Source organism: Hymenobacter roseosalivarius DSM 11622 (assembly GCF_900176135.1).
Classification (GTDB): Bacteria; Bacteroidota; Bacteroidia; order Cytophagales; family Hymenobacteraceae; genus Hymenobacter; species Hymenobacter roseosalivarius.
On record NZ_FWWW01000055.1, the window covers coordinates 57,672 to 114,200 of the forward strand.

The 56,529-nt window shown below is 57.4% G+C and carries 50 protein-coding genes (2 of these 50 running past the window's edge); 25 read left to right on the forward strand and 25 right to left on the reverse strand.

The window, feature by feature from the left end; genetic code table 11:
- A protein-coding gene (locus B9A24_RS07470) for a dicarboxylate/amino acid:cation symporter (protein WP_084444552.1) crosses the window boundary here: on the reverse strand, positions 1-1,313 show its 5' portion. Its footprint begins 103 nt before the window's first position; 1,313 of the gene's 1,416 nt are visible here — the first part of the coding sequence; its start codon is at positions 1,311-1,313; its stop codon lies beyond the left edge, outside the window.
- Between the two features lie 201 nt (positions 1,314-1,514).
- On the opposite strand from B9A24_RS07470, the gene B9A24_RS07475 reads away from it, so the two are divergent.
- Positions 1,515-2,543: a dipeptide epimerase gene (locus B9A24_RS07475; RefSeq protein WP_084444553.1), complete on the forward strand. Its 1,029-nt coding sequence runs from the start codon at positions 1,515-1,517 to the stop codon at positions 2,541-2,543.
- A gap of 8 nt (positions 2,544-2,551) precedes the next feature.
- Here B9A24_RS07475 and B9A24_RS07480 read toward each other — a convergent pair whose 3' ends face one another.
- Positions 2,552-3,337 (reverse strand): DUF3667 domain-containing protein, encoded by a 786-nt coding sequence (locus B9A24_RS07480; protein ID WP_084444554.1) that lies wholly within the window; start codon positions 3,335-3,337, stop codon positions 2,552-2,554.
- Positions 3,338-3,740: 403 nt separating this feature from the next.
- Between B9A24_RS07480 and B9A24_RS07485 the strand changes: the two genes are divergently transcribed.
- Positions 3,741-4,190: a MarR family winged helix-turn-helix transcriptional regulator gene (locus B9A24_RS07485; protein WP_084444642.1), complete on the forward strand. Its 450-nt coding sequence runs from the start codon at positions 3,741-3,743 to the stop codon at positions 4,188-4,190.
- Positions 4,191-4,241: 51 nt separating this feature from the next.
- Entirely contained in the window at positions 4,242-4,913 is a 672-nt protein-coding gene (locus B9A24_RS07490) for a YceI family protein (RefSeq protein ID WP_084444555.1), read from the forward strand.
- A gap of 56 nt (positions 4,914-4,969) precedes the next feature.
- Here the strand turns inward: B9A24_RS07490 and B9A24_RS07495 are convergent, their stop codons facing one another.
- Positions 4,970-5,527 carry a hypothetical protein gene (locus B9A24_RS07495; protein ID WP_084444556.1) on the reverse strand — a complete coding sequence of 186 codons (558 nt, stop codon included), beginning with the start codon at positions 5,525-5,527 and terminating at the stop codon, positions 4,970-4,972.
- A gap of 224 nt (positions 5,528-5,751) precedes the next feature.
- On the opposite strand from B9A24_RS07495, the gene B9A24_RS07500 reads away from it, so the two are divergent.
- The 5 genes from B9A24_RS07500 (at position 5,752) to B9A24_RS07520 (ending at position 11,461) form a co-directional block, all read left to right on the forward strand.
- Positions 5,752-6,033 (forward strand): ATP-dependent Clp protease adaptor ClpS, encoded by a 282-nt coding sequence (locus B9A24_RS07500; protein ID WP_084444557.1) that lies wholly within the window; start codon positions 5,752-5,754, stop codon positions 6,031-6,033.
- Positions 6,034-6,124: 91 nt separating this feature from the next.
- Positions 6,125-6,733, forward strand: coding sequence for a recombination mediator RecR (recR, locus tag B9A24_RS07505; protein WP_084444558.1), 609 nt, complete (start codon positions 6,125-6,127; stop codon positions 6,731-6,733).
- Between the two features lie 217 nt (positions 6,734-6,950).
- Positions 6,951-8,921: a glycosyltransferase gene (locus tag B9A24_RS07510; protein ID WP_084444559.1), complete on the forward strand. Its 1,971-nt coding sequence runs from the start codon at positions 6,951-6,953 to the stop codon at positions 8,919-8,921.
- 80 nt (positions 8,922-9,001) lie between these two features.
- Positions 9,002-10,222 (forward strand): pyridoxal phosphate-dependent aminotransferase, encoded by a 1,221-nt coding sequence (locus B9A24_RS07515; protein ID WP_084444560.1) that lies wholly within the window; start codon positions 9,002-9,004, stop codon positions 10,220-10,222.
- A 198-nt stretch (positions 10,223-10,420) separates the two neighbouring features.
- Positions 10,421-11,461 (forward strand): bifunctional heptose 7-phosphate kinase/heptose 1-phosphate adenyltransferase, encoded by a 1,041-nt coding sequence (locus tag B9A24_RS07520; protein ID WP_084444561.1) that lies wholly within the window; start codon positions 10,421-10,423, stop codon positions 11,459-11,461.
- A gap of 82 nt (positions 11,462-11,543) precedes the next feature.
- Here the strand turns inward: B9A24_RS07520 and hemE are convergent, their stop codons facing one another.
- Entirely contained in the window at positions 11,544-12,590 is a 1,047-nt protein-coding gene (gene hemE / locus B9A24_RS07525) for a uroporphyrinogen decarboxylase (RefSeq protein WP_084444562.1), read from the reverse strand.
- Positions 12,591-12,735: 145 nt separating this feature from the next.
- Positions 12,736-13,353 (reverse strand): MarC family protein, encoded by a 618-nt coding sequence (locus B9A24_RS07530; protein ID WP_084444563.1) that lies wholly within the window; start codon positions 13,351-13,353, stop codon positions 12,736-12,738.
- 155 nt (positions 13,354-13,508) lie between these two features.
- Here B9A24_RS07530 and purE point away from each other — a divergent pair, with 155 nt between their 5' ends.
- Both purE and B9A24_RS07540 read left to right on the forward strand, forming a co-directional pair.
- Positions 13,509-14,063, forward strand: a complete 555-nt coding sequence (gene purE, locus B9A24_RS07535) for a 5-(carboxyamino)imidazole ribonucleotide mutase (protein WP_084444564.1) — start codon at positions 13,509-13,511, stop codon at positions 14,061-14,063.
- 83 nt (positions 14,064-14,146) lie between these two features.
- Positions 14,147-15,313 (forward strand): endonuclease/exonuclease/phosphatase family protein, encoded by a 1,167-nt coding sequence (locus B9A24_RS07540; protein ID WP_084444565.1) that lies wholly within the window; start codon positions 14,147-14,149, stop codon positions 15,311-15,313.
- Here B9A24_RS07540 and B9A24_RS07545 read toward each other — a convergent pair.
- Positions 15,310-16,455 carry an FAD-dependent monooxygenase gene (locus B9A24_RS07545; RefSeq protein WP_084444566.1) on the reverse strand — a complete coding sequence of 382 codons (1,146 nt, stop codon included), beginning with the start codon at positions 16,453-16,455 and terminating at the stop codon, positions 15,310-15,312. The two genes, B9A24_RS07540 and B9A24_RS07545, sit on opposite strands and share 4 nt — an antisense overlap.
- Before the next feature lie 191 nt (positions 16,456-16,646).
- Complete coding sequence (dnaK, locus tag B9A24_RS07550; protein ID WP_084444567.1) at positions 16,647-18,593, reverse strand: molecular chaperone DnaK; 1,947 nt, start codon at positions 18,591-18,593, stop codon at positions 16,647-16,649.
- 235 nt (positions 18,594-18,828) lie between these two features.
- Here dnaK and B9A24_RS07555 point away from each other — a divergent pair, with 235 nt between their 5' ends.
- Positions 18,829-19,272, forward strand: a complete 444-nt coding sequence (locus B9A24_RS07555; protein WP_143434817.1) for a hypothetical protein — start codon at positions 18,829-18,831, stop codon at positions 19,270-19,272.
- Between the two features lie 57 nt (positions 19,273-19,329).
- On the opposite strand, the gene B9A24_RS07560 is transcribed toward B9A24_RS07555, so the two are convergent.
- The 3 genes from B9A24_RS07560 to B9A24_RS07570 all read right to left on the reverse strand — a co-directional run bounded on the left by B9A24_RS07560 (position 19,330) and on the right by B9A24_RS07570 (position 21,680).
- On the reverse strand, positions 19,330-20,271 hold the full coding sequence (locus B9A24_RS07560) for an alpha/beta hydrolase (protein ID WP_084444569.1): 942 nt from the start codon (positions 20,269-20,271) through the stop codon (positions 19,330-19,332).
- Positions 20,268-21,050 (reverse strand): pseudouridine synthase, encoded by a 783-nt coding sequence (locus B9A24_RS07565; protein ID WP_084444570.1) that lies wholly within the window; start codon positions 21,048-21,050, stop codon positions 20,268-20,270. The genes B9A24_RS07560 and B9A24_RS07565 overlap by 4 nt, the downstream gene beginning before the upstream one ends.
- 144 nt (positions 21,051-21,194) lie before the next feature.
- Entirely contained in the window at positions 21,195-21,680 is a 486-nt protein-coding gene (locus tag B9A24_RS07570; protein ID WP_084444571.1) for a hypothetical protein, read from the reverse strand.
- Between the two features lie 355 nt (positions 21,681-22,035).
- On the opposite strand from B9A24_RS07570, the gene B9A24_RS07575 reads away from it, so the two are divergent.
- On the forward strand, positions 22,036-22,380 hold the full coding sequence (locus B9A24_RS07575) for a hypothetical protein (protein ID WP_084444572.1): 345 nt from the start codon (positions 22,036-22,038) through the stop codon (positions 22,378-22,380).
- 171 nt (positions 22,381-22,551) lie between these two features.
- Here B9A24_RS07575 and B9A24_RS07580 read toward each other — a convergent pair whose 3' ends face one another.
- Positions 22,552-24,630 carry a vWA domain-containing protein gene (locus B9A24_RS07580; protein ID WP_234997074.1) on the reverse strand — a complete coding sequence of 693 codons (2,079 nt, stop codon included), beginning with the start codon at positions 24,628-24,630 and terminating at the stop codon, positions 22,552-22,554.
- 161 nt (positions 24,631-24,791) lie between these two features.
- Between B9A24_RS07580 and B9A24_RS07585 the strand changes: the two genes are divergently transcribed.
- On the forward strand, positions 24,792-26,084 hold the full coding sequence (locus tag B9A24_RS07585; RefSeq protein ID WP_084444574.1) for an energy transducer TonB: 1,293 nt from the start codon (positions 24,792-24,794) through the stop codon (positions 26,082-26,084).
- Positions 26,085-26,383: 299 nt separating this feature from the next.
- Here the strand turns inward: B9A24_RS07585 and B9A24_RS07590 are convergent, their stop codons facing one another.
- Complete coding sequence (locus tag B9A24_RS07590; protein ID WP_084444575.1) at positions 26,384-27,073, reverse strand: response regulator transcription factor; 690 nt, start codon at positions 27,071-27,073, stop codon at positions 26,384-26,386.
- Positions 27,045-28,550 carry a sensor histidine kinase gene (locus B9A24_RS07595; protein ID WP_084444576.1) on the reverse strand — a complete coding sequence of 502 codons (1,506 nt, stop codon included), beginning with the start codon at positions 28,548-28,550 and terminating at the stop codon, positions 27,045-27,047. Before B9A24_RS07595 ends, B9A24_RS07590 begins: the two co-directional genes overlap by 29 nt.
- 224 nt (positions 28,551-28,774) lie before the next feature.
- Here B9A24_RS07595 and B9A24_RS07600 point away from each other — a divergent pair, with 224 nt between their 5' ends.
- On the forward strand, positions 28,775-29,380 hold the full coding sequence (locus B9A24_RS07600) for a hypothetical protein (protein WP_084444577.1): 606 nt from the start codon (positions 28,775-28,777) through the stop codon (positions 29,378-29,380).
- A gap of 176 nt (positions 29,381-29,556) precedes the next feature.
- Here the strand turns inward: B9A24_RS07600 and fabG are convergent, their stop codons facing one another.
- Positions 29,557-30,306: a 3-oxoacyl-[acyl-carrier-protein] reductase gene (gene fabG, locus B9A24_RS07605; protein ID WP_084444578.1), complete on the reverse strand. Its 750-nt coding sequence runs from the start codon at positions 30,304-30,306 to the stop codon at positions 29,557-29,559.
- Between the two features lie 170 nt (positions 30,307-30,476).
- Between fabG and B9A24_RS07610 the strand changes: the two genes are divergently transcribed.
- Together B9A24_RS07610 and B9A24_RS07615 are read left to right on the forward strand one after the other, a co-directional pair.
- Positions 30,477-31,721, forward strand: a complete 1,245-nt coding sequence (locus tag B9A24_RS07610) for an NAD(P)/FAD-dependent oxidoreductase (RefSeq protein ID WP_084444579.1) — start codon at positions 30,477-30,479, stop codon at positions 31,719-31,721.
- Between the two features lie 94 nt (positions 31,722-31,815).
- Positions 31,816-32,592: an Imm50 family immunity protein gene (locus B9A24_RS07615; protein ID WP_159451979.1), complete on the forward strand. Its 777-nt coding sequence runs from the start codon at positions 31,816-31,818 to the stop codon at positions 32,590-32,592.
- Between the two features lie 88 nt (positions 32,593-32,680).
- Here the strand turns inward: B9A24_RS07615 and B9A24_RS21570 are convergent, their stop codons facing one another.
- Complete coding sequence (locus tag B9A24_RS21570; RefSeq protein WP_143434819.1) at positions 32,681-32,875, reverse strand: hypothetical protein; 195 nt, start codon at positions 32,873-32,875, stop codon at positions 32,681-32,683.
- 220 nt (positions 32,876-33,095) lie between these two features.
- Between B9A24_RS21570 and lpdA the strand changes: the two genes are divergently transcribed.
- Both lpdA and B9A24_RS07625 read left to right on the forward strand, forming a co-directional pair.
- Positions 33,096-34,490, forward strand: a complete 1,395-nt coding sequence (gene lpdA, locus B9A24_RS07620) for a dihydrolipoyl dehydrogenase (RefSeq protein ID WP_084444581.1) — start codon at positions 33,096-33,098, stop codon at positions 34,488-34,490.
- A gap of 119 nt (positions 34,491-34,609) precedes the next feature.
- Positions 34,610-34,849 (forward strand): virulence RhuM family protein, encoded by a 240-nt coding sequence (locus tag B9A24_RS07625; protein ID WP_084444582.1) that lies wholly within the window; start codon positions 34,610-34,612, stop codon positions 34,847-34,849.
- Between the two features lie 123 nt (positions 34,850-34,972).
- Here B9A24_RS07625 and B9A24_RS07630 read toward each other — a convergent pair whose 3' ends face one another.
- Entirely contained in the window at positions 34,973-35,893 is a 921-nt protein-coding gene (locus tag B9A24_RS07630; RefSeq protein ID WP_084444583.1) for a DMT family transporter, read from the reverse strand.
- A 178-nt stretch (positions 35,894-36,071) separates the two neighbouring features.
- Between B9A24_RS07630 and B9A24_RS07635 the strand changes: the two genes are divergently transcribed.
- From B9A24_RS07635 to B9A24_RS07645, 3 genes are all read left to right on the forward strand, one after another.
- The gene (locus tag B9A24_RS07635; protein WP_084444584.1) at positions 36,072-37,403 is read left to right on the forward strand and encodes a replication-associated recombination protein A; all 1,332 of its coding nucleotides are present in this window, start codon (positions 36,072-36,074) and stop codon (positions 37,401-37,403) included.
- 62 nt (positions 37,404-37,465) lie between these two features.
- A complete protein-coding gene (sppA, locus tag B9A24_RS07640) occupies positions 37,466-39,226 on the forward strand; it encodes a signal peptide peptidase SppA (protein ID WP_084444585.1) in 1,761 nt (586 codons plus the stop codon).
- Positions 39,227-39,398: 172 nt separating this feature from the next.
- The gene (locus tag B9A24_RS07645) at positions 39,399-40,217 is read left to right on the forward strand and encodes a purine-nucleoside phosphorylase (protein ID WP_084444586.1); all 819 of its coding nucleotides are present in this window, start codon (positions 39,399-39,401) and stop codon (positions 40,215-40,217) included.
- A gap of 9 nt (positions 40,218-40,226) precedes the next feature.
- Here the strand turns inward: B9A24_RS07645 and B9A24_RS07650 are convergent, their stop codons facing one another.
- The 4 genes from B9A24_RS07650 to B9A24_RS07665 all read right to left on the reverse strand — a co-directional run bounded on the left by B9A24_RS07650 (position 40,227) and on the right by B9A24_RS07665 (position 44,624).
- The gene (locus B9A24_RS07650) at positions 40,227-41,066 is read right to left on the reverse strand and encodes a DUF4249 domain-containing protein (protein ID WP_159451980.1); all 840 of its coding nucleotides are present in this window, start codon (positions 41,064-41,066) and stop codon (positions 40,227-40,229) included.
- A gap of 33 nt (positions 41,067-41,099) precedes the next feature.
- Positions 41,100-43,451 (reverse strand): TonB-dependent receptor, encoded by a 2,352-nt coding sequence (locus tag B9A24_RS07655; RefSeq protein ID WP_084444588.1) that lies wholly within the window; start codon positions 43,449-43,451, stop codon positions 41,100-41,102.
- A gap of 218 nt (positions 43,452-43,669) precedes the next feature.
- On the reverse strand, positions 43,670-43,978 hold the full coding sequence (gene trxA, locus B9A24_RS07660; protein ID WP_084444589.1) for a thioredoxin: 309 nt from the start codon (positions 43,976-43,978) through the stop codon (positions 43,670-43,672).
- 196 nt (positions 43,979-44,174) lie between these two features.
- Positions 44,175-44,624: a hypothetical protein gene (locus tag B9A24_RS07665; RefSeq protein WP_143434821.1), complete on the reverse strand. Its 450-nt coding sequence runs from the start codon at positions 44,622-44,624 to the stop codon at positions 44,175-44,177.
- 282 nt (positions 44,625-44,906) lie between these two features.
- On the opposite strand from B9A24_RS07665, the gene B9A24_RS07670 reads away from it, so the two are divergent.
- Together B9A24_RS07670 and B9A24_RS07675 are read left to right on the forward strand one after the other, a co-directional pair.
- Positions 44,907-45,227: an HNH endonuclease gene (locus B9A24_RS07670; protein ID WP_084444591.1), complete on the forward strand. Its 321-nt coding sequence runs from the start codon at positions 44,907-44,909 to the stop codon at positions 45,225-45,227.
- An 82-nt stretch (positions 45,228-45,309) separates the two neighbouring features.
- Entirely contained in the window at positions 45,310-46,374 is a 1,065-nt protein-coding gene (locus tag B9A24_RS07675) for a DUF6687 family protein (RefSeq protein WP_084444592.1), read from the forward strand.
- A gap of 6 nt (positions 46,375-46,380) precedes the next feature.
- Here B9A24_RS07675 and B9A24_RS07680 read toward each other — a convergent pair whose 3' ends face one another.
- The 4 genes from B9A24_RS07680 to B9A24_RS07700 form a co-directional block, all read right to left on the reverse strand.
- On the reverse strand, positions 46,381-49,815 hold the full coding sequence (locus B9A24_RS07680; RefSeq protein WP_084444593.1) for an AAA family ATPase: 3,435 nt from the start codon (positions 49,813-49,815) through the stop codon (positions 46,381-46,383).
- A gap of 269 nt (positions 49,816-50,084) precedes the next feature.
- Positions 50,085-51,311, reverse strand: a complete 1,227-nt coding sequence (gene sbcD, locus B9A24_RS07690; protein WP_084444595.1) for an exonuclease SbcCD subunit D C-terminal domain-containing protein — start codon at positions 51,309-51,311, stop codon at positions 50,085-50,087.
- Between the two features lie 83 nt (positions 51,312-51,394).
- A complete protein-coding gene (locus B9A24_RS07695) occupies positions 51,395-52,771 on the reverse strand; it encodes an MBL fold metallo-hydrolase (protein WP_084444596.1) in 1,377 nt (458 codons plus the stop codon).
- Positions 52,772-53,115: 344 nt separating this feature from the next.
- Entirely contained in the window at positions 53,116-53,535 is a 420-nt protein-coding gene (locus B9A24_RS07700) for a hypothetical protein (protein ID WP_084444597.1), read from the reverse strand.
- Positions 53,536-53,742: 207 nt separating this feature from the next.
- On the opposite strand from B9A24_RS07700, the gene B9A24_RS07705 reads away from it, so the two are divergent.
- The gene (locus B9A24_RS07705) at positions 53,743-55,326 is read left to right on the forward strand and encodes an amino acid permease (RefSeq protein ID WP_084444598.1); all 1,584 of its coding nucleotides are present in this window, start codon (positions 53,743-53,745) and stop codon (positions 55,324-55,326) included.
- Between the two features lie 154 nt (positions 55,327-55,480).
- On the opposite strand, the gene B9A24_RS07710 is transcribed toward B9A24_RS07705, so the two are convergent.
- Positions 55,481-55,696 carry a hypervirulence associated TUDOR domain-containing protein gene (locus B9A24_RS07710; protein WP_084444599.1) on the reverse strand — a complete coding sequence of 72 codons (216 nt, stop codon included), beginning with the start codon at positions 55,694-55,696 and terminating at the stop codon, positions 55,481-55,483.
- 176 nt (positions 55,697-55,872) lie between these two features.
- On the opposite strand from B9A24_RS07710, the gene B9A24_RS07715 reads away from it, so the two are divergent.
- Positions 55,873-56,529: the 5' portion of a dipeptidase gene (locus tag B9A24_RS07715; protein ID WP_084444600.1), read on the forward strand. 612 nt of this gene lie beyond the right edge of the window; only the first 657 of its 1,269 coding nucleotides appear in the window; its start codon is at positions 55,873-55,875; the stop codon falls past the right edge of the window.

Here is a 56,529-nt window from a genome sequence, read left to right on the forward strand (position 1 = left end):
GCCGTAGCCAGGCAGTTACCAATTACGTTTACGGCGGTGCGGGCCATATCCATGAGTGCATCGATGCCCAGAATGATAAATACCGGCCACGAGGGTAAGTTGAACGAAGCCACCGTGGCCAGCAGAATCACGAGGGAGGCGCGTGGGACGCCCGCCACGCCTTTGCTGGTAAGCATCAGCGTAAACACCATGACCAATTGCTGACCAAAGCTGAGCTCAATGCCCGCCGCCTGCGCTACGAATACCGCTGCCAGCGAAAGATACAGCGTGGTGCCATCAAGGTTAAAGGAATAGCCCGTCGGCATGACAAAAGCCACGATGCGGCGCGGCACCCCGATGCTTTCCATGGCTTCCATGGCCCGCGGCAAAGCGGCCTCCGAGCTGGTCGTGGCAAAGGCAATGCTCACCGGCTCGGCAATGGCCTGGACAAATCGCTTGATCGGGATGCGGGCAAAAAAGGCAATGGGCAGCAGCACCAGCACCAGGAAGGCAATGAGAGCCACGTACAACGTGAGCAGGAGTTGGAAAGCGTTGAATAGTGGGGCAAAACCCATTTTGCCCACGGTGTAAGCCAAAGCGCCGCCCACGCCCAGGGGGGCAAAAAACATGACCACGTTGGTGAATTTAAACATCACCTCCGACAAGCTTTCCATTACTTCCAGCATAGGACGGCGATGCTTCCCGTGCACCATGGCCAGGCCGATGGCGAAGATGATGGCAAACACAACTACCTGCAATACCTGTCCTTCGGCTACCGATTTGGCGATGTTCTCGGGGAAGATGTGCAGAATAATATCGGCGGTAGACTGCTCTACGGCTTGCAGCTGCTCAGTCGTGTCGGCCCCGGCTTGGCTGATGCCGACGCCGGCTTTGCTCAGATTGATGGCTGCCAAGCCGATGAAAAGGGCAAACGTGGTAACTACCTCGAAGTAGACCAGGGCTTTAATTCCCATTTTGCCTACTTGCTTCAAATCGGCGTGGCCGGCAATACCCACGACCAGCGTCGCAAAAACCAGGGGAGCGATAATGGTTTTCACCAGGCGCAGGAACACGTCGCTGAGCACTTTCAGATTCTGGGCGAAAGTGGGGTAGTCATTGCCGATTTCAGCCCCCACAAACATGCTGACTACGATCCAGAAAGTAAGTGAGCGACGCTGGGCAGCATAGGCTACCAGGGCGGCCAGCGCAATCCAGCGAGCTGCTCTCGGCACGGCGAGCGGCAGAGCCCCTGGGTTGTAAGCCGAAAATATGGTGAGCGCTAAGGCTACCAGAGACAAAACCAGAATTAGCGGAACGAGGCGCGAAAACTTCATGCAGAATAGGGTGGGGGATTACCAGAGAAGTCAGCAAAGATAAGTTTTCAGCCAACAGTTACGGACGATGAGTAGTGCGCCGCTGATTATTAGTTGTAGGGGGCTTTTTATGAGACCCGGCCTAGCTGGATTTGGTGCCGCAGAAAAGTAGCTTTGCGCTCCGCCCACTCTTCAGCCTATTCCTGCCCCATACTCTACGCCATGCTTTGGACCATCGAAACGCGTGAGCTGCCGCTGCGCTACACCTGGAAAATATCGCGCAACGCCTCCACCGCCAAAACCAACCTGCTCGTGCGGGTGCAGCACGAAGCCGGCGGAGCGGTAGGCTGGGGCGAGGCGGCACCTAACGTGCGCTACGGAGAGTCGCCGGAGGGTCTGCAAATGGAGTTCAAGCAATTACTAGCTGGTGGGCTGGATCAAGTAAAGTCGTTGGATGAGCTAACGGAGTTTTTGGGTCATCATTCCGTAGCGCATGCGTTGAGCTTTGCGTTGGAATCGGCCTACGTGCACTGGCAGGCAGCACACACGGGGCAGTCGGTAGCGGCGGTCCTGGGCTTACCTGAGCCGGCGGCGGCCGTGCCTACCGCCTTGACGCTACCCATCATGCCCCCCGATGAGGTAGCTGCCTTTATTCGGGAGCAGAACATGGGGCGGTTTTCTCTGCTTAAAATAAAGGTAGACCAGGCCAGCGGCTACGAGTTGCTGCGCGAAGTGACCCGTGCTTTACCAGGTCGCCAACTTATTATCGACGGCAACGAAGCCTGGACCGACGCCGACGCGCTGTTGCGGTTTCTGGAAAAAATTGCCCCCCTGCCTGGCCTCGTGGTACGCTTGCTGGAGCAGCCTTTGCCCGCCGCCTGCACCGACCACTACCGCTACCTGCGCCCTCGCTCGCCGTATCCCGTTTTCGCCGACGAGTCGGTAACCAACGACGCCGATTTTACCGACATCGCCCGGCAGTTTCACGGCGTGAACATGAAGCTGATGAAAGCCGGCGGCTACCGCAATGGCCTGCGCCTGCTCGATCAGACCCGCGCCCACGGCCTCGATACGATGATTGGCTGCATGGTGGAGACGACGCTGGGCATCTGGGGGGCAATGCAGATAAGCAGCCAGGCCCAGGTATGCGACCTGGATGGGTTCATCATCATTCGCGACGAGCCATTTGGGTTGGTACAGGAGAAAGAAGGTTTGTTGCGGGCTCAGATTGCCGTACCTAACCTTGGATAGCAGCCGGCTTACCCAAATACATACCAGCGAAACAGCAGGCTATTCAGGGCGTAGCTGCCGGCCGCGCTGAGCAACACGGTGAGAAATGCCCGCCAGTTCGCGCCCGCCCAGGTAAGCCCAAGCCCCTGCCGGCCCACCAGAATCAGGTAAAGCAGAATAATGCCTATCTGCAGGCTGCTGGCCACGTTGCTGCTGGCCAGGGCTTTGAAGCGTACTACCCATAAGGCGAACAGGATCAGCGCTAGATAAAGGTTGAAGGCTGATCCTATAATAACTTGCACGAAGAACGACTCGGCGTAGTTGAGGCCTCGCTTGCGGTAGACCAGCCACGTAAATAAGGCGTACATAGGCAAAGCCAGCAGCAGCCACCACAGGTTGTAGTACTTGCCCACATAATGAAAGTACTTTACCATGCGGGCCAGTTCTTCGGCAGGCATCCGGCTGGCGTAGCGGCGTTGCATTTCGGCTCCTGTGGCTTCGTAGTAATTCAGAAGTGCGGCCGCCGCGGTAGCCAGGGCTACCATGAGCAGCATAAACTGAAAGGGATTGAAATAGCGCTTACGTCGGCCCGCCAAGTAATCGGCTACCACCCGGCCCGGATAAAATAGTAGCTGGGGTATGTAGCCCACAATAGTATTATCGGCATGGGTAAAGACGTGGAATATCTCGTGCGCTACGTGGCCTACCGTGAGGCGGTGCGGATGGCGCTGCCCGCAGTTCGGGCAGAAGGAGCCAGCTGGTAGCTGCTGGTTGCAGTTCAGGCAGGCAGCGACAGCAGCGGAATCAGTAGACATGACGGACACAAGAAGTGGAAATAGAAGTAAGGGGCTTTTCGTCTGATTCGCGGGAATATGCGTCTCTTGCTGCGCCTGTATATGTCTGGCGTGCTTACTTGAAAGAGCGATAATGCTTTATTGGATTACTTGTTAAGATAATTGGATGACCATTAGTTAACAAAGCACAACAGAGTACATTGTGTAGCAGCAGTGCAACCACAGGTCTACCAGTGAGACTTTAAAACATATGGATCTACTGCTTCAATAAAGCCCACTGCCTAGCTTGCTGCTCATTCAGCCAATGTGGGGATAATAAATATCTAAAATACTTAATTAAAAATTATTTTGGCGAACGATGTTACAACATTAAATGTATGTACATATATTTGTAGCATCATTCGGCAACAGTACGCCGCCGCTCATGAAAATCGAAGACGAAATCAAGCAGCCTACTTTCAAAGACGATTACCAAAAAGCCCATATCAATCTGATATATACCACGGGCTGGCTACAGTTGCGTCAGGCAGCGGCTTTCCGCGAGTTCGACGTTACGCTACCTCAGTATAACATTTTACGCATTCTGCGCGGTCAGCATCCCAAGCCCGCCACCGTCAATCTGCTTATTGAGCGCATGCTCGACAAAACCAGTAACGCCTCCCGCATTGTAGATAAGCTGGTAGCCAAAACTTACGCTACCCGCACCGTTTGTCCCAGCAACCGCCGCGCCGTGGACATTCATATTACCGAGGCGGGGTTGGAGCTATTGCGCAGTATGGAAGGCACCGTAACGCACCATAACTCCGGCTTACACAATCTTACGCCCACCGAGGCTGCTCAGCTGAGCGACCTGCTTGATAAAATCCGTGACTGACGGCTTTCAATCAACTCCAGTTTATCCCTTCATTTTTTTCTTTCTCTGATCATGAAAAAAATTGCTTTGTCAGCTCTCTTCGTTGCTGCTCTGTTTACTGCTCCCGCAATGGCTCAACAGCCAGCCGCCAAGAAAACTACTCCCGGCACCGCCAAAGCGGCTGGTACCGCTTACCAGATTCAGCCTCAGCTCAGCACCTTGGGCTGGGTAGGCAAAAAAGTAACCGGTGAGCACAACGGCACCATTCAATTCAAAGAAGGCAATGTACTGGTGCGCGGCAACCAATTGGTAGGCGGTACTTTCGTAGTCGATATGAACTCGCTGAAAGTAGTGGACCTGACGGATGCCGACAGCAACGGCAAATTGCTAGGTCACCTGAAGGCTGATGACTTCTTCGGCACGGAGAAAAACCCTACGGCTACCCTCAAAATCACGAACATCACCCCCATCAAGGGTGCTGCTGCTGATGCCAACAACGCCACTATCACCGGCGACCTGACTATCAAAGGCATCACCAAGCCCATCACCTTCCCTGCCAAAGTAGGCGTGAAGAACGGGTTGGCTGCCGCCACGGGCGTTGCCACCATCGACCGCACCAAGTACGACATCAAGTACGGCTCGAAATCCTTCTTCGAAGGTATCGGCGACAAGGCTATCTACGACGAGTTCACGCTGAGCTTCAACGTTATTGCCAAAAAAGGCAACGGCGTTGCTGCTAACTAAGTAGCCTCAGTTCTTAATAATGAAAAAGCCCCCCAGACCTATTCTGGGGGGCTTTTTTAGTCTGGGATTACCAGCTCGTGCGGTAGCTCGAAGCGCAGATTGCGGCTTTTGCTGCGGTTGTGCAGCTGGGTTAGAAAATCGTCCAGTTCCGCTTTGTATTCCAGCCACAGGTCTTCGTGCAGGTTGATGAGCACGAGCTGCACGGCGCGGGTTGTCATGCGGGCGGTACTGACGTAAAACCCGTTGTAGGGACTGTCGAACTGGCCCGTGTAGTTATCAAAAATCAGGCGTAAGGTGTAGAGTATCAGGTCAATTTCCAGGCGCTTGTCTTTAGTGATGCGGCGGGCGCGGGCGGTTTCTTTGGTGGCTTTGCTCAGCGCCTTGTTGAGGCTGCGGTTGAGCAGGCGGCCCGTTACGGCCACGTTGAACAGCTCGTGAATGCGGTCGGCGGTTTGCTCGTATACCTGCTCTACGGTCACGTCGGGCAGCAGCTCGAAGGCAAAGGTTTCGTAAAGCTCCGCGTCGCGGCGCACGGCGCGCAGCAGCAAGGCTTCCTTTTCCTTGTCGGGGAGCTGCTTAAGGGCTTTTTTAAAGTCGGTGGAAGGAACGGGCATCGACGCGTTGCTTGGGAAATGGTGAAATAGTGAAATGGTGAGTGGTGAGTTTGCTGTTCTAGGTGTTCGCGCTTATGTGGTCTGCGCCTCAAGAACGTCAAACTCACCATTTCACTATTTCACCATTTTATTTCGCGAAACGAATCTGCCCGCATGGTGGTTATACTAGGCCGGTGCAGGCCCAAATCTGCGCCTTTTTCCTTGATAATCCGTACTTTTGCGCCATGAACACCAAGCCGCAGATTGACTATAATGAGGACGTTTTACTACTCGAAGAAACCATCGATGTTCGCGACCTAATCGTGTACAACGATGATGTGAACACCTTCGACCACGTAATCAAAACCCTCATTGACGTGTGCGGGCACGAGCCCGAGCAGGCCGAGCAATGCACCCTGCTGATTCACTATAAAGGCCAGTGCACCGTAAAGCACGGCGCCTACGATGAGCTGGCTGGTATGTGCACTGCCATCCACGACCGCGGTATCTCGGCCGATATTCTTTAAGGTGCTGTTTCAGAGTGAGCTAGTGAGGTAGTAAGCCTACAGTTTATTTAAACTCAGCATAGCGGCACATTATTCCCTAGCCCATTACTACATGGAATTCCCTTCCAAACTGATAGAAAACGCCGTGGCGGAGCTTTCCAAGCTGCCCGGTATTGGCCGCAAAACGGCTTTGCGCCTGGCACTGCACCTGCTCAAGGCGGAAAGCGACAACACCGCCTCCCTGGCGGAGGCACTGGCCAAAATGCGCTTCGAAATCACATATTGCCATACTTGCCATAACATTGCCGATACGGAGGAGTGCAGCATTTGCGCCAATAAGCTGCGCGACCACGCCATAGTATGCGTCGTATCGGACATTCGTGACGTGATTGCTATTGAGAATACCAGTCAGTATCAGGGCGTATATCACGTACTGGGGGGCGTTATTTCCCCCATTGAAGGCATTGGCCCTTCCGATTTGCAGATTGACTCCTTGCTCAAGCGTATTCCTGAATCGGAAATCAAAGAAGTTATCCTCGCCATCAGCCCTACGATGGAAGGCGATACTACAGCTTTTTACCTCACGCGCAAGCTGCGCGAGTTTGCCGACGTGCACATCAGCAGCATTGCCCGCGGTATCCCCGTGGGGGGCGAGTTGGAGTACGCCGACGAAATAACCCTGGGCCGCAGCATCGTGGAGCGGCAGCGCCAGGCGCGGTAGCCGGCTGGGGGGCTTTTTTGAGGCGTGGTCCTACGACTTCCGCGGAGCGGTGCTACGACAGAAAAAGTCGTAGCGCCACGCCATTCCACATTCCAGACAGTACAAAGAGTTTGTCTCCTGCGGCAAGCCTTTTTTATGCTAGCGCGGAAATCTGAATCTGAGGATGCGGTTTAGTCCGTAACTTTCCCGGCCCCTCTTACTCCCGCTGCCGCCCGCCGTGAAGCTCTCCATTATCATTGTCAACTACAACGTCAGCTATTTTCTGAGCCAGACGCTGTTGTCGGTGCGGCGGGCCTTGCAAAAGCTGGATGCCCCGGCGGAGGTATTTGTGGTTGATAATAACTCCGTGGATGGCTCCGTAGCAATGGTTCGGGCGCGGTTTCCGGAGGTTATCCTGCTGGAAAACAAACACAACCCTGGTTTTGCCAAGGCAAACAACCAAGCCATACGGCAGGCGCGGGGCGAGTATATCCTACTGCTTAATCCCGATACGGTAGTAGAGGAGGACACTTTCCGGGCCTGCTGCGAATTTCTGGACGAGCACCCCGAGGGCGGCGGATTAGGCGTGAAAATGCTGGATGGCCAAGGAAAGTTCTTGCCCGAAAGCAAGCGCGGCTTGCCCACACCACGGGTAGCTTTCTATAAAGTTTTTGGGCTCGCAGCGCTGTTTCCAGGTTCGCGCACGTTTGGCCGCTACCACCTGTGTTACCTCGACAAAGACCAAACCCACGAAGTAGATGTGCTGAGTGGAGCCTTTATGCTGCTGCGCAAAAGCGCCCTGGATGCCGTTGGCTTGCTCGATGAAGATTACTTCATGTACGGCGAGGACATTGACCTGTCGTATCGGCTCACGCGTGGGGGGTGGAAAAACTATTATTTTCCCGGCACCCGCATCATTCACTACAAAGGCGAAAGCACGAAGCGCACGAGCGTCAACTACGTGTTCGTATTCTACCGGGCCATGATTGTGTTTGCCCGTAAGCATTTCGCCCCCAATCAGGCTGGGATTTTCTCCCTGCTCATTCACTTGGCTATCTGGCTGCGCGCGGGCCTAGCCGTCGGGCGCCGCGTTCTTACCAGCATTGTGCCCATTCTGCTGGATGCCGGGCTGCTTTACGGGGGCATGTATCTGCTGAAGAACTACTGGGAGGAGTATCAAAAGCAGGGGCCTGCCGATTATCCATCACCGCTGATGGAGGTGGTAGTGCCGGCTTACGTGCTGGTGTGGCTGGGTTGCGCCTACCTCAGCGGCAGCTACGATAAGCCTTTCAGAGCTTGGCGTATCGTTCGGGGCATCGTGGTAGGTACGGTGCTTATTTCGGCCGGCTCCAATTTTCTGGAATCTTACCGCTATTCCAATGCCCTGATTCTATTGGGGGGCTTTTGGAGCATAGTCGTACTCATCGGGCGGCGGCTAATCAGCCATGTGATGCGCCACCGCAACCTGCGCCTCATGCAAAGCCACCAGAAAAATATTGCCATCGTGGGGTCGGCGGAGGAAAGCCGGCGGGTGCGCCACCTACTCGAAACGGCCAGGGTGCAGGCGAGCATCGTGGGCTACGTAACCCCCGTGCCCGACCCCGCCGCCCCGCCAAGCCGCTATTTACTCGGGCAGCTACATCAGCTCGATGAAATCATTCGGATTCATGCCCTTGATGAGCTGATTTTCTGCGGTAAAGATTTGTCGGCGACCCGCATCATTTCCCTCATGATCCGGCTGCCGCAATACCCACCGGTCGCCTACAAGATCCTGCCCGAAGACAGCGAATACATCATCGGCAGCTCCTCGAAAGATGCGCCCGGCGAGTATTATGCCCTCGATATTGCCCTGAACCTGTTTCAGCCCCAGCGCGCCCGTACCAAGCGCCTGCTTGATGTGCTTACCAGTCTGGGGTTGCTGCTCGCGGCCCCGGCGCTGGTGTGGTTTGCGCTGGAAAAAGTGGGCTATCTGCGCAACTGCCTGCGCGTGTTGGTGGGCCGCCGCACCTGGGTAGGCCTGCGCCACACCGACGCCTCGCGCCGCACCACGCCCGCCGTGCTCTCGCCCGCCGACGCTACCGACACCGTCGCCGCGCCCCTGCCCGAGGCTACCCGCCGCCGACTCGAGCTGCTCTACGCCAAAGACTACACGCCTTCTACTGATCTTAATATTCTGGTACGGCGCTTTCGATGGCTGGGGCAGGAGTAGGGGATTGCCCGTCGTTGCTTATCCCCAATAGCATCCGTACTTTACCAGTACTTTTGTGCACCCACAAAGCTCCCCACTCTATGTCCGCTTCCGCTACGCTCGCTGCTACGTTTCTCTCTGATCGCATCAGCGCTCTGCAAGAGTCGCAGACTATTGCGATGGCCAAAAAATCGCGTGAATTAGCCGCTCAAGGGCATAACGTAATTAACCTAAGCTTCGGCGAGCCGGATTTTCAAACGCCCCAGTACATCAAGGACGCCGCCAAGCGCGCCCTCGACGAAGGCTACACCAAGTACACACCCGTGCCCGGCTACGTAGAGCTGCGCCAGGCCATTGCCGACAAGCTACGCCGCGAAAACCGCCTCGAGTATCAGTGTGAGAACATCGTGGTGAGTACGGGCGCGAAGCAGGCTTTGGCCAATGCGGTGATGAGCATGGTAAATCCCGGCGAGGAGGTCATTGTGCTGGCCCCGTACTGGGTGAGCTACGAGGAAATGGTGCGCCTGGCCGAGGGAGTTTCGGTGCGCGTGATGGGCTCACTGGAAAACGACTATAAAGCCACGGCAGCTCAAATTGAGGAGGCCATTACGCCGCGCACCAAACTTATTATGTACTCGTCGCCCTGCAATCCCACGGGCGCGGTGTTCTCGCGTGAGGAGCTAGCTGATATAGCGGCCGTACTGGCGCGTCACCCCCAGGTATTTGCTATTGCCGACGAGATTTATGAGTACATCAACTTCGAGGGCGAGCATGTGAGCTTAGCTGAGTTTGATGAGATAAAAGACCAGGTGATTACCGTAAACGGGTTTTCTAAAGGCTACGCCATGACGGGCTGGCGCGTGGGCTACCTGGCCGCGCGCAAGGAAATTGCTGGCGCCTGCGAGAAAATGCAGAGCCAGATTACCTCGGGTACCTGCTCCATTGCCCAACGCGCCGCCCTGGCAGCCCTGGAAGGTGGCCGTAGCTCCGCCGACGAGATGGTAACCGCCTACCACCGTCGCCGCGACCTGGTATTAAAGCTGGTGAAGGAAATTCCGGGTTTCAAGACGCCAACGCCGGCCGGTGCTTTCTACGTTTTCCCGGATGTGAGCGCCTATTTCGGCAAAAAAGCCCCCCAAGGGGAGACCATCGAAAACGCTACCGATCTGGCCATGTTTCTACTGAACGATGCGCACGTGGCCGCCGTCACGGGTGAGGCGTTTGGAGCGCCTAACTGCATGCGTTTTAGTACCGCGGCCGCTGATGAGAAGCTACGCGAAGCCTTCATTCGCATAAAAGATAGTCTGGAAAAGCTGGTGTAGCGCGGTGAAGCTTCCGCTTCGCGTCTCGTTGAACGACAGGCACTGGGGGGCTTTTTTTGCCAACTTCAGCAACGAAACGCGAAGCAGAAGCTTCGCGCTACACCGCGCCGTAAACAACGATTCACTAACCGAAGGACAGCGGAGCTAAGCTGGAGCTTGGTGTTACCTTTGCGGCTTCCTTCGTCGAAAGTCGTAAAAATGCCCCCCACCGTACCGCCTAGCTCGCTGCCCGAATTATTTGCTGCTTTCAACCGCCTCACGGTACTCATTGTGGGCGACGTGATGCTGGATGCCTACGTCTGGGGCAAGGCCGGCCGCATTTCGCCCGAGGCGCCCGTGCCCATCGTGCATGTGAGCCGCACCGAGCAGCGCCTCGGTGGGGCCGCCAACGTGGCCCTGAATGTGCAGGCCCTGGGCGCAACGCCCTTGTTGTGCGCGGTGGTAGGCCAGGACACGGGCGGCGACCAGCTGCTTGATTTATTGAAAGGAAAAAGCCTGTCGGCGGAAGGCATCGTGCGCAGCCCCGCTCGGCCAACGACGGTGAAGCAACGTATACTGGCTGCCGGTCAGCACCTGCTGCGCATCGACTCGGAAGTAGAAACGGACCTGAACGCCGCCGAAGCCGCCGCTCTCACTGCCTGCTACGAAGCCCTGTTGCCCCAGGCCGACGTCGTGATATTCGAGGACTACGACAAAGGCGTGCTCAACGAAGCCCTGATTCAGCACTTCATCGCCCAAGCCCGGCAGCGCAACATCCCAACTGTCGTTGACCCCAAGCGCAAAAACTTTCTGGCCTACCGCTATTGTACCCTTTTCAAGCCCAACCTAAAAGAGCTGCGCGAAGGCCTGAAGCTGGATTTTGACGACACCGCCGCCGCCCGCCCGCAGTTTGAGGCCGCCGTCCAGCGCCTGCGTGAGCTACTGACGCCCGTCATTATTTTGGTTACTCTCTCCGAGCGCGGCATATTCAGCGACGCTCTTGCTACCGGCCGCACCTATATTCCTGCCCACCTGCGTGCCATTTCTGACGTGTCCGGGGCCGGCGACACGGTGATTAGCATTGCCGCTTTATGCGTGGCTTTGGGTTTGCCGGCACCTGCGTTGGCTGCCCTGGCAAACCTGGGTGGCGGCTTGGTCTGCGAACAAGTTGGCGTAGTGCCGATTGAGAAGCAGCGGCTGCTGGAAGAAGCCCAGGAAGCAGGGCTGATGGGAGCTGTCATGCAAGCCCGTTCGGCTTAGGGGTGAATTAGGGTAGAAAACGAAATGAGTACCTACAAAAAGCCCCCAGTAATTTACTGGGGGGCTTTTTGTAGCGTCAAATTTATATCTGCCCTTCCCGCGCCAGGGCGCTGAACTCTTTCACCGTGTCGATAAACACACGCACGCTGGCCGGGTCGGTGTCGGGGTACACGCCGTGGCCGAGGTTGGCGATGTGGCGCTGAGGACCAAAGTGGCGCAGCATTTCGATGGTGGCCGCCTGCACCTGCTCCGGGGAACCGTAGAGGGCACAGGGGTCGAGGTTGCCTTGCAGCGTATGGTTGTCGCCGATGATGGTACGGGCCGTGCGTGGGTCCTGGTTCCAGTCGAGGCCGATGGTCTGGCAATCAAGTTGGGCGAAATCTTCGAGGGCGAAAAAAGCGCCTTTGGCAAACACTGTTACGGGCACATTGGGCAGCGCCGCACAGATTTGGGCGATGTAACGGGTGCTGAACTCACGGTAATGATTGGGGGGCAAAATGCCGGCCCAAGAGTCGAATACCTGAATGAGGTTGGCGCCGGCTTGCACCTGGGCTTGCAGGTAGGCAATGGTGGTAGCCGTAATTTTCTCCAATAGCTGGTGAGCCAGCGCCGGCTCGGCGTACAGCATGCGCCGGGCTTTGGAGAAAGTTTTGGAGCCGTGGCCCTCCACCATATAGGCCAGAATGGTCCAGGGCGCGCCGGCAAACCCGATGAGCGGCACCCGGCCGTTCAGCGCCCGCTTGGTCACGCGAATGGCCTCCAGCACGTAGCCCAGCCCCTCCTCGGGGTCGGTCACGCGCAGCTTCCGCACGTCGGCGGCCGAGCGGATGGTTTCGGGAAAAAGCGGGCCGCGGGCCTCTACCATCTCATAGGTAAGCCCCATGGCGTCGGGCACCACCAGGATATCGGAGAAGATGATGGCGGCATCCACGTCGAGCGCGTCTACGGGCTGAATGGTGACTTCGGCGGCCAGCTCAGGCGTTTCTACCAGCTCCTTGAAGCCGCTGAGGCGGGCGCGCAGGGCGCGGTATTCGGGCAGAATGCGGCCGGCCTGGCGCATGAGCCACACGGGCGTACGCTCGGTTTGTTCGCCGCGGGCGGCCCGAAGTAAGAGGTCGTTTTTGATCACGGATTTTGCTGATTAAGCAGGTTTCACAGATACAAATATTGATTGGCGAATCTGGTTTATAAGCTGCCGGGCAAAGATAGGATATCTGTTTTGCCTCATGGCTTACAGGCAGCGGCTTCTTGAGTGCTTATCGAACAGCTAATTCCTACTCCTGAAACAGCGCTTTAATAGCCGTGGCCATGAAATTGACCCCGATGGCCAACGTGATAAATCCCATAACCCGGGCCAGGGCCGCCATGCCGGGCCGCCCCAAAAACCGCGTGAGCCGCAACGACGACATCAGAATAATATAAGCCGCCAGGGCCACCAGCACGAAGCCCAGAAAAATTAGGCTCATGTCAAAGTAGCCGAGGCGCTCGGTAAATAAGCTGATGCACACCGCGATAGAGCCTGGTCCCGAAAGCATGGGCATGGCCAGCGGCGTGAAGGAAATATCGTTCTTGTGCATACTCTCCTCCAGCGCGGCCGGCGACACCCGGTCGCGGTTGCCGCCGGGCGTGAGCAGGTCGAAGGCCGAGCGCATGAGCAAAATGCCCCCCGCGATGCGCAGGTGGTGAATATTGATTCCAAAAAAGTTGAGCACGTATTGCCCCGCGAAAAACGACACGGCCAGCACGGCAATCATGTAGAGGCAGGCCCGCATCCCTATCTGGCGGCGCTCCTGGGGCGTGTCTTCCTCGGTAAGCGTCAGGAATACCGGCATGGCCCCGAAGGGATTGACGACCGAAAATAGCGTAGTAAACGTGGCAAGCAGAATTTCCATGAAGCGAGTCGCATGGTGAAGGCGGCTAAAGGTACGAGGCGGCAGGAAAGCAGCAAGGCGGGAAAGTGCTATGTTTGACGAACCAACCGCCGAGCTAACACCGCGTACAAGTCGCGTGCGGCAATTATTGGTTCGTGCCGTTTCCCGTCATCCATATGAATCCAGCTCCCGCAGCCGCTCCGGCTCCTACCGAAGAACCCCGCGATACGCCCCTGGTGGGCATTATCATGGGCAGCCAGTCTGATATTAAAGTAATGATGGCCGCCGCCGAGTTGCTTCGTCAGTTCAATATCCCACACGAGTTTACGCTCGTTTCGGCCCACCGCACCCCCCATCGACTGATTGAGTACGCCGAATCGGCCCGCAAGCGCGGTTTGCGCGTGCTTATCGCGGGTGGGGGCGGGGCGGCTCACCTGCCCGGCATGGTGGCCGCTTTTACCACGCTGCCCGTCATTGGAGTGCCTATCAACTCTGCTACTTCCATCCGGGGCCTGGATTCGGTGCTGTCGATGCTGCAAATGCCGGCTGGGGTGCCCGTTGCTACGGTTGCCATTGATGGGGCGACCAATGCTGCCGTGCTGGCCACCCAGATATTAGGCTTGAGCAACGCCCGCCTGGTGGATGCGCTGGAGAAGTATCGCACGTCGTTGAAGGACAAGGTAATGCGTACTATTGAGGAGCTGCGTAAGGGCGGCTTTAATGATGAATAACCCAAAAAAACCCCCTGGCAGCCAGCTAGGGGGTTTTTTATCTTTCAAGAAGTAACTTTTATATTCCGAATATCTTCTTCTCCATGCCCGACTTCGACGCACCCTTTTGGATTTTGCTTGCGCACGGCTTCGTTCTGCTGCTGATGGCCGCGGCGCTGATAGCTACGCTCTTGCCCCTGCTACGCGCCGAGGCCTGGTGGATTCGGGTGTTTGATTTTCCGCGCCTGCAAATCGTGGGCGTGGCCCTGCTGACGCTGGCGGGAGGACTCGTGCTGGAGTGGCACCGCCTGCCCGGCTACTGGGGCATCGGACTGCTGCTGGCGCTGGCCGCCACCATCGTGTATCAGCTGGTGCGCATTGCGCCTTATACGCCCCTGTCGGGCAAACAGGTAGGAGACAGTACCCAGCCGGACGACGTGCGCCATCTGAGCCTGGCTGTTATGAACGTGCTTCAGTATAACAAGCAGGGCAAGGAAGCGCTGGCCGAGCTCCAGCGCCTGAATCCTGATATTATCATGGCCGTGGAAACGGATAAATGGTGGCTGGAGCAGCTGCGCCCCCTGGAAAAAACGCACCCTTACACCTGCCACGAACCGCTCGACAATACGTACGGCTTGCTTTTCTTCTCGCGGCTGCCCGTGCGCGACTGCCATATCAAGTATTTGCTCGACGATGATGTGCCTTCCCTGCACACCTACGTGCAGCTACCCGACGGCAAGACCTGGGTGCGGCTCTATGGCCTGCATCCTAAGCCGCCGGCACCTCAGGAAGCCAAAACCAGCAGGAAGCGCGATGCCGAATTGCTGCTGGTAGGCCGGGAGATAGAAAAGAAAGATCAGCCGACCGTCGTGTTTGGCGATATGAACGACGTGGCCTGGTCGCACACTTCCGAGCTGTTTCGGCGCATCAGCGGCCTGATGGACCCGCGCGTGGGCCGCGGCCTGCTGCCTACTTTTCATGCCGACTACTCGCTGTTGCGCTGGCCCCTGGACCATGTATTTGTATCGGCCGACTTTAAGGTTAATGACATTCAGCGCCTGAACTACGTGGGTTCCGACCATTTTCCCATCTACATCAAGCTCAGCTACGAGCCCCACGACAAGCACGCGCAGCGGGAAAACGCCGAACAGGCCGACGAGAAAGACCACCAGGAGGTAGAAGAAAAGATTCAGGAAGGCTTTGAGGAAGAACGAGAGCAGGAACTGGAGGAAGCCAAAAGTCCTGGCAAAAAGAAGGAGCTGACTACCTAAATATCCGTTTCGTACAAAAACTCCATTTGCCGGTTATTCACTGAGGCAGGTACACGGCGCATCACTGCGTCGCGCAGGCCCACCAGCCACGGCCGCTCCATCTGGGCCACTTTGCCCAGCTGCCACGACTGCCGCACAATGCGCGTCGTGCGGGGGCGGCGTTGTTGGTCAAAAGCCTGGAAAGCGGATTCTATGCTGGCTGCCTGGGCCAGACAACTGGCCAATACGGCCGCATCTTCCACGGCCTGGCCCGCGCCCTGCCCCATGTTGGGCGTGGTGGCGTGGGCCGCGTCACCCAACAGCAGCACCCGGCCGAAGTTGAAGCGCCGTAGGGGTTTCAGATCGATAATATCGCCCCAAATGGCCTGCTCATCGGTCGTTAGTGCCAGCAGCTCAGGAATAGGAGAATGATAGTCGGCGAAGTGGCGCTGTAAGTCAGCCAGCCGGAACGCGCGGTAACGCGGATTCTGGGCTTCGGGGCTATTGATGCAGGCAAACCAGTACACTTGCCCGTTGCCCAGCGGCACCACCCCGAAGCGCCCGGTGCCGCCCCAAGTTTCGGTGGAGCGACCGGGGGGCAAATTCAGCGCCTGGGCTTCGATCACGCCCCGCCAGCAGGTGTAGCCCGCGTAGCGCGGCTGGCTGGCCGGCAACAGCTGCCGCCGCACGCGGGAGCGGATGCCATCGGCCCCAAGCAAAGCTTGGCCCTCTACTTGACTACCATCGGTGAAATAGGCCGTAACCCAATTGTCTTCCTCCTCGAACCGCTCCAGGGTTTTGCTTAGATGTACGACGCCGGGGGGCAAATTTGCCAGCAGAATACGCTGCAAGTCGGCGCGGTGAATAGCTAGGTTATCGTAGCCGATGCGGCGGGTGAAAGGCGTTGTATCAATATCGTTGAGCACACGGCCCCGGCGATCCAGCAGACTGACGCAGGTAATGGGAAACCCGGCGGCCTGCACAGCATCGTGTACGCCCAAGCGGTCCAGGGCTTGCATAGCGTTGGCCCCCAGCACCACACCCGCCCCGATTTCGCGCAGCTCCGAAGCTGCTTCCACTACCTGCACGTCGTGGTTCTGCTGGCGCAAAGCCAACGCCGTGGCCAACCCCCCAATTCCCGCCCCAACGATGATGAATCTCATGATTTAGTAAAGCTTAGTCAGAACGGCGTAGACCCAGAGTTGTGTCTCCTTATTGCTGATGTTGTTATGCCTTAACGATGCGGGACTGTCGTTCAACGACGAGACACAACTCTGGGTATCTACGCTGTTCTAATTAATAACAAAAAAGCCCCCCAACCGTCGGCTAGGGGGCTTTTTACTTCAATTGCAGCTTACTTGTTGCCGCCTACTTCTTCGTAGTCTACGTCGGTCACGTTATCGGCGGGCTGGCCTTGCTGGCCGTTACCGTTCGGCTGACCGTCGCCGCCGGGGTAGCCCTGCGGCTGGCCCTGGCCTTGCTCCTGACCTTGGGTAGCCGCATACATCTCCTGCGAAGCAGCCTGCCAGGCGGCGTTGATAGCCGTCATAGCCGTTTCAATAGCGCCGAGGTCTTTGCTCTCGTGGGCCTTCTTCAGGTCAGCGAGGGCACCCTCAACGGCAGTCTTGTTGCCGCCGCTGAGCTTGTCGCCATACTCCGAAAGCTGCTTTTCAGTTTGAAAGATCATCGAGTCGGCAGCGTTTACCTTCTCAATGCGCTCCTTCTCCTGCTTGTCGCTTTCCTCGTTGGCTTTGGCCTCGTTGCGCATCCGCTCGATGTCGGCGTCGGTCAGGCCGCTGCTGGCTTCGATGCGGATTTTCTGCTCTTTACCAGTGCCTTTATCCTTGGCTGATACGTGCAGGATACCGTTGGCATCAATGTCAAAAGTTACTTCGATCTGCGGTACACCGCGGGGTGCTGGCGGAATGCTGTCGAGATGGAAACGACCGATGGTGCGGTTCTGCGAAGCCAGCGGACGCTCGCCTTGCAGCACGTGAATCTCTACGGAAGGCTGATTGTCAGAAGCCGTCGAGAAGGTCTCCGATTTCTTGGTCGGGATGGTTGTGTTGGACTCGATGAGCTTGGTCATTACGCCGCCCATCGTCTCAATACCCAGCGAAAGCGGGGTCACGTCGAGCAGCAGCACGTCTTTTACTTCACCTGTCAATACACCACCCTGAATGGCAGCACCGATGGCTACTACTTCGTCGGGGTTAACACCTTTCGAAGGCTTCTTGCCAAAGAACTTCTCCACCTCTTCCTGGATGCGCGGAATACGGGTCGAGCCACCTACCAGAATTACTTCATCGATATCCGAAGTGCTCAAACCAGCGTCCTGGAGGGCTTTTTTGCAAGGCTCCATCGAGCGCTTCACCAGGTTGTCAGCAAGCTGCTCAAACTTGGCACGGCTCAGTTTCACTACCAAGTGCTTCGGACCCGAAGCGGTAGCCGTAACATAAGGTAGGTTGATTTCAGTCTCAGTAGAACTGGAAAGCTCTACTTTAGCCTTTTCAGCGGCTTCTTTCAAGCGCTGCAGAGCCATCGGGTCCTGGCGCAGGTCAAGGCCTTCGTTGTCGCTCTTGAACTGATCCGCGAGGAAGTTGATGATAACCTGATCGAAGTCGTCACCACCAAGGTGAGTGTCACCATTAGTGCTCAGTACTTCGAACACACCGTCGCCAAGCTCCAGGATAGAAATATCGAACGTACCACCGCCGAGGTCATACACGGCGATTTTCTGGTCTTTGTGCTTCTTGTCGAGGCCGTAAGCCAAGGCCGCCGCCGTTGGCTCGTTGATGATACGCTTCACGTCGAGGCCCGCAATGGCACCGGCTTCTTTCGTAGCCTGGCGCTGGGCGTCGTTGAAGTAAGCAGGAACCGTAATAACAGCTTCTGTTACCGTCTGGCCTAGATAGTCCTCAGCGGTCTGCTTCATTTTCTGCAGAACCATAGCCGAAATCTCCTGGGGCGTGTACTGACGGTCGCCGATTTTCACAGCTACCGTGCTGTTAGAGCCACGCTCCAAGGCATACGAAACCATCTTGGACTCTTCGGTTACCTCACCGAAGCCACGGCCCATAAAGCGCTTGATCGACTGAATCGTATTCTGCGGGTTGGTAATGGCCTGACGCTTAGCCGGGTCACCAACTTTACGCTCGCCTTTGCCCCCGTCAAGAAACGCTACGATCGAGGGCGTCGTGCGGCGGCCTTCGCTATTCGGAATAACCACCGGCTCGTTGCCCTCCATAACGGCTACGCACGAGTTAGTGGTGCCGAGGTCAATACCAATTATTTTGCCCATCTGAATGGTATAGTTAAGTAAGAGGAAATGTCAGAGTAAGGTGCGAGATGCTCGCGGGGGGGGAATGGCAAGCAGCGTACCAGCCGCCAAATCAGGCCATTTCCGTGACAGATTGTCATTTTTGAATATCCCAATCGGCCATTTCCCGCCGCTCTGACTTCTTATCCATAAGTGCGTTATCGGCATCTGTCAGGTCTGTGGAATGGAGGAGGGAAATAACGTTAGCAATAAGCAAGTGAAGGAAGTTATCTTACTTTGGCTCAGCTACTACACACCATTACACATGCTGACAGACAATCCTTCACCACAGATTATTATGCAGCGTGTCAGGAATCTGATTCTCGAATATGTTAAAACAGTTGCTGGGTATAAGATGGGAGATATGCCGGGCTTGATGGAAGTATTCTGTATGTGGGAGGATTTCGTAGCACATCCACTAGAATTTTATTTTCAGCAGTTTGAGGAGCCAGTGTATACATTATCTGAAAAGATGAGCCTTAAAGAAGTTGATGAGGCGTGGAAGATGTGGGGTGATACCGTTACTGACGAAATGCTTTATGAAAATGAGCTTGATGTATTAGCTACACCCGAATGGATGGCCTTTTCAGCTGCTGCTGCAAGAGCTATGGCCATTATGGCTAAGCGTGGAAAACTGCCGGAAGATCATGCTATATCCTAGCTGAGTTGTTGAAGCATTGCCCATAAAAAGCCCCCAGAATTATTTTGGGGGGCTTTTTTATAGCATGTTTCGCTGCAAAAACCGCTGGATAGTGCTGCGCCAGGCTACCTGGTGTTTGCTATGATAGGGCTCGTGGCCCACGCCGGCGAAGTAGCGGCGCTGCTTCGGGCCACTGAGAGCGGCGTAGATGGCGTCTGTTTCCTGGCGGGTTACGCGTGGGTCGGTGAGGCCGTAGAGTAGGAGAGTGGGCGTTTGGATACGGCTGGCGTAGGCGCGGGCATCCAGGTCGAAAGCCCAGAAGCCGTTTTGCACGCCGCCCCAGAATACCAGCAGGTTAGCAAGCGGAAAAGCGGGCACCTGCAGGGCATGAAAGCGGTTTTTGGCGGTCTGGAGCATGCTGCCGTAGGGGCACTCCAGGATAGCCGCCGTCGGCCGCACGCCCAGCTCGCTCTCGGCCCGCAGAATTGCTACCGCGCCCATCGAAACCCCATACAGAAACAGGGGCGTCGACGGCAACTGCTCTTTCAGAAACGCAAAAGCAGCGGCAACGTCGTCGGCTTCGCGGTAGCCCACGGTGGTCTGCACGCCTTCGGAGCCGCCATTGCCGGCAAAGTCGAGCAGCAGAACCGAAAAACCCTGACTCCGAAAAAATTCCGCTTCCGTCAGCAGCTTCGACTTGTCGCCGGTATAGCCGTGAAATAGGGCTACCTGCCCCAGCGCGTTGGGCACGGGGCTAAACCAGGCTTCCAGTCGCCCATTGGGGCTATCCAGCAAAACTGTTTGGTAGAGAAATGCCGGCGTGGCCTGATTAACCGGCTTCGGATTCTGGACACCCGTAAGCAGCAGCGTCGCCTTTTGCAGGGCGGAAAGCTGCTCAGGACTAGCCTGCTTCGCGCCGGCTTCGTCGGAGAAATGGGTGAAGCGCCAGGCGTGAAAGAAGGCTACCGCGTTGACCAGTACGAAGGCCAACGCACCAGCGGTCAGCCAGCGCCGTTTCATCGGGGACGGGAGGTTTTGGGGCCGCGCTTGGGTCGGTCGCTTGAGCCTTTAGGGCTTTGGTCTGAGCCAGCCGGGCGCTTAAAGTTGGAGGGAGCCGGCTTGAAGGTTTTGCGGGCAGGCGCACCAGCACCGGGCGCAGCGGGGCCAGAAGCTGTTTTGGTCTTCGCCTCTTTCGATAATACCTGACGCTCGGCGGGCATTTTGGTAGCCGAGAAAGCGGCTTTCAGTTTGGCTGCTTCCGGGGCGGTTAGCTCACGCCATTGGCCGGGGGCCAAATTCTCTACTTCCAGATGAGCGATTTTCACCCGAACGAGGCGCAGGGTAGGGAAGCCTACGGCGGCCGTCATCTTGCGCACCTGCCGATTAATACCTTGTGAAATCGTGATTTCTAGCCAGGAAGTGGGAATATTTGCCCGAAAGCGGATAGGCTTGGGCCGTTCCCAAATAGCCGGTGACTCGGGCAGCAGCTCCACTTCGGCCGGCGCCGTGAAGCTGGTTTTAATATCAACGCCGCGCCGCAAAGTAGCTATTGCCTCTTCCGTTGGTACGCCTTCTACCTGCACCCAATACGTTTTGGGCACCTTGAAGCGCGGCTCCGACAGACGATGCTGCAGGGGCTTATCGTCGGTGAGCAGCACGAGGCCTTCGCTGTCGAAATCCAGGCGGCCGACGGGGTAAATCTTGGGGATGGGTACGAAGTCCTTGAGCGTGGCGCGGCCGTTTTCGTCAGTGAATTGGGTGAGAACTTCGAAGGGTTTGTTAAGCAGGACGTAGCGCATGAGGCGGAAGGGTGAAAGCAGAGTTGATTTCCCTGCCCTCCATGAAGATTCGCAAAAGGCAGCGAAAAAGCAAAGGTCGGCAGAACCAGCCGCTTTAGCGCCAGAGCCCGGCTTAGCAAGAGAAAGTTGACGACTGGGGGGCTTTTATTTGGCCTTTACGCGGCTGCCAGGCTGCAGCGCCACCTGACCAGTGAACAGCACGACTACCTCGCGCGGTGGATACACCACGGCGTCTACGCTGTCGCGATTAGTGGTGCCATCGCGGTCTTCATTGCGGTACACATGGCGCACGAAAAGGCCTATGCGTGTGGTGTCAGCCTTTCGGGCCAGCAACTGCTGGTGCTCCTGAGCCCGGCGGGTGAAGTCAGCCGTCGGAGCCTGAGGGGTATCAGCCACCGGCGTAACAACTGCGGTGGCTTCGTTACGCTGATTCATTTTTACCACGTAGGCAATCGAGTCCTGGCGTGTATACGGCTGTATATAAAATGCCTCAGCGCGGTAATTGCCCGTTTTGCTCATGCCATGCTGCACATATTCCGATACGGCGGCCTGGGCGTGCTCGGCGGGGGCTTGCTCGCAGCTGGCAAGTAATGCGGCTAGTGCAGCGGCGTAGAAAATGGCAGATTTCATTATGCAAATGGGAGGTGTGAGGCTGGGCTATAGTATTCTACAGTTATCCTGCCTGACGTCAATTAGGCGAAGTAAGGCTTTTATTGGGTATCAGCTGATTGGTCGCTATACTCTTCAGTGTGCAGAACCACCTTACATGCTGCTTTTCTAGAAGGAGTACGAGCTAGATAAAATATAGAATTCTTACTTTATTTAGAGCAGTCTACTATCGCAAAATAATATATTCACACAAGACAAATTATACCTGCCACCTCGGAAAAGTAGTAGTTTTAAGCTATCAACGCTTTAGCCTGGATCTGGAACTTAACTAACTTAAGGTAGGTGACTTATAATAGATCGACTTTTTGTTTAAACCATGACGCTCAAATCATTAATGCAGTTCCTTGGGCTGGTGAGCTTGGCTTGGCTCGGTGTGTACGGCTTGTCCGAACTTGGCTATTATTTTATCCTAAAAGATGTGCCCGTCTTTCACGGCGAAATAGTAGAGGCCGCGAAAAAAAGCTCAGTCGTGACCGAAAAGATAGGCCCCTATCAGGGCTATTCATACGAATACAATGAAAAGGACTTGATTAAAGATACGTTGGCATATCGGGTCGACCTGCGAGGAACTGACGGCTGGATGAAGCTAACGGGCTATGCACTAAAAAAAGGAACCAGTTGGACACCGGCCCAGATAGACACTCTCTATAGTGAGGACTAGAGGCAAACTGGCCTCAAAGAGGACTGCTCTCATCTCAATAGGGTAGGATATGTGCCGGTTCGATAAGGACTGCGTTATAGGACCTTATGTAAAGAATATAGTGAAACTCTCTGCATCCAAAAATAGCCCGCATGTAACTCGCAACTAGCAGAAAGCAATACGCTGCCTTCCCTAAATGCTCCCCGAGTACTTGCGCGCAGCCCACTCCGCCGTTACCAGCGCCAGCAGCAGGAAAAACAGCCACTTCAGATTTATCAAATCCTTGATACTCTCCTGGCTGTAAATCACGGGCTTGTAATTCGCCTTCTGAATGTCCTGAGTAAGCTGGGCGAACTGCTGGGGATAATACAGCCGCGAGCCGCTGCGGCGGGCGAGCTGGTAGAGTAGGTTGTGGTCGGCGCGGGCGGTGAGGGACTCAAGCTGTTGCTCCTGCACCAGCAGCTCGCCCCGATCCTGCTGATTTTGCCCCCCAAGCGTGGCGCGGGCCACGTAGCGGTACACGCCGCCGGGCAACGTGCCCAGCCGCAGCGGGGCGCTGTCTTCGCTATTCGTGAAGGAATAATTGCGGGTGCGCTGCTGCTCGTCGGTCAGCGTTAACTCGATTTTCTGACCATAAATGCGCTCGAAAATGGCGTTGTAAGTTTCCGCGCCGAAGGTGATTTCGTCGGCGGTGGTGAAGGCGTCCTGGGTGGGATACACATCGAGGCGCTTCTTATTGGCATTGGCGGTTAGCAGCTGAAGGGTGCGGGTGATGAGGCGGTCGTAGGCCTCGGGGCGGTCGGCGTGGTCGGCGGCTTCCTGCAGGCGCCACTGCCAGCCGCCATCGGTGAGCAGGGTAGCGCGACGCTGCTCGGGCGTGCCACCAAAAACCAGCAACGGTTTCTGCGTTTTTAACCGGCCCACCTGCTGATACAGCGCCACTTCGGCCCCGCCGCCCAAACGATACTCTCCAAACGGCACCGGCGCGGGCGGATATGCCGCGAAGCGTCGCAAAGCGTCTTCCTCGAAGGAAAACCGCGCGAAGGCCGCGTTCAGCACGGGCGTTACCTCGTCCGTCTGCTGGCCGCGAGGCGCGATGGTGAGGCCCGTGCCCAGGTTGTTATAGGCGTTTAGATCTGACTGCGCCCCGACGATAAACAAGGTTGGGATGCGGCGGCTACGCACCTGAGCCAGCACGTCGGCGCCCTCGCCCGTGCGGGTCGGGAGCTGGTGCAAGATGGCCACGTCGTAGTCTTGGGCCTTGAGGGGCGCGATGCCGGGCAGGTACACGGTCAGGTCGAAGTTGTCGTTCTGCAAAATTGCCCCCCGCAAGGCCTTGATGTCGGGGTGGGGGGCGGCGCCGGCTAGCAGCACTTTCAGCTTGCCTTTTACTACCTCCACGTAGGCATTGCGGGTGTTGTTGAGGGTAGTAAACTCGCCGGTTTGGGGCTGCACGGCTACTTCGTAGCGCCGCTTTCCAGGGGCGGGAGCTGTCAGTAGAAAGGTGGTTTTCTGCCGACGCTGATTAGGGGGTAAATTCACTTGCTTAGTTTGCAGCGCCCGGCCGTTTTCGCGCAGTTGTACCGTAGCCGTGCCACCCCCGAAGCCTTCGTAGCCGATTTCGGCCTCAATAGGGAAGCGGTTGCCGCTGAAGGCTACGCGGTTGTAGTTCAGGGTAGGCACGCTCAGGTCGCGCTTGGGCACGGTGTCGCCCACGGCTACGCTGTAAATGGGGAAGTTGAACTCGGAGTACACCGGCGAGCGGCCCTGGTTCACCAGCCCATCCGAGACGAGCACCACGCCGGCCAGATTGCGCCCGTCGTAGCCTTCGCGCACGTTGGTCAGGAGCCCATCCAGGTCGGTAGCCGGGGCCTGAAACCGCACCGAGTCAGGCCGGACGTCGCGGGCCGGGCTGGGGGGCAAAACCTGGGTCTCAACCCGAAAACCCTGCCCGCGCAGCGCGGTAGCCAGCTGCTGCAAACCCTCCGTGGCCTGGCGCAGCACGGCCGGCGGCGTAAACAAGCCCACCGACTGAGAGTTGTCCACGGCCAACACAATTGTGGGAGCTTCGGTGGTGGTCGTTGTCGTTTTAACGAAGGGCGAAAGCAGCAGAAAGCACAGAAAGCTCACCACTACGAAGCGCAGCGCGGCCAGCGCGTAGTTCAGCGGCCGGCTCCAGGGCGCTTTGGCCGAGTAGAGCAGGGCCGCGTAGCCCGCGCCCACGGCCAGGCACAATAAAATTAACCAGGGAGAAGCAGCGACGGAAATCAAAGACGACGATAGACAAATGAGCGGGTAGAACCCCGGCGCGGCTTAGTTGGTTGCGCGGCGGCATTGATAGGGGGGCGAAGGTAGGAAGTTACGAGGGAGAAGAAGGCGAGAAGCAATAGATTAGCTACCCTAATGGTATTATCACCTGACTATTTATCCCCATGAGTAAAATTCGACACCACATCTTGGCTACGCTCCTGACTTTGGGCGTTTGGGTCAGCTTTTTGAGTCCAAGTCAGGTCCTTGCGCAACCTGCGGCAGCATCAGCAGACAGGCTGACTGCGGCCCGGCAATACCTGTCTCGGCAGGAATACACGGCCGCCAGCGTCGCCTACCAGCAGGCGTTTAAGCAAATAGAAGGCACTGCCCGCGACTATTACCAGGCTGCCCGCGCCGCCGCCCGAAATAACGAGCCGAAAGTTGCTTTCAAGCAGTTAGACGAAGCTACTAAAAAAGGCTACTATCCCGAGGAATACCTGCGTGCCGAAATTGATTTTGCTGCGTTGACCACGCAGGTAGCTTGGCAACGCGTGCTAACTCAAGCCCGCGAAAAGCGGCGCCGACACGAGGCGCGCTTCGACCAGAAGTTAGTGGCGTTGGTCAGAAGGATTGGCTTTCGGGATCAGCAGTACCGGCTGGTAGCCGCAGAGGCAGATAAAAAGTATGGGTGGAATTCGCCGCAGGCGTCAACTGCCATGCAGCAGCAAGGCGTGATTGATTTGCAACTCATGCGGCAGGTGGACAGCCTGATTGCCCGGCATGGCTACCCCGGCAAATCATTGGTGGGGGAGTATTTGAAATCGAAGGCGTTTCTGGTTATTCAGCATAATCCCGACGAAAAGTATCTGCCGCTGCTCACCGCCGCCGCCGATAAAAGTGAACTGTCCTGGGCGTCGCTGGCGCTGCTTATTGACCGCTTACGCATGGCCAGTGGCAAGATGCAGGTGTATGGTACGCAACTCTCCAATGATGATAATAAGTGGAAGCTTCTCCCCATTGAGGACGAAGCGAACGTAAATGCGCGCCGGGCTAAAATCGGGCTGGAGCCGCTGGAGGAATACCTTAAACGATATGAAATAATTTATCAGCTTCCCACGGCTACGTACAATTCCAATCCGCCCGGATTTTACGCGGCGCTGTGGCAAGTTGAGAAAGCAGAAAAGTTGGAGGTGGAAGTAGTCGGTGGCTACGAGGCTCTGTATGCCAAGCTGCGCTACCCCGCCGCCGCCCGGCAAGCCAACGTAAGCGGGGAGGTAACCGTGCAGCTGCTCATCGACAAAGCCGGCGTGCCGCAGAACGTGGCGATAGTCAAAGGCCTGGGCCACGGCTGCGACGAGGAAGCGCTACAGGTAATGCGGGCGGCTCGCTACATCAATTCCGCCGGCCAGGACCATGAAATTCGGGTGCGGCTACCGTTTCCATACGAGCCAAAAGCCACGAAATCGGGGCAGTAGATTTTCTTTTAAAAAAGGCCCCCAAGGTCATCCTGCAGCGCGGTAACGAGGTAGTTCGCGGGCGAGGTTGTGATGATAAAGGCGGTCATGCTCCATCTGGCGTTCGCCTGTCGAAGCATCTCTGCTGGTTAGTAATCAATGCCAGTGCAACGAAGCGGGCGAGATGCTTCGACAGGCGAACGCCAGATGGAGCATGACGGTTTAGGTGGTTGAGTTACTACTCATACGACCACGAGCAAGATGCTTCGCTCTGCTCTGCATGACGTTCAATATGCACTGACCAATTGATCTGTGAGGTGCTACACAATCAACTTATAACCCAGTCCCCGGATATTCAGAATCTCCACGGCTGGGTCGTGGCGCAGGTGTTTGCGGAGCTTAGAGATGAACACGTCCATGGAGCGGGCAGTGAAAAAGTTGTCGTTGCCCCAGAGCTGGTGCAGGCAGCGGGAGCGGTCCAGGATGCGGCCCTGATGCTGCACCAGCAGGCGCAACAGCTCGCTTTCACGGTGGGATAGCTTAGCCGTAAGCTGGCCCGCAAACCAAAGCTCTTGCTTGAAGGGAAGAAATGTGTAGCGGCCTACGGGTACGCTGGGAAGCATTTCGGCAGGCTCAGGCGGGGCAGTGCGGCGCAGCAGCTCGCGGATGCGCAGGAGCAATTCGTCCAGGCCGAAGGGTTTTTTGAGGTAGTCATTGCCGCCCACAGTGAAGCCGCGCACCACGTCGGCGGGCAGGGATTTGGCGGTCAGGAACAGGACGGGCGTGAGCGGGTCGGTGCGGCGCAACTCGCGCACGAAGGCAAAGCCGTCGAGTACGGGCAGCATCACATCCACGATGCACAGGGTGAACGGGGTTTGGTGGAAAGCGGCCAGGCCCTGCTGTCCGTCCGTGACGTGGGTGACCTGGTAGCCGCTGCGGCTCAGGCTCTCACGCAGGAGGCGGGCCAGGGGCAGCTCGTCTTCAAGCAGGAGTAGGTGGGGCAGGCTCATGCTGGGCGAGTGGCAAAGTGATGGTAAACGTGGTGCCGCGCCCGGCGGCGCTGCGCAGCGAAATTCGCCCCCCAAGCCCCTCCACGATGGTTTTGGTGTAGCTCAAGCCCAGGCCGTAGCCCTTCACGGCGTGGAGGTTGCCGGTAGGCACCCGGAAAAACCGGTCGAATACGCGGGCCTGGTAGGCGGCCGGAATGCCGGGGCCGTTGTCCGAAACTTCCAGGCTGGCCGTGCCCTCCTGGGCGAAATAGCGGATGGTGATGCGGGGCTCATTGAGGCTGTATTTGAGCGCGTTATCCAGTAGCGTCGCCAGCACGTTTGCCAGGTGGGTTTCGTCGCCGAGAACGTAGACAGGCGCGGCGGGTGGATGGTAACTAAGTCGGGCCTGAGCGAGCTGGGGGGCATTTTGCCGCAACACCTGCCCGATAAGCCGGCTTACCTCAACGGGCTGCCGGGCCAGAGCGGCCGGGGCCTGCTCCAGCACCACGCTGCGCAAAATCTGGTCGATCAGGCCGGTGAGGCGGCCGGCCTGCTGGCGGACGATGGTGAGGTAGTCGGCGGTAGCGGCGGGGCTGAGGGCGAAGGTTTGCAGGGCGTCGGCGGCCAGGCGGATGGTTGCCACGGGCGTTTTCAGCTCGTGGGTCATGTTGTTCACGAAGTCGTCTTTCAGCTCGGCCAGTTTGCGCTGGCGTAGCAGTGTCCGCACCGTGAAGCCAAAGCAGCCCAGCACGACGAGCATCAGCAGCAAAGAGCTGCCCAGTACCCATTTCATGCGGTCCAGAAACACCAGATTAGGATCTGGAAACCAGGCCTTTACCAGCTCCGGCTGGCCCATGATGCCCGTCTTAAATGCGCGGGTGCCGTAGCCAGCAGCCGACAACGCTTTGGGGGGCTTTTTGCCGACGGTGAGCCGGAAATTAGCCGCGATGTCGCGCTCTTTTAAGGCGGCAGCGTACAAAATCCGCAGCTGCTTCTGGTTGGTCCGACTTTGCTTACTGGCCTTACTCAGCCGGTCGCCCAGGCGCTGGGTATGGTATATAACAAAGCCTTCGCGCAGCTGTCGGGCGATGGTACCGGTGGCGAAACGACGAATGAAAAACTTCCTGGCCTGGGGCGTAATGGAAGGCAGCTTTTGCGGGAAATCATCGAAGCTGACGTCGAACGGCTGACTTTCTTCGATGGCAGATGGGTACTTGTCGGCCAGCGTGAAGACCGTGGTCTGATAGAGCGGATGCACATGACAGCCGATAACAACCTGGCTGGTGTCGGCGAGCCACGTTTGATACTGCCGTACTAAGCCTTGCCGGCGCTGAGCCTGCTCCTGCCGCACGGCCGTTTCCAGGGCGGCGCTGGTATCTTGGCGGAAGCCGCGGGTGGCGCTCTGGTAGGCCTGGTAATTCCAGTACAGCTGAAAGCCCAGCAGGCCCGCCGTGCAGATCGTCATTAAGCTCAAAACCAGGTGAATGCTGCGCTTCATCCGGCTAAAGATAGGCGGCCGGACGTTGGCTCACGGAAGTTTTAACACTATTTAACACTCCTTAACGAGGCTTAACACTGGCGCGTGTTGTGGCGGGCGTGCTTTGTCAAAAAAAGCCCCCCACCATGAAAAACCTGCTTCTGCCTGTCGTATTAAGCCTGGCAATTTGCCCCCCACTACCTCGGTTATCAACGCCTGTGCCGCTTACCGCGCCTTCGTTAGCCATGGCACCCGACAGCACCACGCTCCGCCTGACCTACGGGGCCGATAACCCGGAGCTGCGGAAACTCATGTCGCGGGTGCTGCAAATCGAGCAGCAGCGCCTGAGTATTCACGATTCGCGGCTGGCGGGCAAGCAGTTTCATCTCACGTTTCAGGAGTATCGCAATGGGGTGCCCAGCCCGGAAAAGGAGCTGGTAGCCAATGGCTCTCGGCTCACGCGCTTCGACTCCACGGGCCACTTCTCGCTGGAAGTTTTCAGCCGGCAAGTGAGCGAAGCGAAGGTGGAGAACCGATTTTTATTTGCCGCCGGCATGACCGTAAAAGCCTTCGACGTTGTCCCGCAAAAAGGTGATTTATACAGCCTGCGAGCCGATATTCGTCCGTTTCGGCAAGTGCGCGGCGCGGCCGGTGGCCCCGCCGACAACCCCATTACGGAAGCTCGTTTGCCGCTAGGTGTAAAAGTGCCTCTGCTTGTGTACACGCTGCCCTACGACGGTGGCGACTACCTGCAGTGGTGTACCGTAGCGCAGAGCCAGGTGCCGGTGGGAGAGTGGTACAAGCGGTTCCGCATCCCGCATTTCGTAGTGTACAGCCTGCGAATCGAGTAGCTCCAATCCTGGCTGCATGCGGCTTGGAAAAAGCCCGTGGCGCGCCTTGGGCAGGCATGTATCGTCGCTGTCGTTGTTGGAAATGCCCCCCAACCGACTGTTTCAACGATACGCAACTGCCCAGGGCGCGCCACGGGCGTTACATGCCACACCAAGCTTTAGCTTGGCGATACAGTCTATGTCAGCATGCCGCCGTCTACCTGCAATACCTGGCCGGTAATGTAGCTGCTGTCATCGGAGGCCAGGAAGGCGGTAGCTTTGGCTACATCTTCGGGGGTGCCGCCGCGCTTGAGCGGTATGGCTTTGCGCCACTCGTCGACCTGTTTGGGGTCGAGAGCGTCGGTCATTTCGGTTTCGATGAAGCCGGGGGCAATGGCGTTGCAGCGAATATTGCGCGAGCCCAGCTCCAGCGCCACCGACTTAGTGAAGCCGATAATGCCTGATTTGGAAGCTGCGTAATTGGCCTGGCCAGCGTTGCCTTTGATGCCAACTACGGAGGTCATGTTCACGATGCTGCCGGCTTTGGCGCGCATCATGGGCTTGATGGCGGCTTTGGTCAGGTTAAACACCGACTTGAGATTCACGGCTAGCACTTGGTCCCAGTTCTGCTCGCTCATGCGCATGAGCAGACCATCCTGGGTGATGCCGGCATTATTGACCAGAATATCCAGGCGGCCAAATTCAGTCATCACATCCTCAACCAGCTTCTCAGCATCAGCATACACGGAGGCGTCGGAGCGGAAGCCTTTGATTTTAGTGCCGTGGGCGGCTAGTTCTAGTTCGAGCTGCTGGCCTTTCTCCACGCTGGAGAGGTAGGTGAAAGCGATGTTGGCGCCAAGCTGGGCGAAATGGGTAGCAATAGCGCGGCCGATTCCTTTGGAGGCGCCGGTGATGAGGGCAGTTTTTCCGTCGAGCAGTTTTGTCATGCGGGCGAAGGTAGCAACGATTAACCTCACCCCCTAGCCCCCTCTCCTCCGGGAGAGGGGGGACTAGTTTTAGCTTTTCTAGAAAACCAGAACCTAGAGCTAGTTCCCCTTCTCCCCTAGGAGAAGGGGTTAGGGGATGAGGTCAGGCATCGTACCTTCGCCCCTGACTTATGCGCGAAACCGACATCTGCATTCTCGGGGCCGGCCCCGGCGGGGCCACGGCTGCCCTGCACCTAGCCAACGCAGGTCAGCGCTGCCTGCTGCTCGATCGCGCCACCTTCCCCCGCGACAAAATCTGCGGCGACGCGCTCAGCGGCAAAGTGGTAAGCGAGCTGCGCCGCATCGACGAAAATTTGCCCCCCAGACTTGCCGCCGACGCCACCCAGCTGCCCGCCTGGGGTATCGATTTCTTTGCGCCCAACGGCCGCCGCCTCGGTATTCCGTTTCGGCCTAATTTCAACAAAGCCACCGACCCCGCCGCAGGCCACATTGCCAAGCGCATCGACTTTGATAATTTTCTGGTAGAAGAAGTTCGCCAGCGGCCCGAAATCGAGCTGCTGGAAGGCGTAGACATCGCCCACCACGAGCGCACCGCCGACGGCCGCTGGCACCTGCGCTCCGCCGATGGCGCCGTGGAAATCACCGCCAGAATTTTGCTCGTAGCCAACGGGGCGCAGTCGGCGTTTGCGCGCCAGATTGGCGGCCATCAACTGGAGCCTGACCATCACTGCGCCGGTTTACGGGCGTATTATCAGGGCGTAACGGGCCTCAGCCAAGACAATTTTATCGAGCTGCACTTTATCAAAGAGTTTTTGCCCGGCTACTTGTGGGTTTTTCCTTTGCCCAATGGTCAGGCCAACGTGGGCGTGGGGATGCTAAGCAAAACGGTGTCGCAGAAGAAGATAAATCTGCGCCAGCGCCTCACAGAAATCCTGGAAACCCACCCCGCCCTGCGGGAAAGGTTTAAAGACGCCGAGCGCCTGGGGCCGGTGCGTGGCTTCGGTCTGCCGCTGGGCTCCAAGCGCCGCTCCCTCTCCGGCGACGCCTACATGCTGCTCGGCGACGCGGGCTCCCTCATCGACCCCTTCTCCGGCGAAGGCATTAGTCACGCCATGGTCAGTGGCCGCCACGCCGCCGACTGGACCGCCCGAGCCTTGGCCGCTCATGATTTCTCGGCCAGTTTCCTCAGAGGCTACGACGCGGCCGTATATAATCGGCTGTGGCAGGAGCTGCGCCTGAGTCGGGCCATGCAGCGGCTGCTGGCGTTTCCGTGGCTGTTCAACGTGGTAGCCAACCGCGCCGCCAATAACCCCACGCTGGCCGAAACCATCAGCAATATGTTCCTGGATCTGAACCTGCGCGAGCGGCTGCGGCAGCCGAGTTTCTATGTGAAGCTGTTGCTGGGGGGCAAGTAGATTCCTGCTCTAATCAGGTGGTCATGCTCTATGTGGCGTCCGCTTGTCGAAAGATCTCTTCCACTCCGCCTGCATCTGTTAAATGAATCTATCCATGGCAGAAACTGAAAACCCCGCAATTAGCCGGATAGTCAACTCTGAAATTGTTCTTCAGCATTTTGGCTACTGGCCAAGTTTTCATGACGCTGTCATTTCTAAAGTGACTTTTGAAGTTCACTCTCCATTTTTGGCTTCAGTCGCGTTTCTAATTGCAACCTGTGAGACGACGGATGAGGTCGAAGAACAAGGATATTACAAGCAGACAAAGCATTGTGATATAGAGCTTCAGTTTCTAGGCATTCAGGAAATGGTTTTCGGCTTAGATCATCAACCCATCATCTTCAACTTATCCTTTGAAGAGCGTGATAGCTCTATAAAATGCTCAATGTCTTCCTCAGCAGAAGAATTTGCTATAGTTACCGAAAAAGTAGTTGTAAAGAGTTTGACGCCAACTACTCCAACCCCAGATGAGGCACTTGAGGAAGTAAACTTGGACGAGCCTATGGACGCGAAAAATATATTCATTTCAAGTCAGCACCGGCTAAAGGATATTGATTGGTCGGATTTAATTTATGTTGGCTTATACCACGAACAGGCTAATGAATATAAAGCCGATAAAGTGGCAGCATATGCTCATGGTTTATTTGACGAACAGGAAGTATATGTGGTTATTGATCGGCATGATTCCTATTTGTCAACATTGGACGAGGCACTAAAAAACGTGAGCGTATTTTTGAAAATAACTAACGTTCTACTGTGCGATACGTCATTTACAAAGGCTATGCAGTTTAGTAAGATTGGTGTCATGTCCTACGGGCAGAAACGCAAGTAATCCTCCACAACGAAGCGGTAGAGATGCTTCCGCAAGCGGACGTCAGATTAGGCATGACCGCCTAGTTTCGATAGCTATATAATCCATTTTAGATTGTTGAATCAGGTGCGGTGGCGCTATTAGGATCAGTGTTGCGCGGGGCGGCGGGCTCACGCTCTACGGCTCGGCGGGCCGATGGCGTTGACTTATACTTGGTGGGCGCTTCCTGTTCGGGAGTAGAGGCACACTGCGTAGTGAGCAGCAGTAAGCTGGCTCCAAATAAGGAGAGTAGGGTTGTTTTCATAACAATAGAAAGTAAGGATAAAGCCCAAACCGGACCAGTTATCACGCGGTTGTGTAGTGTACGGCGAGGCCACCGCTGGGGGCAAATTCACGCGCTTTTTACCAAGAGCAACTCTACAAAACCTTATTGTTGGGAGTAACAAACGCTGGTTATCTTTGCCCGGCTCGGGCGGCTGGCCTGCCCATGCGAAAATTTTCTTTCTCTTCTCAAGCACAAGAACATGGCATTGCAATATGATCTGGTCGTGGTTGGCAGCGGGCCGGGTGGCTACGTGGCCGCTATTCGGGCTTCCCAACTGGGGCTGAAAGTAAGCGTGATAGAGCGCGAATCGCTGGGGGGCATTTGTCTCAACTGGGGCTGCATCCCAACCAAAGCGCTGCTCAAAAGCGCCCAGGTATTCGAGTATTTCAAACACGCCGAAGACTATGGCCTGAAGGTGGAAAACCCCAGCTACGACTTCGGGGCCGTGGTGCAGCGCAGCCGCGGCGTGGCCGATGGCATGAGCAAGGGCATCAACTTCCTGTTCAAAAAGAATAAAATTGAAACGGTATCGGGCACGGGCAAACTGCTGGCTCCCGGCAAAGTGGAGGTGACCAAAGCCGACGGCTCGAAGGAAACAGTAGAGGCTAAGCATATCATTCTGGCCACTGGCGCCCGCTCGCGCGAGCTGCCCAACCTGCCCATCGACGACAAGAAAATCATCGGCTACCGCAAGGCCATGACTCTGGAGCAAATGCCCAAGCGCCTCGTGGTGGTGGGCTCGGGCGCTATCGGCGTTGAGTTTGCGTACTTCTACCGGGCTATGGGCTCGGAGGTGACCATCGTGGAGTTCATGCCCCGCATTGTGCCTGTGGAGGACGAAGAAATTTCGCGGCAGATGGAGAAGTCCTTCAAGAAGATGGGAATGACCATCCTGACCAGCGCCGAAGTAACCAAGGTGGATACCAGTGGCACCGGCTGCAAGGTGACGGTGAAAACCGCCAAGGGCGATCAGCAGATTGAGTGCGACGTGGTGCTCTCCGCCGTGGGCGTGCAAACCAACCTCGAAAATCTGGGCCTCGAAGAGCTGGGCATTAAAGTAGAGAAGGGCCGCATCATCGTGGATGAGTTTTACAAAACCAACGTGGACGGCATCTACGCCATCGGCGACATCGTGCCCGGCCCGGCGCTGGCGCACGTAGCGTCGGCTGAGGGCATTATCTGCGTAGAGAAAATCACTGGCCACCACCCCGAGCCGCTCAACTACCAGAATATTCCCGGCTGCACCTACGCTCAGCCCGAAATCGCCAGCGTCGGCATGACCGAAAAAGAAGCCCGCGACAAGGGCCTGGACATTCTGGTGGGCAAATTCCCCTTCTCGGCTTCGGGCAAAGCCAGCGCCGGCGGCGTGAAAGACGGCTTCGTGAAAGTCATTTTCGACGCCAAGTACGGCGAGTGGCTCGGTGCCCACATGATCGGCTCGAACGTGACCGAAATGATTGCTGAGGTAGTAGTAGCCCGCAAGCTCGAAACCACCGGCCACGAAATCATCAAGTCCGTGCACCCGCACCCGACCATGTCGGAAGCCGTGATGGAAGCCGCCGCCGCGGCTTACGGCGAGGTGATTCACTTGTAAGCAACAAGATTGAGCTTTCATAATTAAAAAGCCCCCCAGTGTATAGCTGGGGGGCTTTTTTTGCCTTTATTGTAACCTCGGCAGGTTTGCTGCCTGTTTGTGATTTCCCCCTTCAGCTTATGTCAGTTACCAACAATATTCTTCTTTACCAATTGCCCGACGGGCAAACGCAATTGGAAGTGCACCTGCAAAATGAATCAGTGTGGCTGACGCAGGTGCAGATGGCAGAACTGTTCGATGCGTCGCATCCCAATGTGACTATGCACATTCGCAACGTGTTTAAGGAAGGCGAATTGGAGGAAAACGCAGTTGGTAAGGAATCCTTACTAACTGCCGCGGATGGCAAGCAGAACTATTAAATTATTTTTTCAGAAGGCAGTTAGTTGTCCGGAATTACCGGACAACTGTATCCGTAGCTTCACTTGTCAAGAATTCCTTGACAAGTGAATTATTACGCGGACTATAAATGCATTTCTGCGAGCCTAATCCAGCACGGGTTCCAGCGGCACCTGGGGCCTTGGCTTACGACTCACTAGAAAGACGCCGCCAAAAATCAGGGCCGCTTGAAGGGCACGGCCCCAGGTGAAATGGTCTTTGCCTAGGCTCACGGCAATGAGCACGGCCAGCACCGGCTGCAAGTAGATATACACGCCCAGCAGGGCCGGGGAGGCGTATTTAAGCGCCCAGTTGTTGAGCAGATACGCGATAATGGTCAGGAAGAGGACCATGTAAATCACCTCGGACCAAATGTAGAGCGGAAAGGCGGCGTAGTTGGTTTCCAGGACGTTGCGCCAGCCAAAGGGCACCGCCACCAACGCCCCCACCTGAAAAATGCGGGCCAGCACGGTGAAAGCATTGTACTTGCGCATGAGCGGCGTCACCAGCACCAGGTACACCCCAAAAGCCGTGGCGTTGAGCAGAATAAGAATGTTGCCCAGGGTGGCATTAGGATAAATAGCGTCGGTGGGGTTGCGGCTCAGGATGAGCGTAGCGGCCCCGATGGCACCCAGCAAAATGCCCCCCACGCGGGCTCCCGTGATTTTTTCGCGCAATAAGACCGCCGAAGCCAGGACCACTACGATGGGCGCGATGGTCTGAAGCAGGGATGCGTTGATGGGCGAAGTGTAATTAAGGCCCGAGAAAAACAGCAGCTGATTGACCCCAATGCCCGTGACCCCGCAGATGATAGAGCGCCCCGTATCGGCGCGGCCCTGAATGCGGTCCTGGGGGGCAACGAGGCGGCTGAGCACGGTGAAGAACAGGGCGGCCCCCACGATGCGCAGCGTCACGATGCCGAAAGGACCCATATAGTGGGGCATGACATCCTTGGAAAGACTGTAGTTGGCGGCGTAAATAAGGGCCACCAGAGACAAGGCCGCGTGTACGCGCAGAGAATTTTTCATCGGGCGCAAAGGTAAGAGTAGCCGGTGGACCGACGAATCGCCCAAAGGGCTTCGTCGGTCCATTATCGTTGAAGGCCGTTAGGCGAGTCGTTCAACGATAGTGGTACTACTACTTTTTCCGTCGTAGTACCACCCGCAAGCTTCACGCTACATCTATCTTTGAGTTTTCCTCGCACTTATGACGACCGGCTCCCTCTTCGACCCCGAACCTACTCCGGCCCAACCCGCCAATCCTGCCCAAAATGCCCCCCTGGCGGAGCGCCGGCGTCCGCGTACGCTTGGCGAGTACGCCGGGCAGCAGCACCTGGTAGGCCCGGCCGGCGTGCTGCGGCGCTACCTGGCCGGAGGGCGCCTGCCGTCCCTGATATTGTGGGGGCCGCCGGGCGTGGGCAAAACCACCCTGGCCCACCTGCTGGCCGAGGAGCTGAAACAGCCCTTTGTGGCCCTGAGCGCCATCAACGCGGGCGTGAAAGATGTGCGCGAGGTAATTGAGAAAGCCAAGGCGCGGCCGGGCACGGTGCTCTTTATTGATGAAATTCACCGCTTCAGCAAGTCGCAGCAGGACGCGTTGCTTGGGGCGGTGGAGCGCGGCACGGTCACGCTGATTGGGGCTACTACCGAGAATCCGTCGTTTGAGGTGATTCCGGCCTTGCTGAGCCGGGCGCAGGTGTACGTGCTGGAGCCGCTGAGCAAGGAAGTGCTGACGGGGTTGGTTGATAAAGCCTTAGCCGAAGACGAAACCCTGCGGCGCAAAAACGTGCGCGTGGCCGAGTACAGCGCCCTGCTCACTATCTCCGGCGGCGACGCCCGCAAGCTGCTCAACCTGCTCGAAATAGTAGTGGAAGCCAGCCCAGCGGATGCCAAAACGGGCGAAACCGTCATTACCGACGCCCTGGTGCAGGAGCTGGCCCAGCAGCACCTGGCCCGCTACGACAAAGGCGGCGAAATGCACTACGATGTCATTTCGGCCTTTATCAAAAGCATCCGCGGCTCCGACCCCAACGCGGCCCTGTACTGGCTGGCCGTGATGCTGGAAGGCGGCGAAGACGTGAAGTTCATTGCCCGCCGTCTGCTCATTCTGGCTTCCGAAGACATCGGCAACGCCAACCCCAACGCCCTGATGCTGGCCCAAAGCTGCTTCCAGGCCGTCACGGTTATCGGCCTGCCCGAAAGCGACATTATTCTGGGGCAAACCGTGGTGTATTTGGCGACCAGCGCGAAGAGCAACGCCAGCTACAAGGGCATCCGGGAGGCGCGGGCGCTGGTGCGCCAGCAGGGTGTGCAGCCGGTGCCCATTCCGCTGCGCAACGCGCCCACCCGCCTGCTGAAGCAGCTCGGCTACGGGCAGCAATACCAGTACTCGCACGACTACGATGGCAATTTTGCCCCCCAGGAGTTTTTACCCGAGGCCCTCAGCGGCACCCGCTTCTACGAGCCCGGCCACAACGCCAGCGAGCAGAAGCTGCGCGAGCGGCTACGGCAGTGGTGGGGGGCAAAATATGGGTATTGAGGCCCTCGTCACCCAAACCCTTCTACATTTGTTAAGCACTCAGCTATAACTCTTCTATTCCCATGAGACAGTTCTTTAAATACGTGCTGGCCACGCTAGTTGGCCTTACCGCCTTTGCCTTCATCGGCTTCTTGCTGCTGGTGGGCGTCATCGTGTCGGCGGCCAGCTCCGACGATGAGGTGGAAGTAGCCAAGAACTCGGTGCTGGAGCTCAAGCTCGATCAGCCTATTTCGGAGCGGGAGAGCCCGGAGTCGCTGGGCAGCCTGCTTGGGGGCGGCAGCAGCGCCAGCAGTGGCCTGGACCAGATAAAAGAAGCCATTCGGCGGGCCAAAACCGACGACAACATCAAGGGTATTTTCCTGAACGTGGAGCTGGTGCAGGCTGGCATGGCTACGCTGGAGGAAATTCGCAATGAGCTGCTGGACTTCAAAAAGTCGGGCAAGTTCCTGGTGGCTTACAACGACCTATCGTCGGAGAAAAGCTACTACCTGGCTTCCGTAGCCGACAAGATTTACCTGAATCCGCAGGGGACGCTGGAGTTTAATGGCCTCAGCTCGGAGACCTATTATTACAAAAACCTCTTCGAGAAGGCCGGAATCGAGCCGTATATCTTCCGCGTGGGCTCGTTTAAGAGCGCCGTGGAGCCCTTTTTCCGGGAGAATATGTCGGATTCGGCGCGGCTGCAAACCTCGTCGTTTCTCAACTCGATGAACGATTTCATGCTCGGCCACGTAGCCGCCGCCCGCCGCATCGCGCCCGCCCGCCTGCGCGTGATTTCTGATTCAATGCTGGTGCACAACGCCGACGACGCCAAGCGCCTGGGCCTGGTCACGGACCTGGGCTACTACGATCAGGCGCTGAGCTTGATGAAGAAGAAGGCCGGGGTGGAGGCAGACAAAAAGCTGGGCCTAGTCAGTCTGAGCACCTACCAGCGCGGCCAGAGCGACGACAAGGGCAGCGGCTCTAACCGCATTGCCGTCATCTACGCCGATGGCGACATCGTGACCGGCAAGGGCGACAACAACGATGTGGGCAGCACCCGCTTCGCCGAGGCCATCCGTCAGGCCCGCCTCGACGATAAAGTGAAAGCCGTGGTGCTGCGCGTCAACTCGCCCGGCGGTTCGTCGCTGGCCTCCGATATTATTTACCGCGAAGTGGTGCTCACCAAAAAAGTGAAGCCCATCGTGTGCTCCATGTCGGACGTGGCGGCCTCGGGGGGCTATTTTATTGCCATGGCCTGCGATACTATCGTGGCGCATCCGAACACCATTACGGGCAGTATCGGCGTGTTTGGGGTGCTGCCCAATATTCAGCCTTTGCTCCGCGACAAGCTCGGCATCACCACCGACCGCGTGACGACCGGTAAATTTTCGGATCTGCCCACCATCACGCGCCCGCTTACGGCCTACGAGCAGCAGCAGCTGCAAGCGGAAGTGAACCGCATCTACGCCGACTTCACGACCAAAGCCGCGAAGGGCCGCCATATGCCCGTAGAAAAGCTGCGGGGCTATGCTTCGGGCCGGGTATGGTCGGGCTCGGAAGCCAAACAGCGCGGCCTAGTGGATGTGCTCGGCTCCTTCGAGGATGCCCTGCGCATTGCCGCCCGCCGCGCCAAACTGAAGGACGACGACTACCGCCTGCAACGCCTGCCCCGTCAGAAAACCTTCGTGGAAAATATCTTCGATAGCTTCGGGATGGAGGCGCGGCAGCAGCTGGTGAAGCAGGAGCTGGGCCCGCTTTATCCCATGTACGAGCAGTATCAGAAGCTGCTGAAGCTGCAAGGCGTACAGGCCCGCTTGCCGTATGAGATGCGGATTGAGTAAGTATAAAACAAGAACGTCATGCAGAGCAGAGCGAAGTATCTCGCGTGTTTAGTTAAGTTACTACCCTGACATCAGCACGCGAGAGGCTTCGCTTCGCTCTGCATGACGTTCTGACTAATTCTGAACGGAGAGAACTAACTTCTGTTTAGCTAACATTCCCAAAAAAACCCCCATGCAGCACTTGCGCGAAGCCGCTGACCACATCCGCCGCCAGCTCGGCGACTTCCAGCCCGAATTCGGAATCATCCTCGGCACCGGCCTGGGCGCATTGGTAAAGGAGTTGGAAATTCAGCATGAATTCTCTTACAGCGACTTGCCCCACTTCCCGGTTTCGACGGTGGAAAGCCACTCAGGGAAGCTGCTGGGGGGCATTTTGGCCGACCGGCGGGTGCTGGTGATGCAGGGGCGCTTTCACTACTACGAGGGCTACACCATGCAGCAGGTGGTATTTCCGGTACGCGTGATGAAGCTGCTCGGCATTCAGAAGCTCTTCGTGAGCAACGCAGCCGGGGGGCTGAACCCGGACTTCGCGATGAGTGATTTGATGCTCATTGAAGACCACCTGAATTTGCAGCCCACCAATCCGCTCATCGGCCCCAACCTGGATGAGTTGGGGCCGCGCTTCCCCGATATGCTAGAGCCCTACGACCACGCGCTGCTGGCCCAGGCCCAGCGCGCCGCCCACGACCTGGGCCTCACCAACTACGTGCGCCGCGGCGTGTATGCCAGCCTGCCCGGCCCCATGCTCGAAACGCCCGCCGAATACCGCTACCTGCGCCTCATTGGGGCCGATGCGGTGGGCATGAGCACGGTGCCCGAGGTCATTGCCGCCCGCCAGATGGAGCTGCCCGTGCTGGCCATTTCGGTCATCACCGACCTGTGCTCGCCCGGCAAGCTGCGCAAGGTGCATATTGCCGACATCCTGGCCGCCGCCGCCGCCGCCGAGCCCCGCCTGACGGCCCTGCTGCGGACCGTGCTGGCGCGGCAGTAGCCGCCGGCCTCAGCGAATAACCAGGGACCGGCGCTGGTAGCTCAGAATGGTAAAGACGCCGATGCCGCCCTGCACCGTAGATTGAATGGCTGCGGGCTGCGCGAAGGGGTTGCCGTTGGCATTGCGCGCGTTCTGGGTCGATTGCAGAAAGCGGTAATAAGGCTGGTCGAGGTGGAAGAGCGTGACGATGAGCAAGTCGCCGGAGATAAACTCGTAACTGGTGCCGAGCGTGATTTCCTTGCCCTCGTTGAGGCGATCCTCGATGCTGTAGTCCACCTCCGGGTTTTGGGAAATACTGTCGCGGTGAATCTGGAAGCGGTAGAAGTCGAGCGTTGCCAGTGGGTCGCGGAAACGACCCAGAACGATGGCCTCGCGCTGCTGGACTGGCCGGTCGTTGAAGTTGAACTCGACCGTATCGAGCGGTACGGTGGCGGGCATCTTAGCGGTGCCCGTAACGATGCGGCCCTTGGTGTCTTTTGCCTCTAGGGTGAACACATCGCCGGGGCGAATCAGAAGGCGGCTCCGGCTGCTGTGCGTGTACACTTTGCCGGTGATAAAGTTGAAGCCAGGATTATAGAGTAAGGTTTCGCGCTGCCGGTTAGGCCCCGATATGACCACCGTCACGTCGGATGGCACCACGGGAATAGGCGACGACAGGTAGGGTGCCGTTTCGCTCACCGTGAGCTGGGCGCGCTGGTTGGGCTCCAGATAGCACTCGACCACCAGCTGGGCCGGGGCCGTGGGGATAACCACATCGATATCCTGCTGTAAGTTTTCGCAGCTCACTGCCCCCAGCAGCAATACCAGCGCCAGCAAACGCCACATGCCGCGTGTCAGAATGTTTTTCACATAAAGTCCCATAGATCGAAACACAGCCAGCGGTCAGAATTTGAAGTTGTAGGTCACGGAAGGAATAATCGGGAACAGCGATACCTGACGGGCGCGGTAGCCAGTTACCTGATCAGAATTGGGGTCCTTTATCTGGTCGAAGTAGATGAAGTAGGGATTGCGACGGTTATAGGTGTTATAAATGCTAAACGTCAGGTCCGACTCATCGAACAAGCGGTTGGGCTTCAGGTTCCACACCAGGCCCAGATCGAGGCGGTGGTAGGGTGCCAGACGGTAGGAGTTGCGGTCGGGGTAGATGGGCACGGCCACGGCCTCGGCCCCGTATACTTCCTGAAATACAAACCGCCCCTGCGGCAACGTCGTAGGGGCGCCGGAGCTGTATACGAAGGAACCCGTCAGGTTCAGGCGCTCGGTGAGCCGGTGCAGCACCACCACGGTCAGGTTGTGGCGGCGGTCGTAGGTGGGGAAGAAATCGGCACCGTTGTTAATGCCCGTCGTGCCGCGTTGGGGGGCAAATTTGCGCTTGCTCCAGGCTAGCGTGTAGCCCATCCAGCCGGTGGTGCGGCCCGTCTTCTTTTCCAAGTACAGCTCGTTGCCGTAGCTCCAGCCTTTCCCAAACAGAAACTCCGCATCCAAGTCCGAGTTCACGAATAGCTGGGCACCGTCACGGAAGTCAATCTGATTCTGGGCCCATTTATAATACACCTCGTTGGTCAGCAGAAATTGCCCCCTACCGAGCAGAAAGCTTACGCCGGCGGCTACCTGCTGGGAGCGCTGCGGCTTCACCGATTGCCGCGACGGATACCAGATATCGGTTGGCAGGGAGGCTCCTGAGTTCGTGACCAGATGTACGTACTGATACATCATCGCGTAGCTGGCTTTCAATGACATGTTGGGCGTGAGCGAGTAGCGCACCGCCGCCCGCGGCTCCAGACCGACATAGCGGTTGGAGTCGCTCTGGAAATAGGTGGCCCGCAGGCCGTATTCCAACTGAAGCTTGTCGCTGGCTTTGAAATTGTCGCTGGCATAGAGCGCCCCTTCCTGACCCCGGTAGCTTACGTCGGAGCCGAAGCCCAAACGGCCATCCTTGCTGCCGGCCTGCAAGCGGCCTACCCCGAAACGATAGGCCTTCGTGGCCCCCCCGAATTTAAGCGTATGGCGCTCGTTGGGCTGATATTCCACATCCGTGCGCAAGGCTATATCATGGATTCTGGAAGACAGGTTGAAGCTGAACTGGTCGATCTTGTTGGTCACCGCATAGTCGTAATTCGTGTACGAGGCGGTGGTATTCATAAACAGCTTGGGCGAAAATACGTGGTTCCAGCGTAGCGCGGCCACGGTATTGCCCCAGGTAAAATCAAAGTTGAAGCTGTTGGCGCTGTTAAAGCCAAACACGTCGCGGCCGTAGTAGCCCGTCAGAAAAATCTGATCTTTGGGCCCGAGCCTATAGTTGGCCTTGGCGTTGTAATCGGCGAAATAATAGTTGGGAATGGGGTTAAATTCCGGGTCGTCGGCGTTCAGCTTATTGATCTGACGCGTGAATACATCGAAGTACGTGCGCCGCCCCGACAGGATAAAAGAGCCTTTATCCTTTACAATGGGGCCTTCTACCGTCAGGCGCGAGGAAATAAGGCCGAGGCCCCCGCTTACCCCCAGCTTCTTGGGGTTGCCCTCGCGCAGCTTCACATCAACCACCGACGACAAACGCCCCCCAAACTGGGCCGGGAAGCCGCCTTTGTATAAATCCACGCTTTGCACGGCATCCGGGTTGAACACCGAAAACAGCCCAAACAAGTGCGAAGGATTATACACCACCGCCTCATCGAGCAGGTACAGATTCTGGTCGGAAGATCCGCCGCGCACGAACAGGCCGCTGGTGCCCTCGCCCCCATTTTGTACGCCGGGCTTGAGCTGTAGGGTTTTTAGCAGATCAACTTCCCCGAATAGGGCCGGTAGCAGCTTGGCCTCGCGGGTGGTAAGGCGCTCCACGCTCATTTGGGTGGTTTGCAGCTTCTGCTCCAGGGTGCCTGAGCCTTCCACTATCACCTCGCCCAATTCATTGGCAGCCTCCGGCAGCACGAAAGAGATACGCTGGGTGCGGTTCACGTTTATCTCCCGGGTTATCGTCTCGTACCCGATAAAGGAAATGACCAGCGCGTAGCGTCCCGCCGGCAGGGGCAGGGAGTAAAACCCCTTTTCGTCGGCCGTGGCGCCGGTGTTCAGCGCCGGCACGGCCACGGAAGCGCCCGGCAGCACGCCCTGGTCGGTAGCCCCGCGCACATAGCCGCTCAGCGTAACGGTGGCCTGGGCCAGCGCCAATCGGGGCAACGCGCACAGAATCAGTAAGAAAAATAAGGACTGAACAAAGGGTACTACTACACGCATAGCTTGACAACGAACAGAATCATAAATGTACTATGCGGGCCGGGGGCATTTAGAACAAAAAGTAGACAGAAACAGCAAAAGCCAAATAGCTGGCTCTGCGTACGTTGACAGATAGACTTCACTCAACTGCAATGAACAGCCGCAAAGCAAGCTAGCCCGCTTTACGACGAGATAACAGCCGGGAAGAAAAAAAGGTGGCTGGGGGCAAAATCCGCAACTTAATGAATCACGGAGCCGATAGCCTGGCTGAGCTGCTGAGCCGGCACCACCCCCGACTGCCGCCACACGGGCTGGCCTTTGTGGAAGAGAATAAGTGTGGGAATGCCCTGCACGCGAAACTGTTGCGCCGCCGCCGGGTTTTTATCCACATCCACTTTAATCACCTTAACCTTGCCCTGGTGCTGGCTGGCTACCTGCTCCAGAATAGGAGCCATCGTTTTGCAGGGGCCGCACCAGTCGGCATAAAAATCGACCAGCACCGGCATTCCGGGGCTGCTGATGAGTTCGGCGAAAGACTTCTTAGGCATAATCTGAGTTGGAAACGATGCTGGAACTAGTAAAAAAGAAACCGCCAAGCGGGCAAAAAGCCCCCCAGCTCCAACTTAGTACTACGCAGATGCGACCAGAAAAGGATGTTTTGGTATCACTTACCCACAAAAAAAGCCCGGCGCTGCAATGCCGGGCTAGTACTAAGTGAGGAAAGGAGAAAGCAAAAAAAGCGAATTATTTGCGGTTATCCACTACCGTCACGTCATTGGCTACCGCAGGGAGCTCAAAACGCCCCCCAACGACCCGCTTGCCGGACACCCGGCATTCCCAGGCGTATTTGCCTGGCGTGGCGCGCGCGGCCTCTCCTTTCGCGGTCTTGAAGTAGTCGGGCTCCGAAGGCTCCGATGGAAACAACACGTCTACGCCATTTTTGCCCTTCTCCACTTCCCGCGTCAGCCAGTACTCTCTTCCCGACGTCTGGTCCGTTACCACGAACGTAGCCGTGTAGGTGCCCAGCTGACTAAATTTATCCATTACACCCAATTTGATGTACGCATCAGTCGAAACCAACCAGGTTTGCGCGTGGGCCTTGGTCGGCGTCAGCACAACCAACGCCAGAAAGAAACCAGCGACCCGCAGTAAAAGTGCAAAGCGCCGGGGTAAGCGGAGAGTAAGAGTTTGCATAGGGAAAGTGGTAAAAGTGTTGAAAATGACAAAAATTATTTTTAAAATTATTTTTAGGAATTTTTGAATTGTAATCGATTGATAGGTGATTCGATATTGTTGCATCTAACTCATTGAAAGCAATATAAGGAGTTAATACAGTTGTAATGCTAGCTACGCTGCCGAAACCAAATATAGAATTAATTGTAGTAGAAGCTTTAAGAAGAAATTTTATTTGTTCAACCTATCTGCTACTGAATCTCTCTGCTATCATCGGGCCAACTTCTTATATAATTGCATTTTATGTCCCGCCGCCGCTTCAACAATGTTTCTGAAAACCCTGCAGGCGACCCGGAGTCGCAGTGTGAACTCTGTGAGCGGCAGGTGCGCTTCGTATCGCGCCACCACCTTATTCCGCGCGAAGAAGGAGGCCGCCATGGCCCTACCGTGGCTCTCTGCCAACCTTGTCATAGTACTGTTCACCTATTACTCACTAATCGGGAGCTGGCCAAAAAATATGCTTCTGTTGAAGAATTGCGACGAGCTGAAGAGCTACAAAAATATTTGCACTGGGTGCGGCGTAGCCGTATAGAGCATATCTCCAACCGTCGCAAGCGGCGCTAATGTCCACGTCATACTTTCGTGGGAAGCGCCAAACTTTGTTCTTGCGCATAGTTCTTCCTTATCCATTTAATAGGTTCTGCTTTTGGCGCATCATTTTGTTCCCTTCGCGGAGGCGAGGCATCAGTCTACGATTCTAGTTGACAGTACTGGTCTGCGGGCAGCATTGGTATTGGCCCATTGGCGCGGGGCCGCCACGCCCGTCGCTCTCCGCGACGACACCAGCGCCGGCTCGGTGCTACGGGCTTTGCGCGCCCCGCACACGTCCGGTCTTGAGGTGGAAGCAGTCAGCGCCAATCATTTTGATATTGACGGCTTTGTGGGCGTGTGGAGCTTGCTCAATCCGGCACCAGCCCGGCGCCACGAGGCCCTGCTGCGCTTGGTAGCTCTCCTCGGTGATTTCCGAGAACTGGACTGGACCAACCCACTGGCCGACGATGCGTTGAAGCTGGTCTGCTGGCTTAATGCCAAGGAAAAGGAACTGTTTTACCCACCCTTCGGCGCGCCGGCTCTGCGACGCAGCGAAGCCGAAGCTTCGGCCGAGAAATTCGCGTGGTTTCTACCCGCCTTCGGTGAAATACTGGAAAACCCGGAGCGGAGTCGTGCTGCCTGGGAACCGGAATACGCGCGGGTGCGCCACGCCATCGAAATAATGCAAAGTCCTGCCACGCACCTCGTGCGCTATCCCGACCTCGGTCTGCTGGTAGTTCATACGCCCAGACCGCTGCCTTATTACGCTTTATTCGGCCCCACCAGTGGCTTCGATATCGTGCTGAGCTGCTACGATGGTCGGCGCTACGAGCTGGAATATAAGTACACCACCTGGATTGATCTGGAGTCGCGCCCCACGCTGCCGCGCCTGCCGCTGAATGGCCTGGCAGCGCGGTTGACCAGTCTGGAAATGCCCCCCAGCGCCTGGGTTTTTGACGGTATCACCGATACGGGGCCGCTGCTGCGTCTGGGGAGCGCAACCCTCAGCAAAGCGCAGCGCTACGCCGATCCCGACCAGCGGCCGATAGAAACGTCTTCTATCGGTGCTGAGATGATGGAAAAGGAAGTCGTGGCTTTTTTTCAGAAGGGCTACGCCGGCATTGCGCCCCGCCGCTACTGGACTTGGGCGGAGATGAAGCTAGCTGGTAATACAGATTAGACAGCTTTAGTCACTCTCCCCAAATCCAACAATCCGCAGGGTACTAATGCCCCCCACGCCCTTACGCACGTTTATCTGGGTGCTCACGCGCTCCTTTAGAGCTTCTACGTGGGAGATAATGCCGATCATCTTGCCCGTGCCTTGCAGGATTTCCAGCGCGGTGAGGGCCACTTCCAGCGCATCGGCATCCAGCGTGCCGAAGCCTTCGTCGATAAACAGCGTTTCGATCTGGGTTTTGTGGCCAGCCAGCTCCGACAGGCCCAGGGCCAGGGCCAGGCTCACCAGGAAGCTTTCGCCCCCGGACAGGGAGTTCATGGAGCGGGTGCTGTCGGCCTGATAGTGGTCCACGACGAGTAAATCGAGGTATTCCAGTGGGTTGCGCGTGATGCGGTAGCGGTCGGTGAGGCGGGTGAGGTGGCGGTTGGCCAACTCGGTAAGGCGCGTAAGGGTAAGGCCCTGGGCAAACTCGCTGAACTTCTTGCCGTCGGCCGAGCCGATCAGCTCCGCTAATTGGCGCCAGCGCCGGGCTTCGCGCTGCTGCTTTTCCAGGGTCGCGGCCAGCTCGGCGTGGCGCTCCAGACCCTGGTGGTGGTCGTGGAGGCGCTGCCGGCGCTGCCCCAGCTGCTGATGCAGGTCGGCCAAGGTTTTTTCGGCGGCGCGCAGCTGCTCCCGGATGGTTTCGGCAGATTCCGGGGTGAGGGCGCGGGCCTGCTCTAACTCCAGCTGCTGTTGGGTTTCGGTGAGGGCGCTTTGGGTGGTAAGCAGGGCGCGCTCGTGCTGGTGGAGCTGCTCGGTGAGGCGGCGGGCGTCGGCGTCGGGGAGGAGGCGGGCGCGCAGCTCCTCGGGGCTGGGGGGCAAATTGGCTGCTTGCAGGTCGGCCACCAGCGTGGCGTGGCGGTGGTCACGCTCCTGCTGCTCGCGGGCGGCTTCCTGCTCAAATTGGCGCAGTCGCTCGTCGGTGCGGGCCAGCTGGCTTTCGTGCTCACAAAAGGTCTGGTGGTTCCGCTCGTAGGCCGCGGTGCGCGCTCTCACGGTGGCAGTTAGCTGCTGGCGCGCCTGCGCTACATCGGCACCGGTAAAAAACTCCTGGCGCTGCTGACGCTGTTGCCGAATGGCTTCGTAGTGGCGGGTCAGCTCGGCTTTGCGGGTGGTAAGCCAGACCTGGGTTTCGGTCAGTTCTTTTTGTAGCCCCTCACTTCTGACCTGAGCGGCGATACGCTGGTTGTTCGCTTTTTCCTCCGTTTCTTTTTGTTGTGCAAACTCCTTGGTAAGCTGCTCCAGCTCCTGCATCAGGACGGGACCGTTGTCGCCGGTAAACGTGAGGTCGAAATTGGTGCACACGCTCGTTATCAGCTCCTTAATCTTGGGGCGGCGCTCCTTGGCATCGGTCAGCGTGGCGGTTAGCTCGGTCAGCCGGGCCTCCGCCTGCCGCTGCTGCTGAGTGGCCAGCTGCTGCTCGCCATAGGCCTGAGTGCGAAGTACAGTGGCCATGTGGCGCTGCTCCTGCAACTCGCGCAGCCGCTGGGCCAGGGCGCGGGCCTGCCGGGGGGCATTCTCTTCTTCTTCCGTGGAAAGCGGGAGCTGGGGGGCATTTTCCTGGGTAATTTGCCCCCCGGCATTCTCCAGCAGGCCCACGGCGGTCAGCAGCTTTTGCACGCGCCCGTTCAGAGTGCGCACCTGTTGGCCCAGGGCTTCTTCCCGCTCCTTATCGCACCGTAAGGAGTCGGTGCTGATGGCCAGGGCACCGAGGACAAACGGGTGCTCCGTGGCGCCACACAGCGGGCACGACTCGCCGGCCGTCAGATAGTGGCGGGATTCCTCATGGCTCAGAATCAACTGCTGGGTCTGGATGAGCAGGCGCAGATCGGTCAGGTGCTTTTCCTGCGCCGCGTGCTGGTTCTGCAAGCCAACTGCCAGCTGCTGCAAACGCGTCAGCCACGTATCCCGTTCGGCTTCGGTTTGCTGCTGGGCTTGGGCTAATTCCGTTGCCTGCTTTTCGGCCTCGGCCTGGTGGGCGGCGGCCTGGGTGCCGAGGTGCTGCGCCTGTTGCAGCGTCCCGGTCTGCGCTTTGTGCTGAGTAGTCAGCTCCAGCAGCTCGCGGTCCACGTCGGTCAGATCTTGCAAATGACCGGTTAGCTGAGGTTTAATACCAGGCAGCTCCGTCCGGCGGGCGTGCTGGGTAAGCCAGGCGCTCAGCTCTTTCAGCTGCTCGCCGAGGCGGCTTACTTCGCCCGTCGCCTGCTCGTAGTTGGCTTTCTGGCGCTTGCACTGCTCGTTGCGCTGCGCGTATTCGAGCTTTTCTTTGTCGAGCTGGGCTTCCTCGGTTTGCAGTACGGCGTCCAGCTTTTCGGCCTCAATTAACCTGGGATTCTGCGCTTCTTGGGCTGCTATGGCTTCTTCCCGCGCCTGCTGGTCCGCCGCCCGAGCAGCCTGCACCGCGTCTAGCTGCTGCCGCAGGTGCGGGCGCTGCTCCCGCGCCTGCGTGGCTTCCTGGTGCAGGCGCAGCAAGCGGGTATCCGCCACTTGCAACAGCTCCCAGGGCGTCCGGAAGGGCAAAGCCTCCTCGTGGGCGGTAAGGCGCTGGCGCTGGGGGGCAATCAGCTCAACCTCAGCGGCGAGGTCAGCTAGGGTGGCTTGGGCACGTTGCTGCCGGGTGGTAAGGTCAGCAAGCTTAGTGAGCCAGGCTTGCGCTTCCTGCAAGTGTTGCTGCGTGGCCGTGCTGGTTTGCACCTGCTGCTCAATACCGGCCATTTCGGCCGCCAGCGCCGCTACTTCCTCGCCCGACAGCAGCGTGACGCCCGCCAGACCAGTCCGCAACTCGTCTACCCGCTGGGCTTCTTCCTTAGCTTTCCGAAAAGCAAAAACCGAAATGTCCGAGTATTTGCGCGTGTCTGTAATCTTCTCCAGCAGCTGGGCCCGCTCCCCAGCGCTCGACTTCAGAAACCGCGTAAACTCGCCCTGGGCCAGCAGCACCGAGCGCAGAAACTGCCGGTACTCCAGGCCGCTCAGCTCCGCTACGCGGGCCGGCACCCTGGATTTGTAGCTCTCAATAATGGGCCAATTGTCTTCGGGCGCATCGGTAGGGGTGGAGGGCTCCTCGCTCAGCTCCATGCGCGAATCTTGGAGCTTGCCCTCGGCTTTCTTGCGGGCTCGGTACTGTCCCCACTTCGAGCGGTAGCGCCGCCCGTTCACCTGAAACTCCACTTCCGCCCAACTCTCGCCCGTACCGTGACTCATCACCTGCTCCACGTTGCCCTCGTGGCGTGGCACTTGCCCGTAAAGAGCTAGCGTAATGGCGTCGAGAATGGTGGTTTTGCCCGCACCTGTGGGGCCAGTAATAGCAAACAGCCCCGCATCGGAAAGAGGCGAGTGGCTGAAATCTATTTCATGCTGTCCGCGCAGCGAGTTAAGATTGGAAAAACGGACGCGGAGTATTTTCATGTAAGATAAGTAGGTACTTGTAAGAATATGATATTTATGTGAATAATGTTATGATAATGAAGCATATAGCTAATAGGAGGAAGAACGCCAGTGCATTATATTCTGCGTCTTCTTTGATAAGTGTTTTGTAAGGAATCTTTCCTCCGTGAAATAGCCATCTAATAGCTGCACCGGGGTAACTAAATAAAATATCAAAAATGATTTCGAAGAATACTTCTAACATAAACAACGCTACAAACCAAGTGTAAAAACTAGCCTAAACACTAGGCTTACCCCTCCCGCATCAGTTCCAGCAACTCATCAAACGCGCCCAATAGCTCCGAGCGTGATTCTTCGGGCTCTTCTTCCAAGCGCTTCTCAAACACTTCGCGTTCAGTAAAATCGTGGAGGCTGCGGGTGAGGGGTTCGGGCTCCTCGCCGAGGGGGCGTAGGGTGAGCAGGCGGAAGTGGCGGCGGGCCAGCACTTCAAGCTGGGTGCGGTCGAGCTGGGTGATGACGGCCAGCAGCTGCTCGGCTACTTCCAGCTGCGAAAGCTCCGAGCGCACTTCCACGTCGGCCCAGGCGGGGAGTTGGTAGCCCGCGTTGTCATAGGCTGCCAGACGAACGAGCACCTCATCCAGCGGGCCATGAAAACGCACCAGCCGCCGGGCACCGGGCACGGGCAGGGCTTCGATACAGAGGCTCTGGGGGGCAAATTCCAGTAGCAGTACTTCCTTCGGGTGGTCAATTTCGGAGAAAGACAAGGGAATAGGCGAGCCGGAATAACGGATATGCTCGCGCCCACCTACGCGCTGAGGTCGGTGCAAATGGCCCAAAGCCACGTAGTCGAACACGGTGGGGAAATGGTCAGCCGTGACCTGGCCCAGATTGCCGACGTGAATGGTACGCTCCGAATCGGAGGCCATAGCGCCGGCGGCATAGAGGTGGCCGGTAGCCAGTACGGGCACGCCGGCGGCTTTCAGCTGCCACACCATCTCTACTTCGGCGGCGCGGGCGTAGTGGTCGGCGATGCCCTGGCGGATGCGGGCTTCGCGCTCCTCGGCCGCCTCGCCGGGCACCGACAGGCGCACGTCGCGGTCGCGCAGGAAGGGGATAGCGCACACCACCAGACCGGGCTTGCCATCGGCGCTGTCTAATACAATTACCTGATCCTCAAAACAGTCGGGTACGCAGCCAACTATGTGCACGCGCAGGTGGCGCAGCAGGCGGGCCGGCGCGTTGAGCGTGGCCGGGGAGTCATGATTGCCCCCCACCACCACGATGTCGCGGCAGCCGGTGGCCTGCATTTGCAGCAGAAAAGAGTAGTACAGCTCCAGGGCCGCGTTGGAGGGCGAGCCGGTATCGAAGATGTCGCCGGCTACTACCAGCACCTCTATTTTTTGCGCCTGAATGGTTTCGACCAGCCAGTTTAAAAAATGCCGGTGCTCTTCGGTGCGCTCGTGGCCGCCGTTGAAGCGTTGACCCAAGTGCCAGTCGGCGGTATGTAGAACGCGCATAGACTTCAAAGGTAACGCTCTCAGAAGAGGTTCCCGCAGAGGGTCGCGGAGAATGGCCTCCACGAACCTCTGCGGGAACCCGCCTAATGCACCGCCTGCGACTGAAATTCTGTCACGGCTTCCCCCAGATCAACTACCTCAACTCCCGGCAGCGCGGCCTGCAAAATGCTGGTGCCGGCCGCCGAGCGGTAGCCGCCGGCGCAATGCACCAGCACGGGCTTATCGGTAGGCACTTCGTGGGCGCGCTCGCGCAGCTCGGGCAGCGGGATTTTCAGGGCTTCGGGGAAGACGGGCTGCTGGGTTTCGGCGCGGTTGCGGATGTCGATGATGGTGAACTCTTCGGGCCGCTCGCGTACGCGGGTCAGGTCGAGCTCGGGTGAGGTTTCGGGGAGATGGGCGGGGGTGAGCAGCGCGCCTTCAATATTGGTTTCGTAGCCGATTTTGGCCGCCTTGCGAATCACCGTATCCAGCGCAATCTGGGTGTCGGCCAGCAGGTAGAATTTCTCTTTCGGCCCAACAATGGAGCCCAGCCAGGTTTCGAATTTGCCACCGTCCATCAGGTTAATCGCTCCCGGCAAATGACCCGCCCGAAACTGAGCAGCCGGGCGCGTATCAATAATCAGGGTGCTCGGCGCTAGCTCGGTAGCCGAATGCACGCGCGGTACGGCCCGCACGCTATCCTCAAAAGGCTGAGCGCCCAAGCGGTTCAATACCACGTCGTGCCCGAAATACTTGGGCACGAAAGGCTGGTCTTCGAGCAGAAATTTAACAAACTCTTCCTCCGACATGGGCTGTAGAGCATAGTTCGTTTTCAGCTCTTTGCCGATGCTGCTGTCCAGGTCGGTGCTGGTGGTTTTGCCGCAGAGCGAGCCGGGGCCGTGGGCCGGATACACCCGCGTGGTGGGGGGCAGCGTCATCAGCTTCTGGCGGGTGCTCTGGTAGAGCTGGCCGGCCAACTCCTCCCGCTGGTGGCCGCCCACGGCTTCATCCTCGCGCAAATCGGGGCGGCCCACGTCGCCCACAAAAAGCGTGTCGCCGGTGAATACGGCGCGGGTCTGGCCCAGCTCGTCGATGAGCAGCACCGAAATGCTGTCGGGCGAGTGACCGGGGGTGTTCAGGGCGTGTAGCTCCACGGTGCCTAATGTGATGCGGTCGCCGTCGTCGAAGGGCTGGTGCGGGTAGAGCGCTTTTACCAGCTTGCTGCAATAAATGGTGGCGTCGGTTTCCCCGGCTATTTCGAGGTGAGAAGAAACAAAGTCGGCGTGCGGATGCGTCTCGATAATGGCTTCGATGGAGGCGTCGTGCTCGTCGGCGAAGTCGTAGTAGGGCTGCGGGTCGCGGGCTGGGTCGATAATGGCTATTTGGCGGCCGGAGCGGATAATGTAGCTAGCGTGGGCAAGGCCCTTATCATAAAACTGTTGAATCTGTACCGACCCGGTACTACTGGGCAAGGGGCTCATGGTGGTAGGTTGTGGTGGCGAGGCAACGCATTCCGTAGCGGAGCTGCGGCTGACGGTTAGGCCAGCGCTCATTTTCAAATATAAGAAGGCGCGACCTTCTCTGACAGAAACTACATAAAACCAACCTAAGTTTAAACACTAAGCAATTGATTTTCAAACGAATGTTTAGTTAAATTAAGTATAAGCTCCTGTTCAGATGAGCTTACATCCCAGCTTGACCACCATATTAACTTATACCTTAATATTCTGCCTGTTCAACCCTCGCAGCATTTGACTACGATGCAAAAAAGCCCCCCAGTCTATTGGCTGGGGGGCTTTTTACTATTAATGGCTAATGGCTGGGCTTAGCCCCGGTCTTTCATTTTGCCTTTGCGATTGGCCATGCGCTCGGTGCGCTGTTGCTCGTACTTAGCGTACTGGTCGGCCGTCAGGATAGCTTTGAGCTGGGCATTATGACGGCTGCGGGTGGCTTTGGCTGTCTGGCGGTTTTCGGCATTTTTGGTTCGCACGGCATCCATCTCTTTAGCTTGGGCCAGGTTCAGCTGCCGCACTTTTTCGGTTTGCTCAGCACTTAGGCCCAACGATTTGGATAAGTTAGCGGCGCTGGCTTCGGCCCGCTGTTCCGGTGTTTTTTTGACGCGTTGCTCCGGCGACATCTTAGCGCGTTGAGCGCGGCCCTGGGCGGGCCTGGCAGTCTGGGTTTGAGCAGAAACCGCGCCGGCAGTCAGGGTGAAGGCGGTGAGCAGGATGAGCATCTTTTTCATAGAAGGAGAGTCTGTGGGTGAAATTATGCTGCTTGGATGCTGATGCTTTGCCAAGGTTTAATTGGGCAGAGCAAAGACAGATTGTGCTCTCTTGCGTTACCTGAACCGGAATATCGCCTATATTCGGGCCACGCAGCCGTGTTTTGGGCCTGCTAGTGCCTCTTCTCACTCCATTCTCACCTTCTACCTCTCCTCTTTTCTTTTCCTATGGCAAATCTTTTCGCCAAAAAACCTCTGGCCCAGCTGCTGGGCGAAGCGAATACCTCCGGCGAAGGCACGCTGAAGCGTACCCTAGGTGCCTTGAACCTGATGGCCCTGGGCGTCGGGGCCATCATCGGTGCGGGCTTGTTTGTGCGCACGGCGGCGGCGGCGGCCCAGGCCTCGGGGCCGGGCGTGACGCTGGCCTTCATCGTGGCCGCTATTGGCTGCGCTTTTGCCGGGTTGTGCTACGCCGAGTTCGCGGCGATGATTCCGATTGCCGGCTCGGCTTACACCTACGCCTATACCACCATGGGCGAGTTAGTGGCCTGGATCATTGGCTGGGCTTTAATTATGGAATACGCCCTGGGGGCCGCTACCGTGTCTATTGCCTGGAGTGAATATCTGAACAAGCTCCTGGAAGTCTTTGGCACCAGTATGCCCTACAATCTGAGTCACTCGCCCTTCGAAAGCTCCGTAGTGAACGGCGTAACCGAGCACGGGCTGATCAACCTGCCGGCTTTGTTGGTTATCGTGGCATTGTCGCTGCTGCTCATCAAAGGCACCCAGGAGTCAGCTATGTTCAATGCTGTTATCGTGGTAGTGAAAGTGGCTATCGTATTGATTTTCATTGCTGTTGGCTGGCAGTTTATTGACCCAGCCAACCACACGCCTTACCTGATTCCTGAAAACGCCGAGCCAGTGAAGAACGCGGCGGGCACCGTTGTGCGCGAGTACACGGCCTGGAACAAGCATGGCTGGGGCGGTATCATGGGGGGCGCGGCCATCGTATTCTTTGCCTTCATCGGCTTCGATGCCGTGAGTACCGCCGCGCAGGAAGCCAAGAATCCCAAGCGTGATATGCCGATCGGTATTCTGGGCTCTTTGGCCGTGTGCACTATTCTTTATATTCTCTTCGGTCACGTACTAACCGGCGTTGCCAGCTGGCGCGAATTTGCCGACCCGGCCCTGGGCGGCGAGGCTTCCGTGACGTACGCTATTTCGGCTCACATGCCCGGCTACGAGTGGCTGGCTACGGCCGTGACGGTGGCTATTCTGGCCGGTTTCTCTTCCGTAATTCTGGTTATGCTCATGGGCCAGAGCCGGGTGTTTTTCTCGATGGCGAATGATGGCCTGATGCCGAAAGCCTTCTCCGAGCTGCATCCCAAGTTCCGCACGCCTTACAAGTCGAACTTGGCGTTGCTGGTATTCGTGGGCGGTTTCGCGGCCTTCGTGCCCGGCTCCCTGGCCGGTGATCTGACCTCGTTTGGTACGCTGCTGGCTTTCGTGCTGGTGTCGGCGGGCGTCTGGATCATGCGCCGCTCTGACCCCGCGCAGCATCGTCCGTTCCGCGCGCCGCTCTCGTCGCCGTCGTTTCCCTTCGTGCCGATTATGGGCATTGTGGTGTGCGTCGGGATGATTCTGGCGCTCGACCTGTTTACGTTGAAAGTGGCGTTGGGCTGGATGATCCTTGGTTTCATCGTGTACTTCATCTACGGCCAGCGCAACAGCAAGCTCCAGCAAGGCATTGTAGTAGTGCCCAAGGAAATGGAAGAACAAGCATTCATTGAGCCGGACAAGGACAACTTGTAGTAACAGTATCTGATTACAAAAAAGCCCCCCAGACCAAGTCTGGGGGGCTTTTTTGTAGCGCGAAAATCCGTTTCGCGTCGAGCCAAAGGCGAGAATCCGGTGCCGCGCCCACGCGCAGCCTCTCGCGTTGCTCGACGCGGAACGGATTTTCGCACTACTTCTTTGCAGCCGCCGATACCTCGCTTTGCAGCTTCACGACCTTGTCGCCGTTCTCCTGCACTATCACGAAAGCCGGGTTATCGGCCGTGCCGTTGCGGGTAATATCGCTGCCCTTGATCTTTTTGGTAATGGATTCCTTATGAACTTCCTCGATTTTGCCGCTGGCCGTGCCAGTGCCGTATTTCCAAGTAACGGTGGTGCCTTTGCGCATGGGAATGTGGGGCTTAGTGCTTGATACATAGTGCTGAATTAGCTCTAAAGTATGTACTCAGGTAGTCAGCGCATTGTTGCGAAGCGGGCAAGGATAAATTCGGTATAAAGTGACATTACTTGCCAGCTTCGATTGAGTACTTTAGGCCGCCGGTCCTTTACCACTGGCAATGCTCTATGCCCAATTGTTACGTTGCCGTGCTGCTCCTCTTAGTTACGATTATTTCCGCTTCAGCTTCCGCCCAAACCGGCACCAAGCAGCAAGCGAAAGCACGCAAACTTCACGAGCGGCTCTACACAGTGGATAGTCACGAAGACACTCCTAGCAACAGTCTGCTCAAATCTGGCTTCGACCTCACCCAAGACCACAACCCCGATTCCGCCCAGGTTGACTTGCCCAAAATGCGGCGCGGTGGCCTCGATGCTGCTTTTTGGGTGGTGTACTTAGGCCAGGGTCCGCGCAGCGTGGAAGGCACTTCAATAGCCCGGCAGCAAGCGCAGGCGATGTTTTCTGGCATTGAGAAGGCAGTGAAAACTCACCCCACCGAGTTGGCTATGGCTACCACGCCCGCCGAAGCGCTTTCCTTAGGAAAGGCCGGTAAGCGGGCCATTTTTATCGGGATGGAAAACGGCTTCCCGGTAGGCCGAGACTTAAGCCAGGTGCAGGCTTACTACGACCAGGGCGTGCGCTACCTCACGCTGTGCCACTCGTCCAACAACGAAATATGTGACTCCGCTACCGACCCTAAAGGCCCCGAATATCAGGGGTTGAGTCCTTTTGGTGAGCAGGTGGTAGCCGAGATGAACCGCCTGGGAATGATGGTAGACGTCTCG

What these genes read in the sequence shown, in the direction of transcription:
- B9A24_RS07600 (WP_084444577.1), top strand. Translation starts at nt 28,775, where the DNA reads ATGGCACCCGACAGCACCACGCTCCGCCTGACCTACGGGGCCGATAAC.
- fabG (WP_084444578.1), bottom strand. Translation starts at nt 30,306, where the DNA reads ATGACAAAACTGCTCGACGGAAAAACTGCCCTCATCACCGGCGCCTCC.
- B9A24_RS07645 (WP_084444586.1), top strand. Translation starts at nt 39,399, where the DNA reads ATGCAGCACTTGCGCGAAGCCGCTGACCACATCCGCCGCCAGCTCGGC.
- B9A24_RS07495 (WP_084444556.1), bottom strand. Translation starts at nt 5,527, where the DNA reads ATGCCCGTTCCTTCCACCGACTTTAAAAAAGCCCTTAAGCAGCTCCCC.
- B9A24_RS07570 (WP_084444571.1), bottom strand. Translation starts at nt 21,680, where the DNA reads ATGAAATCTGCCATTTTCTACGCCGCTGCACTAGCCGCATTACTTGCC.
- B9A24_RS07595 (WP_084444576.1), bottom strand. Translation starts at nt 28,550, where the DNA reads ATGAAGCGCAGCATTCACCTGGTTTTGAGCTTAATGACGATCTGCACG.
- B9A24_RS07585 (WP_084444574.1), top strand. Translation starts at nt 24,792, where the DNA reads ATGAGTAAAATTCGACACCACATCTTGGCTACGCTCCTGACTTTGGGC.
- purE (WP_084444564.1), top strand. Translation starts at nt 13,509, where the DNA reads ATGAATCCAGCTCCCGCAGCCGCTCCGGCTCCTACCGAAGAACCCCGC.
- B9A24_RS07680 (WP_084444593.1), bottom strand. Translation starts at nt 49,815, where the DNA reads ATGAAAATACTCCGCGTCCGTTTTTCCAATCTTAACTCGCTGCGCGGA.
- B9A24_RS07530 (WP_084444563.1), bottom strand. Translation starts at nt 13,353, where the DNA reads ATGGAAATTCTGCTTGCCACGTTTACTACGCTATTTTCGGTCGTCAAT.
- B9A24_RS21570 (WP_143434819.1), bottom strand. Translation starts at nt 32,875, where the DNA reads ATGAAAACAACCCTACTCTCCTTATTTGGAGCCAGCTTACTGCTGCTC.
- recR (WP_084444558.1), top strand. Translation starts at nt 6,125, where the DNA reads ATGGAATTCCCTTCCAAACTGATAGAAAACGCCGTGGCGGAGCTTTCC.
- B9A24_RS07630 (WP_084444583.1), bottom strand. Translation starts at nt 35,893, where the DNA reads ATGAAAAATTCTCTGCGCGTACACGCGGCCTTGTCTCTGGTGGCCCTT.
- B9A24_RS07710 (WP_084444599.1), bottom strand. Translation starts at nt 55,696, where the DNA reads ATGCGCAAAGGCACCACCGTTACTTGGAAATACGGCACTGGCACGGCC.
- B9A24_RS07560 (WP_084444569.1), bottom strand. Translation starts at nt 20,271, where the DNA reads ATGAAACGGCGCTGGCTGACCGCTGGTGCGTTGGCCTTCGTACTGGTC.
- B9A24_RS07540 (WP_084444565.1), top strand. Translation starts at nt 14,147, where the DNA reads ATGCCCGACTTCGACGCACCCTTTTGGATTTTGCTTGCGCACGGCTTC.
- B9A24_RS07520 (WP_084444561.1), top strand. Translation starts at nt 10,421, where the DNA reads ATGCCCCCCACCGTACCGCCTAGCTCGCTGCCCGAATTATTTGCTGCT.
- B9A24_RS07705 (WP_084444598.1), top strand. Translation starts at nt 53,743, where the DNA reads ATGGCAAATCTTTTCGCCAAAAAACCTCTGGCCCAGCTGCTGGGCGAA.
- lpdA (WP_084444581.1), top strand. Translation starts at nt 33,096, where the DNA reads ATGGCATTGCAATATGATCTGGTCGTGGTTGGCAGCGGGCCGGGTGGC.
- B9A24_RS07485 (WP_084444642.1), top strand. Translation starts at nt 3,741, where the DNA reads ATGAAAATCGAAGACGAAATCAAGCAGCCTACTTTCAAAGACGATTAC.
- B9A24_RS07515 (WP_084444560.1), top strand. Translation starts at nt 9,002, where the DNA reads ATGTCCGCTTCCGCTACGCTCGCTGCTACGTTTCTCTCTGATCGCATC.
- B9A24_RS07500 (WP_084444557.1), top strand. Translation starts at nt 5,752, where the DNA reads ATGAACACCAAGCCGCAGATTGACTATAATGAGGACGTTTTACTACTC.
- B9A24_RS07480 (WP_084444554.1), bottom strand. Translation starts at nt 3,337, where the DNA reads ATGTCTACTGATTCCGCTGCTGTCGCTGCCTGCCTGAACTGCAACCAG.
- B9A24_RS07575 (WP_084444572.1), top strand. Translation starts at nt 22,036, where the DNA reads ATGACGCTCAAATCATTAATGCAGTTCCTTGGGCTGGTGAGCTTGGCT.
- B9A24_RS07545 (WP_084444566.1), bottom strand. Translation starts at nt 16,455, where the DNA reads ATGAGATTCATCATCGTTGGGGCGGGAATTGGGGGGTTGGCCACGGCG.
- B9A24_RS07475 (WP_084444553.1), top strand. Translation starts at nt 1,515, where the DNA reads ATGCTTTGGACCATCGAAACGCGTGAGCTGCCGCTGCGCTACACCTGG.
- B9A24_RS07670 (WP_084444591.1), top strand. Translation starts at nt 44,907, where the DNA reads ATGTCCCGCCGCCGCTTCAACAATGTTTCTGAAAACCCTGCAGGCGAC.
- B9A24_RS07635 (WP_084444584.1), top strand. Translation starts at nt 36,072, where the DNA reads ATGACGACCGGCTCCCTCTTCGACCCCGAACCTACTCCGGCCCAACCC.
- B9A24_RS07665 (WP_143434821.1), bottom strand. Translation starts at nt 44,624, where the DNA reads ATGCAAACTCTTACTCTCCGCTTACCCCGGCGCTTTGCACTTTTACTG.
- sppA (WP_084444585.1), top strand. Translation starts at nt 37,466, where the DNA reads ATGAGACAGTTCTTTAAATACGTGCTGGCCACGCTAGTTGGCCTTACC.
- B9A24_RS07615 (WP_159451979.1), top strand. Translation starts at nt 31,816, where the DNA reads ATGGCAGAAACTGAAAACCCCGCAATTAGCCGGATAGTCAACTCTGAA.
- B9A24_RS07610 (WP_084444579.1), top strand. Translation starts at nt 30,477, where the DNA reads ATGCGCGAAACCGACATCTGCATTCTCGGGGCCGGCCCCGGCGGGGCC.
- sbcD (WP_084444595.1), bottom strand. Translation starts at nt 51,311, where the DNA reads ATGCGCGTTCTACATACCGCCGACTGGCACTTGGGTCAACGCTTCAAC.
- B9A24_RS07625 (WP_084444582.1), top strand. Translation starts at nt 34,610, where the DNA reads ATGTCAGTTACCAACAATATTCTTCTTTACCAATTGCCCGACGGGCAA.
- trxA (WP_084444589.1), bottom strand. Translation starts at nt 43,978, where the DNA reads ATGCCTAAGAAGTCTTTCGCCGAACTCATCAGCAGCCCCGGAATGCCG.
- B9A24_RS07490 (WP_084444555.1), top strand. Translation starts at nt 4,242, where the DNA reads ATGAAAAAAATTGCTTTGTCAGCTCTCTTCGTTGCTGCTCTGTTTACT.
- B9A24_RS07655 (WP_084444588.1), bottom strand. Translation starts at nt 43,451, where the DNA reads ATGCGTGTAGTAGTACCCTTTGTTCAGTCCTTATTTTTCTTACTGATT.
- B9A24_RS07700 (WP_084444597.1), bottom strand. Translation starts at nt 53,535, where the DNA reads ATGAAAAAGATGCTCATCCTGCTCACCGCCTTCACCCTGACTGCCGGC.
- B9A24_RS07695 (WP_084444596.1), bottom strand. Translation starts at nt 52,771, where the DNA reads ATGAGCCCCTTGCCCAGTAGTACCGGGTCGGTACAGATTCAACAGTTT.
- dnaK (WP_084444567.1), bottom strand. Translation starts at nt 18,593, where the DNA reads ATGGGCAAAATAATTGGTATTGACCTCGGCACCACTAACTCGTGCGTA.
- B9A24_RS07590 (WP_084444575.1), bottom strand. Translation starts at nt 27,073, where the DNA reads ATGAGCCTGCCCCACCTACTCCTGCTTGAAGACGAGCTGCCCCTGGCC.
- B9A24_RS07565 (WP_084444570.1), bottom strand. Translation starts at nt 21,050, where the DNA reads ATGCGCTACGTCCTGCTTAACAAACCCTTCGAAGTTCTCACCCAATTC.